The 57,101-nt window shown below is 65.5% G+C and carries 51 protein-coding genes (3 of these 51 cut by a window edge); 39 read left to right on the top strand and 12 right to left on the bottom strand.

Going from position 1 to position 57,101, the window contains the following annotated elements:
* The 6 genes from queA to ACXI0U_RS18350 all read left to right on the top strand — a co-directional run.
* Positions 1-262, top strand: the final stretch of a protein-coding gene (gene queA / locus ACXI0U_RS18375; RefSeq protein ID WP_479550648.1) for a tRNA preQ1(34) S-adenosylmethionine ribosyltransferase-isomerase QueA. Its footprint begins 788 nt before the window's first position; the window shows 262 of its 1,050 coding nt (coding positions 789-1,050); its start codon lies off the left edge, out of view; it ends in the stop codon at positions 260-262.
* A gap of 14 nt (positions 263-276) precedes the next feature.
* Positions 277-1,392 (top strand): tRNA guanosine(34) transglycosylase Tgt, encoded by a 1,116-nt coding sequence (gene tgt / locus ACXI0U_RS18370; protein ID WP_374981943.1) that lies wholly within the window; start codon positions 277-279, stop codon positions 1,390-1,392.
* A gap of 56 nt (positions 1,393-1,448) precedes the next feature.
* Positions 1,449-1,790, top strand: a complete 342-nt coding sequence (yajC, locus tag ACXI0U_RS18365; protein ID WP_184487498.1) for a preprotein translocase subunit YajC — start codon at positions 1,449-1,451, stop codon at positions 1,788-1,790.
* Between the two features lie 61 nt (positions 1,791-1,851).
* Positions 1,852-3,714, top strand: a complete 1,863-nt coding sequence (gene secD / locus ACXI0U_RS18360; RefSeq protein ID WP_374978830.1) for a protein translocase subunit SecD — start codon at positions 1,852-1,854, stop codon at positions 3,712-3,714.
* A gap of 7 nt (positions 3,715-3,721) precedes the next feature.
* Positions 3,722-4,636 carry a protein translocase subunit SecF gene (gene secF, locus ACXI0U_RS18355; protein WP_184487499.1) on the top strand — a complete coding sequence of 305 codons (915 nt, stop codon included), beginning with the start codon at positions 3,722-3,724 and terminating at the stop codon, positions 4,634-4,636.
* Positions 4,637-4,838: 202 nt separating this feature from the next.
* Entirely contained in the window at positions 4,839-5,393 is a 555-nt protein-coding gene (locus tag ACXI0U_RS18350) for a glycine zipper 2TM domain-containing protein (protein WP_021220851.1), read from the top strand.
* 94 nt (positions 5,394-5,487) lie between these two features.
* On the opposite strand, the gene suhB is transcribed toward ACXI0U_RS18350, so the two are convergent.
* A complete protein-coding gene (gene suhB / locus ACXI0U_RS18345; RefSeq protein ID WP_021220850.1) occupies positions 5,488-6,303 on the bottom strand; it encodes a type III secretion system regulator SuhB in 816 nt (271 codons plus the stop codon).
* A 145-nt stretch (positions 6,304-6,448) separates the two neighbouring features.
* Between suhB and trmJ the strand changes: the two genes are divergently transcribed.
* From trmJ to ACXI0U_RS18230, 23 genes are all read left to right on the top strand, one after another.
* The gene (gene trmJ / locus ACXI0U_RS18340) at positions 6,449-7,222 is read left to right on the top strand and encodes a tRNA (cytosine(32)/uridine(32)-2'-O)-methyltransferase TrmJ (RefSeq protein WP_043240082.1); all 774 of its coding nucleotides are present in this window, start codon (positions 6,449-6,451) and stop codon (positions 7,220-7,222) included.
* On the top strand, positions 7,222-7,998 hold the full coding sequence (gene cysE, locus ACXI0U_RS18335) for a serine O-acetyltransferase (protein WP_021220848.1): 777 nt from the start codon (positions 7,222-7,224) through the stop codon (positions 7,996-7,998). The genes trmJ and cysE overlap by 1 nt, the downstream gene beginning before the upstream one ends.
* Positions 7,999-8,146: 148 nt before the next feature.
* Positions 8,147-8,653, top strand: a complete 507-nt coding sequence (gene iscR / locus ACXI0U_RS18330; protein WP_374978828.1) for a Fe-S cluster assembly transcriptional regulator IscR — start codon at positions 8,147-8,149, stop codon at positions 8,651-8,653.
* Between the two features lie 30 nt (positions 8,654-8,683).
* A complete protein-coding gene (locus tag ACXI0U_RS18325; RefSeq protein WP_431482618.1) occupies positions 8,684-9,898 on the top strand; it encodes an IscS subfamily cysteine desulfurase in 1,215 nt (404 codons plus the stop codon).
* Between the two features lie 31 nt (positions 9,899-9,929).
* Positions 9,930-10,316 carry a Fe-S cluster assembly scaffold IscU gene (gene iscU, locus ACXI0U_RS18320; protein WP_021220845.1) on the top strand — a complete coding sequence of 129 codons (387 nt, stop codon included), beginning with the start codon at positions 9,930-9,932 and terminating at the stop codon, positions 10,314-10,316.
* A gap of 26 nt (positions 10,317-10,342) precedes the next feature.
* Complete coding sequence (gene iscA, locus ACXI0U_RS18315) at positions 10,343-10,666, top strand: iron-sulfur cluster assembly protein IscA (RefSeq protein WP_021220844.1); 324 nt, start codon at positions 10,343-10,345, stop codon at positions 10,664-10,666.
* A gap of 8 nt (positions 10,667-10,674) precedes the next feature.
* On the top strand, positions 10,675-11,196 hold the full coding sequence (gene hscB, locus ACXI0U_RS18310; RefSeq protein ID WP_184487501.1) for a co-chaperone HscB: 522 nt from the start codon (positions 10,675-10,677) through the stop codon (positions 11,194-11,196).
* A gap of 48 nt (positions 11,197-11,244) precedes the next feature.
* Positions 11,245-13,104, top strand: a complete 1,860-nt coding sequence (gene hscA, locus ACXI0U_RS18305) for a Fe-S protein assembly chaperone HscA (RefSeq protein ID WP_431482617.1) — start codon at positions 11,245-11,247, stop codon at positions 13,102-13,104.
* A gap of 3 nt (positions 13,105-13,107) precedes the next feature.
* Positions 13,108-13,446, top strand: coding sequence for an ISC system 2Fe-2S type ferredoxin (fdx, locus tag ACXI0U_RS18300; protein ID WP_021220841.1), 339 nt, complete (start codon positions 13,108-13,110; stop codon positions 13,444-13,446).
* A gap of 9 nt (positions 13,447-13,455) precedes the next feature.
* Entirely contained in the window at positions 13,456-13,656 is a 201-nt protein-coding gene (gene iscX, locus ACXI0U_RS18295) for a Fe-S cluster assembly protein IscX (RefSeq protein WP_021220840.1), read from the top strand.
* Positions 13,657-13,749: 93 nt separating this feature from the next.
* The gene (ndk, locus tag ACXI0U_RS18290; protein ID WP_021220839.1) at positions 13,750-14,181 is read left to right on the top strand and encodes a nucleoside-diphosphate kinase; all 432 of its coding nucleotides are present in this window, start codon (positions 13,750-13,752) and stop codon (positions 14,179-14,181) included.
* Positions 14,182-14,205: 24 nt separating this feature from the next.
* The gene (gene rlmN, locus ACXI0U_RS18285) at positions 14,206-15,354 is read left to right on the top strand and encodes a dual-specificity RNA methyltransferase RlmN (protein WP_271658902.1); all 1,149 of its coding nucleotides are present in this window, start codon (positions 14,206-14,208) and stop codon (positions 15,352-15,354) included.
* Between the two features lie 13 nt (positions 15,355-15,367).
* Entirely contained in the window at positions 15,368-16,123 is a 756-nt protein-coding gene (gene pilW / locus ACXI0U_RS18280; RefSeq protein ID WP_271658901.1) for a type IV pilus biogenesis/stability protein PilW, read from the top strand.
* Positions 16,120-17,160: a RodZ domain-containing protein gene (locus tag ACXI0U_RS18275; protein ID WP_431482616.1), complete on the top strand. Its 1,041-nt coding sequence runs from the start codon at positions 16,120-16,122 to the stop codon at positions 17,158-17,160. Before pilW ends, ACXI0U_RS18275 begins: the two co-directional genes overlap by 4 nt.
* 3 nt (positions 17,161-17,163) lie before the next feature.
* The gene (gene ispG, locus ACXI0U_RS18270) at positions 17,164-18,276 is read left to right on the top strand and encodes a flavodoxin-dependent (E)-4-hydroxy-3-methylbut-2-enyl-diphosphate synthase (RefSeq protein ID WP_043240098.1); all 1,113 of its coding nucleotides are present in this window, start codon (positions 17,164-17,166) and stop codon (positions 18,274-18,276) included.
* 13 nt (positions 18,277-18,289) lie between these two features.
* Positions 18,290-19,579: a histidine--tRNA ligase gene (gene hisS / locus ACXI0U_RS18265; protein ID WP_479550647.1), complete on the top strand. Its 1,290-nt coding sequence runs from the start codon at positions 18,290-18,292 to the stop codon at positions 19,577-19,579.
* 25 nt (positions 19,580-19,604) lie between these two features.
* Positions 19,605-20,249, top strand: a complete 645-nt coding sequence (locus tag ACXI0U_RS18260; RefSeq protein ID WP_479550646.1) for a YfgM family protein — start codon at positions 19,605-19,607, stop codon at positions 20,247-20,249.
* The gene (gene bamB / locus ACXI0U_RS18255; RefSeq protein WP_021220832.1) at positions 20,242-21,393 is read left to right on the top strand and encodes an outer membrane protein assembly factor BamB; all 1,152 of its coding nucleotides are present in this window, start codon (positions 20,242-20,244) and stop codon (positions 21,391-21,393) included. The genes ACXI0U_RS18260 and bamB overlap by 8 nt, the downstream gene beginning before the upstream one ends.
* 79 nt (positions 21,394-21,472) lie before the next feature.
* Positions 21,473-22,951 (top strand): ribosome biogenesis GTPase Der, encoded by a 1,479-nt coding sequence (gene der, locus ACXI0U_RS18250; protein ID WP_263400122.1) that lies wholly within the window; start codon positions 21,473-21,475, stop codon positions 22,949-22,951.
* A 157-nt stretch (positions 22,952-23,108) separates the two neighbouring features.
* Complete coding sequence (locus tag ACXI0U_RS18245) at positions 23,109-24,257, top strand: pyridoxal phosphate-dependent aminotransferase (protein WP_479550645.1); 1,149 nt, start codon at positions 23,109-23,111, stop codon at positions 24,255-24,257.
* On the top strand, positions 24,245-25,039 hold the full coding sequence (locus ACXI0U_RS18240; protein ID WP_374978822.1) for an amidohydrolase: 795 nt from the start codon (positions 24,245-24,247) through the stop codon (positions 25,037-25,039). The genes ACXI0U_RS18245 and ACXI0U_RS18240 overlap by 13 nt, the downstream gene beginning before the upstream one ends.
* A gap of 234 nt (positions 25,040-25,273) precedes the next feature.
* Positions 25,274-28,207: a discoidin domain-containing protein gene (locus tag ACXI0U_RS18235; RefSeq protein WP_479550644.1), complete on the top strand. Its 2,934-nt coding sequence runs from the start codon at positions 25,274-25,276 to the stop codon at positions 28,205-28,207.
* Between the two features lie 117 nt (positions 28,208-28,324).
* On the top strand, positions 28,325-28,789 hold the full coding sequence (locus ACXI0U_RS18230; RefSeq protein WP_043240112.1) for a hypothetical protein: 465 nt from the start codon (positions 28,325-28,327) through the stop codon (positions 28,787-28,789).
* Positions 28,790-28,844: 55 nt separating this feature from the next.
* On the opposite strand, the gene ACXI0U_RS18225 is transcribed toward ACXI0U_RS18230, so the two are convergent.
* Entirely contained in the window at positions 28,845-29,948 is a 1,104-nt protein-coding gene (locus ACXI0U_RS18225) for an alkene reductase (RefSeq protein ID WP_431482612.1), read from the bottom strand.
* A gap of 114 nt (positions 29,949-30,062) precedes the next feature.
* On the opposite strand from ACXI0U_RS18225, the gene ACXI0U_RS18220 reads away from it, so the two are divergent.
* On the top strand, positions 30,063-30,428 hold the full coding sequence (locus ACXI0U_RS18220; protein ID WP_021220824.1) for a winged helix-turn-helix transcriptional regulator: 366 nt from the start codon (positions 30,063-30,065) through the stop codon (positions 30,426-30,428).
* Between the two features lie 73 nt (positions 30,429-30,501).
* Here ACXI0U_RS18220 and leuA read toward each other — a convergent pair whose 3' ends face one another.
* The 7 genes from leuA to ACXI0U_RS18185 all read right to left on the bottom strand — a co-directional run bounded on the left by leuA (position 30,502) and on the right by ACXI0U_RS18185 (position 39,916).
* Complete coding sequence (gene leuA / locus ACXI0U_RS18215; RefSeq protein WP_043240120.1) at positions 30,502-32,172, bottom strand: 2-isopropylmalate synthase; 1,671 nt, start codon at positions 32,170-32,172, stop codon at positions 30,502-30,504.
* Between the two features lie 284 nt (positions 32,173-32,456).
* The gene (locus ACXI0U_RS18210; RefSeq protein WP_479550643.1) at positions 32,457-34,127 is read right to left on the bottom strand and encodes a flagellinolysin; all 1,671 of its coding nucleotides are present in this window, start codon (positions 34,125-34,127) and stop codon (positions 32,457-32,459) included.
* Between the two features lie 82 nt (positions 34,128-34,209).
* A complete protein-coding gene (locus ACXI0U_RS18205) occupies positions 34,210-35,496 on the bottom strand; it encodes a mechanosensitive ion channel family protein (protein ID WP_021220821.1) in 1,287 nt (428 codons plus the stop codon).
* A gap of 153 nt (positions 35,497-35,649) precedes the next feature.
* Positions 35,650-36,471 carry a peptidoglycan DD-metalloendopeptidase family protein gene (locus ACXI0U_RS18200; RefSeq protein WP_265169661.1) on the bottom strand — a complete coding sequence of 274 codons (822 nt, stop codon included), beginning with the start codon at positions 36,469-36,471 and terminating at the stop codon, positions 35,650-35,652.
* A 3-nt stretch (positions 36,472-36,474) separates the two neighbouring features.
* Positions 36,475-37,854, bottom strand: coding sequence for an exodeoxyribonuclease VII large subunit (gene xseA / locus ACXI0U_RS18195; protein ID WP_350446930.1), 1,380 nt, complete (start codon positions 37,852-37,854; stop codon positions 36,475-36,477).
* 47 nt (positions 37,855-37,901) lie between these two features.
* On the bottom strand, positions 37,902-38,453 hold the full coding sequence (locus ACXI0U_RS18190; protein ID WP_021220818.1) for a hypothetical protein: 552 nt from the start codon (positions 38,451-38,453) through the stop codon (positions 37,902-37,904).
* A 563-nt stretch (positions 38,454-39,016) separates the two neighbouring features.
* A complete protein-coding gene (locus ACXI0U_RS18185) occupies positions 39,017-39,916 on the bottom strand; it encodes a LysR family transcriptional regulator (protein WP_479550642.1) in 900 nt (299 codons plus the stop codon).
* Positions 39,917-40,025: 109 nt separating this feature from the next.
* Here ACXI0U_RS18185 and ACXI0U_RS18180 point away from each other — a divergent pair, with 109 nt between their 5' ends.
* Positions 40,026-40,805, top strand: a complete 780-nt coding sequence (locus ACXI0U_RS18180; protein WP_374978817.1) for a sulfite exporter TauE/SafE family protein — start codon at positions 40,026-40,028, stop codon at positions 40,803-40,805.
* A 43-nt stretch (positions 40,806-40,848) separates the two neighbouring features.
* Here the strand turns inward: ACXI0U_RS18180 and ACXI0U_RS18175 are convergent, their stop codons facing one another.
* Together ACXI0U_RS18175 and ACXI0U_RS18170 are read right to left on the bottom strand one after the other, a co-directional pair.
* Positions 40,849-42,204, bottom strand: a complete 1,356-nt coding sequence (locus tag ACXI0U_RS18175) for an OprD family outer membrane porin (RefSeq protein ID WP_479550641.1) — start codon at positions 42,202-42,204, stop codon at positions 40,849-40,851.
* Positions 42,205-42,299: 95 nt separating this feature from the next.
* Positions 42,300-43,013: an acid phosphatase gene (locus ACXI0U_RS18170; RefSeq protein WP_271658884.1), complete on the bottom strand. Its 714-nt coding sequence runs from the start codon at positions 43,011-43,013 to the stop codon at positions 42,300-42,302.
* A 521-nt stretch (positions 43,014-43,534) separates the two neighbouring features.
* Between ACXI0U_RS18170 and guaB the strand changes: the two genes are divergently transcribed.
* The 6 genes from guaB (at position 43,535) to tadA (ending at position 51,497) form a co-directional block, all read left to right on the top strand.
* Positions 43,535-45,004 (top strand): IMP dehydrogenase, encoded by a 1,470-nt coding sequence (gene guaB / locus ACXI0U_RS18165; protein WP_021220812.1) that lies wholly within the window; start codon positions 43,535-43,537, stop codon positions 45,002-45,004.
* Positions 45,005-45,116: 112 nt separating this feature from the next.
* Positions 45,117-46,697 carry a glutamine-hydrolyzing GMP synthase gene (guaA, locus tag ACXI0U_RS18160; protein WP_021220811.1) on the top strand — a complete coding sequence of 527 codons (1,581 nt, stop codon included), beginning with the start codon at positions 45,117-45,119 and terminating at the stop codon, positions 46,695-46,697.
* A 179-nt stretch (positions 46,698-46,876) separates the two neighbouring features.
* On the top strand, positions 46,877-47,896 hold the full coding sequence (locus ACXI0U_RS18155; protein WP_479550640.1) for an extracellular solute-binding protein: 1,020 nt from the start codon (positions 46,877-46,879) through the stop codon (positions 47,894-47,896).
* Complete coding sequence (locus ACXI0U_RS18150; RefSeq protein ID WP_021220809.1) at positions 47,896-49,476, top strand: ABC transporter permease; 1,581 nt, start codon at positions 47,896-47,898, stop codon at positions 49,474-49,476. The genes ACXI0U_RS18155 and ACXI0U_RS18150 overlap by 1 nt, the downstream gene beginning before the upstream one ends.
* Before the next feature lie 169 nt (positions 49,477-49,645).
* Entirely contained in the window at positions 49,646-51,010 is a 1,365-nt protein-coding gene (locus tag ACXI0U_RS18145) for a multicopper oxidase family protein (RefSeq protein WP_479550639.1), read from the top strand.
* Position 51,011: 1 nt separating this feature from the next.
* Entirely contained in the window at positions 51,012-51,497 is a 486-nt protein-coding gene (gene tadA, locus ACXI0U_RS18140) for a tRNA adenosine(34) deaminase TadA (protein WP_184487524.1), read from the top strand.
* 41 nt (positions 51,498-51,538) lie between these two features.
* Here the strand turns inward: tadA and mltF are convergent, their stop codons facing one another.
* Positions 51,539-52,996, bottom strand: a complete 1,458-nt coding sequence (gene mltF / locus ACXI0U_RS18135; RefSeq protein WP_265169657.1) for a membrane-bound lytic murein transglycosylase MltF — start codon at positions 52,994-52,996, stop codon at positions 51,539-51,541.
* 223 nt (positions 52,997-53,219) lie between these two features.
* Between mltF and purL the strand changes: the two genes are divergently transcribed.
* On the top strand, positions 53,220-57,101 hold the 5' portion of the coding sequence (gene purL / locus ACXI0U_RS18130) for a phosphoribosylformylglycinamidine synthase (RefSeq protein ID WP_374978813.1). Its footprint extends 15 nt past the window's final position; the window shows 3,882 of its 3,897 coding nt (coding positions 1-3,882); the start codon lies at positions 53,220-53,222; its stop codon lies beyond the right edge, outside the window.
* On the top strand, positions 57,094-57,101 hold the start of the coding sequence (locus tag ACXI0U_RS18125; protein WP_479550638.1) for a CDGSH iron-sulfur domain-containing protein. Its footprint extends 307 nt past the window's final position; 8 of the gene's 315 nt are visible here — the first part of the coding sequence; it begins with the start codon at positions 57,094-57,096; its stop codon lies off the right edge, out of view. The genes purL and ACXI0U_RS18125 overlap by 23 nt, the downstream gene beginning before the upstream one ends.

The raw sequence follows: 57,101 nt of genomic DNA, 5'->3' as shown, positions 1-57,101 counted from the left end.
CGGTGTGCTCAAACCCTTCAGTGGCGACACCGATATCTTCATCTACCCGGGCCGGCCCTTCCATGTGGTGGATGCCCTGGTGACCAACTTCCATCTCCCCGAATCCACCCTGCTGATGCTGGTGTCGGCATTTGCCGGCTATCCGGAAACAATGGCTGCCTACAGTGCAGCGGTTGAGCAGGGCTACCGCTTCTTCAGTTACGGTGATGCCATGTTCATCACCCGCAACCCCGCTCCCCGCGGGCCCGAGGACCAAGCATGACCCGTACCTGCCGCATGACCTTCGAACTGCTGGCCACCGAAGGCAAGGCCCGTCGTGGCCGTCTGACCTTCCCCCGTGGCGTGGTCGAAACGCCGGCCTTCATGCCGGTTGGCACCTATGGGACGGTCAAGGGCATGCTCCCGCGTGACATCGAGGACATCGGTGCGCAGATCATCCTCGGCAATACCTTCCACCTCTGGCTGCGCCCTGGCACCGAGGTGATCAAGCGCCACGGCGACCTCCATGACTTCATGCAGTGGCAGGGGCCGATCCTCACCGACTCGGGCGGCTTCCAGGTCTTCAGCCTGGGCGCCATGCGCAAGATCAAGGAGGAGGGCGTGACCTTCGCCTCCCCGGTGGATGGCGCCAAGGTGTTCATGGGCCCTGAGGAGTCCATGCAGGTACAGCGCGATCTCGGCTCCGACATCGTGATGATCTTCGACGAGTGCACGCCGTACCCGGCCGACCTCGATGTGGCCAAGCGCTCCATGGAGCTGTCGCTGCGTTGGGCCAAGCGCTCGAAGACCGCTCATGGCGAAAGCACGGCCGCGTTGTTCGGCATCGTCCAGGGCGGCATGCATGAAGAGCTGCGCTTGCGTTCGCTGGACGGGTTGAACGAGATCGGTTTCGACGGCCTGGCCATCGGTGGCCTCTCCGTGGGTGAGCCCAAGGAGGAAATGATCCGTGTACTCGATTACCTGCCCGCACAGATGCCGGCGGACAAGCCGCGCTACCTGATGGGCGTGGGCAAGCCGGAAGACCTGGTGGAAGGCGTGCGCCGCGGCGTGGACATGTTCGACTGCGTGATGCCGACCCGCAACGCCCGCAACGGCCACCTGTTCGTCGAGACCGGGGTGCTGAAAATCCGTAACTCGGTGCACAAGCACGACGACTCGCCGCTGGACCCGACCTGCGACTGTTACACCTGCAAACATTTCTCCAGGGCCTATCTGCACCATCTGGACAAATGCGGTGAAATGCTCGGCAGCATGTTGAATACAATCCACAACTTGCGGCATTACCAGCGCCTGATGGCTGGTTTGCGCGAGGCAATCCAACAGGGTAAATTGGCCGCCTTTGTCGATGCCTTCTATGCCCGGCGCGGACTACCGACACCGCCCCTGGACTGATAAAGCCGCATATATAGAGCTGAACATTCTTCAAATTTTCGCAACAGGAGTGCTACATGAGCTTTCTGATTCCCGCCGCCTATGCCGACGCTGCCGCCCCGGCCGCAGCAGCTGGTCCCGCCGGCACTGGCTTCGAGTGGGTTTTCCTGGTCGGTTTCCTGGTCATCTTCTACCTGATGATCTGGCGTCCCCAGTCCAAGCGCGCCAAAGAGCACAAGAATCTGCTGGGCAACCTGCAGAAGGGTGACGAAGTGGTTACCTCTGGCGGTATCGCCGGCAAGGTGGTCAAGGTCTCCGATGACTTCGTGGTCATCGAGGTGTCCGACACCGTCGAACTGAAGATCCAGAAGGTCGCCATCGCGGCCACGCTGCCGAAAGGCACGCTGAAAGCCATCTAACGATTCGTTCTTCACCATTCACGGGGCGCTTAAGGCGCCCCGCGTCATAACGGGCGGTGTCATGCTCAACAAGTACCCTCTGTGGAAATATCTGCTGATCCTGGCGGTTCTCGCCCTCGGCCTGGTCTATTCCGCACCTAACCTCTACCCCAATGATCCGGCCATCCAGATCTCTGGCAACAGCACCGCGCTGAAGATCCAGCAGGGCGATCTCGATCGCTCCGTGGCGGCTCTCAAGGCTGCCGGATTTGAAGTCAAAAGCGCGAGCCTCAGTGAGCGTGGTGGCTTGCTGCGCCTGACCAAGCTGGGTGATCAACTGCCGGCCAAGGAGGTCGTCACCCAGGTGCTGGGCGAGGACTACGTGGTTGCGCTGAACCTCGCACCGACCACGCCGGACTGGCTGCGCAGCGTGAGTGCGACGCCGATGAAGCTGGGCCTCGACCTTTCCGGTGGTGTGCACTTCCTGCTGGAAGTGGACATGGAGAAGGCCGTTTCCGCCCGGGTGAAGATCTACGAAGGCGAAGTCCGCACCCTGCTGCGCAAGGAGCGCGTGCGCTACCGCAGCCTGCCGGGTATCGACAACGGCTTCCAGCTCGGCTTCAGTGACCAGGAGTCGCTGGACAAGGCGCAGTCGCTGATCCGCAAATCCTTTACCGATTTCGACCTGAAGACCGCCGAGCGTGGTGATCAGCAGGTGATGAGCCTGACCCTGACCCAGGCCAAGCTGACCGAAATCCGCGAATACTCGATCAAGCAGAACCTGACCACCGTACGCAACCGCGTGAACGAGCTGGGCGTTTCCGAGCCGCTGGTACAGCGTCAGGGCGCCAACCGCATCGTGGTCGAGCTGCCGGGCGTGCAGGACACGGCCGAAGCCAAGCGTATTCTCGGCAAGACCGCCAACCTCGAGTTCCGCCTGGCTGCCGCCCCCGATGCGAGCAAGGCCAGCACCGAATCCTTCGAATTCCGCGAGCCGGGTCGCCCGCCGGTACCGCTGGAGCGCAGCCTGATCATCACCGGTGACCAGGTTACCGATGCCCAGGCCAGCTACGACGAGAACGGTCGCCCGCAGGTGAACATCCGTCTGGATGGCCATGGCGGCGAGCTGATGAACCGCGCCACCCGAAACAACGTCGGCCGCAGCATGGCGGTGATCTTCATCGAGCAGCGCCCGATGAACCGCAAGGTCAAGCAGGTAGTGGACGGTGTCGAGCAGGAAGTCGTGGTTCCCGGCTTCAAGGAAGAGAAGAAGATCATCAGCCTGGCGACCATCCAGTCGCCGCTGGGCAACCAGTTCCGCATCACCGGTCTGAACGGCCAGGGCGAGTCGTCCGAGCTGGCCCTGCTGCTGCGCGCCGGTGGCCTGGCTGCGCCGATGTACTTCGCTGAAGAGCGCACCATCGGCCCGAGCCTGGGTGCCGAGAACATCGTCAAGGGCATCGAGTCCACCGAGTGGGCGATGGTCTTCGTGTCGCTGTTCATCATCGCCATCTACCGTTTCTTCGGTGTGCTGGCGACCGTTGCCCTGGCCTTCAACCTGGCCCTGCTGGTAGGCCTGATGTCGGCCATCGGTGCGACCCTGACCCTGCCGGGCATCGCGGGTATCGTGCTGACCCTGGGCATGGCGGTGGACGCCAACGTACTGATCTTCTCGCGGATACGCGAGGAGCTGGCCAATGGCATGTCCGTACAGCGTGCCATTCATGAAGGCTTCGACCGTGCCTATGCGGCGATCGTCGACTCCAACCTGACCACCCTGCTGGTGGGCGGCATTCTCTTCGCGCTGGGTACCGGCCCGATCAAGGGCTTCGCCGTCACCATGTCCCTGGGTATCGTCACCTCGATGTTCACCGCGATCATGTTCACCCGTGGTCTGGTCAACCTGATCTTCGGTGGCCGTAACTTCAAGAAACTGTGGATCTGAGGCAGCCATGATCAAGTCAACAATCCGCTTCATGGCGATCCGCAATCTCGCGTTCGCCGTCACTGTCGTCATCAGCCTGGTCGGTATTGGTGCCCTGTTCATGAAGGGGCTGAACTTCGGCCTGGACTTCACCGGTGGCACCCTGATCGAACTGTCCTACGAGAAGCCCGCCAACCTCGAGCTGATCAAGGAAGAGTTGGGGCAGGCTGGCTATCGCGATGCCGTGGTACAGAGCTTCGGCGCCAGCACCGATGTGCTGGTGCGTATGGCTGGCGAGGACCCGCAACTGGGCAACCAGGTCGCCGCGGCGCTGCGCAAGATCGACGCCGATAGCAAGTTCGTGGTCAAGCGCGTCGAGTTCGTCGGCCCGCAGGTGGGCGAAGAACTGCGTGACCAGGGTGGCCTCGCCATGCTGCTCGCACTGGGCGGTGTCCTGCTGTACCTGGCCTTCCGCTTCCAGTGGAAGTTCGGCGTCGGCGCGATTGCTTCCCTGGTGCATGACGTGATCGTCACCCTGGGCATCCTGGCGTTCTTCCAGCTGCCGTTCGACCTGACGGTGCTGGCGGCGGTGCTGGCAATGATCGGTTACTCGCTGAACGACACCATCATTATCTTCGACCGTATCCGCGAAAACTTCCGCGTGCTGCGCAAGGCTGACCTGATCGAGAACATCGACGTCTCCTGCACCCAGACCCTGCTGCGTACCATCGCCACCTCGACCTCCACCGCGCTGGCTCTGGTCGCGCTGCTGGTGTTCGGGGGCGACAGCCTGCACGGCTTCGCGGTCGCGCTGCTGGTGGGTGTGGTCGTGGGTACCTACTCGTCGATCTATATCAGTGCCCCCGTCCTCATCTGGCTGGGCCTGCGTTCGGAGGACCTGATTCCTCCTGCCGTGGCCACCGAGGTGGACGAGCGTCCCTGAGTTTGAGTGTGTTGCCGAAAGGGCCTGCATTTGCAGGCCCTTTTTGTTTGGGGATGCGGTGTTCCTCCTGGGGAAGTGGCGCGATGTGATGGCTGTCCCAGTCGCTTGCGTGGGATTGGTCCTACGGGAACTCGGGCAAAGAGCTGTACTCCAAGGCAGGGAGTAGGGCGCAGATGCGCCGGTTTTGAACCAGGAGGTCCATGTGAACAAGTCGATGCTCGTCGGCGCCGTATTGGGTGCCGTCGGTGTAACCGCCGGTGGCGCCGTCGCTACCTACAGCCTTGTGGGTAACGGCCCGGAATATGCCGAGGTGCTCGCGGTCCAGCCGGTCAAGGAGACTTTCAAGACCCCGCGTGAGGTCTGCAAGGATGTCGCTGTGACCCGTCAGAGGCCGGTCCAGGACCAGCACCAGATCGCCGGTACCGTACTGGGTGCTGTGGCGGGTGGCCTTTTGGGCAACCAGGTCGGTGGCGGCAACGGCAAGAAGATCGCCACCGTGGCAGGCGCCGTGGGTGGTGGTTATGCCGGTAACAAGGTGCAGGAGCACATGCAGAACAGCGACACCTATACCACCACTGAAACCCGCTGCAACACCGTTCAGGAGAGCAACGAGAAAGTGGTTGCCTATGACGTGCAGTACCAGCTGGATGGCAAGGTGAACCAGGTGCGCATGGATCACGATCCGGGCGCGCAGATCCCTGTCACCAAGGAAGGTCGTCTGGTGCTGACGCAGCGTCAGGCCGGCATCCAGCAGTGATCCGTCGGTGAAAGGAAAAAGGCGCCCGAGGGCGCCTTTTTCGTGGGCATGAAAAACCCGGCGCCTGGCCGGGTTCTTCCTGTCGCGGTGCGTATCAGCGCTTCAGCGAAGGCGGCAGGTGCGGCTGGATGGCCGTCAGGACCGCCTTGAAGCACTTGGTGTTGCCGGCAACGATGTGGCCTTTCTCGAGGAAGTCATGGCCGCCGGTGAAGTCGCTCACCAGGCCGCCGGCTTCCTGAACCAGCAGGGCGCCTGCTGCCATGTCCCACTCGGACAAGCCGAACTCCCAGAAGGCGTCGAAGCGACCGGCGGCAACGTAGGCCAGGTCCAGGCTGGCGGAGCCGGCGCGACGGATGCCGGCAGTCTGGCCGACCAGGCTGCGGAACATGTTCAGGTAGTTGTCGAGGTTGTCCAGTTGGCTGTCGCGGAAGGGGAAGCCGGTGCCCAGCAGGGCGCCTTCCAGGCTCTTGCGCGGGCTGACGCGCAGGCGGCGGCCGTTGAGGGCGGCGCCGCGGCCGCGGCTGGCGGTGAACTCTTCCTGGCGAACCGGATCGATTACGACGGCGTGCTCCAGGCGACCCTTGTATTTGCAGGCGACGCTGACGGCGAAGTGCGGCACGCCGCGGATGAAGTTGGTGGTGCCATCCAGCGGGTCGATGATCCACTGATAGTCAGCGCCTTCGCCACTGCCTGCGATGGAGCCGCCTTCCTCGCCGAGGATGCTGTGGGTCGGATAGGCTTTGCGCAGCGCTTGAATAATGGTTTCTTCGGCGGCGCGGTCGACTTCGGTGACGTAGTCCTTGGCGTCCTTTTCGTTCACCGAAATCACGTCCAGGCGCTCGATGGAGCGGAAGATCAATTCACCGGCGCTGCGAGCGGCGCGCAGGGCGATATTCAGCATAGGCTGCATGGGGGAGTCACCTGGGTCGTTAAAGAAAGCCGGACATTCTAACAGAAAAGCGTTGCGCATGAAGTGCAGGCCGGCGCTTTCATGGCGTTCGGCCGAGTGCTTCTGTAAGATTTCATCCCCTGAAGTTTAGGTTGGAGCCAGCGCCTTGCTGCAAAACATTCGCGTGGTCCTGGTCGGTACCAGTCACCCCGGCAATATCGGCGGGGCGGCTCGCGCCATGAAAAACATGGGGTTGTCGCGCCTGGTGCTGGTGGAGCCCGAGCAGTTCCCTCATCAGGAAGCCTGGGCGCGTGCCTCCGGTGCCGATGACATTCTCGAGTCTGCGCAGGTCGTCGGAACGCTGGAGGAGGCGTTGGTCGGCTGCAGCCTGGTGTATGGCACCAGTGCGCGTGACCGTCATATCCCCTGGCCGTTGCTCGACCCTCGCGAGTGCGGTGCCAGTTGCGTCGAGCAGGTGGAGGGTGGCGCCGAAGTGGCGCTGGTGTTCGGGCGTGAGTACGCCGGCCTCACCAATGAAGAGCTGCAGCGCTGCCAGTTCCATGTGCATATCCCTTCCGATCCCGAATTCGGCTCGCTGAACCTGGCTGCGGCTGTCCAGGTGCTGACCTACGAGGCCCGCATGGCCTGGCTGGGCGTGCAGGGCAAGCCGACCAAGATGGAAAAGGTGGAGCTGACCGCCGAGGAAAACATCCAGCCGGTGACGGTGGATGAGCTGGAACTGTTCTTCGGCCACCTCGAACGTACGTTGGTCGATATCGGTTTTCTCGACCCGGAGCGCCCGCGCCATTTGATGCCACGGCTGCGTCGCCTGTACGGGCGTAGTGCCATCAGCAAGCTCGAGATGAATATCCTGCGCGGCATCCTGACTGAGACCCAGAAGGCTGCGCGTGGAGAAATCCAGAAGCGGAGAGAGAAGTGATGTTCGAACGCATGCGAGAAGACATTCAAAGCGTATTCCACCGTGACCCGGCTGCGCGCAATGCCTTCGAGGTGCTCACCTGTTACCCCGGCCTGCACGCCATCTGGCTGCATCGTCTGGCCAATGCCTTGTGGCTGGCGGGCTGGAAGTGGCTGGCGCGCCTGGTGTCGAACTTCAGTCGCTGGATGACCGGTATCGAGATCCACCCGGGTGCTCGCATCGGTCGGCGCTTCTTCATCGATCACGGCATGGGTATCGTCATTGGCGAAACCGCCGAGATCGGCAATGACGTCACCCTCTATCAAGGGGTGACCCTGGGTGGCACCAGCTGGAATGCCGGCAAGCGCCACCCGACGCTGGAAGATGGCGTGGTGGTCGGTGCGGGCGCCAAGGTGCTCGGCCCGTTCACGGTGGGGGCTGGCGCCAAGATCGGCTCCAACGCCGTGGTGACCAAGGCGGTGCCGGCCGGCGCCACTGCCGTGGGGATTCCGGGGCGGGTCATCGTCAAGGAAGACCCGGAACAAGTGGCCAAGCGCCAGGCCATCGCCGAGAAGTTCGGTTTCGATGCTTATGGCGTGAGCCAGGACATGCCTGACCCGGTGGCACGCGCGATCGGACAGTTGCTGGACCACGTCCAGGCGGTGGATGAGCGCCTGGAGGGCATGTGCAAGGCGCTGACGGCCCTGGGTAGCGACTACTGCGGCAAGGCACTGCCGGCGCTTCGCGAAGAAGATTTCGAGGGTGTAAAGGACGAGGTGCGGCCGCCGGCGGCCTGATGGGCGAGGGGTGCGATAGGGGGTGCAATTCTGATATCATGCGCGCCCCTGTATCTGCTAATCCCGACTAATTTGATAGGTCTTATAGTTGACTTAAATAGTCGGGAATCGCATACTCGCTGGCAAATCAGCGAACCGTGGAACTCCCATGCGCTTGACCACTAAAGGCCGCTACGCCGTCACAGCCATGCTCGACCTGGCTTTGCATTCGCAGCAAGGTCCGGTTTCTCTGGCAGATATTTCCGAGCGTCAGGGCATCTCCCTTTCCTACCTCGAGCAGCTCTTCGCCAAGTTGCGCCGTGGCAGTCTGGTCAGCAGCGTCCGTGGTCCGGGTGGCGGTTATCAGCTTTCCCGCGATGTGGCCAGCATCTACGTGGCCGAGGTCATTGACGCCGTCAACGAATCGGTCGACGTCACGCGCTGCCAGGGGCAGGGCAATTGCGACTCCTCCGGGGGCGCCTGCCTGACCCACCATCTGTGGGATGACCTGAGCATGCAGATCCACGAGTTCCTCAGCGGTATCAGCCTGAGTGACATCGTCGCCCGTAACGAAGTCCAAGAGGTGGCCCAGCGCCAGAACGAGCGCCATGACCAGCGCCGCCTCGGTGGCAGGATGCCGCGTTCAGAAAAGATTGAAGTGTCCGCCATCGAATGAGCAGGGCGCCCGCCTGATAGGAGATAACCGATGAAATTGCCGATTTACCTGGACTACTCCGCTACCACGCCGGTGGACCCTCGTGTTGCGCAGAAGATGAGCGAATGCCTGCTGGTCGATGGCAACTTCGGCAACCCGGCCTCGCGTTCCCACGTGTTCGGCTGGAAGGCCGAGGAAGCGGTGGAGAATGCCCGTCGCCAGGTTGCTGAGCTGGTCAATGCCGACCCTCGCGAAATCGTCTGGACCTCCGGTGCCACTGAGTCCGACAACCTTGCCATCAAGGGTGTCGCGCACTTCTACAACACCAAGGGCAAGCACATCATCACCTCCAAGATCGAGCACAAGGCGGTCCTGGACACCACTCGCCAGCTCGAGCGTGAAGGCTTCGAAGTCACCTACATCGAGCCGGGCGAAGATGGCCTGATCACCCCCGCGATGGTCGAAGCGGCCCTGCGCGAGGACACCATCCTGGTGTCGGTGATGCACGTGAACAACGAGATCGGCACCATCAACGACATCGCGGCCATCGGTGAACTGACCCGTGCCCGCGGCATCCTGTTCCACGTCGATGCGGCCCAGTCCACCGGCAAGGTCGAGATCGACCTGGACAAGCTGAAGGTCGACCTGATGTCCTTCTCTGCCCACAAGACCTACGGCCCCAAAGGCATCGGCGCGCTCTACGTTCGTCGCAAGCCGCGTGTGCGCCTGGAAGCCATGATGCACGGCGGTGGTCACGAGCGCGGCATGCGTTCCGGCACCCTGGCCACCCACCAGATCGTCGGCATGGGCGAAGCCTTCCACATCGCCAAGCAGGAAATGGCCTCCGAGAACCAGCGCATCAAGGCACTGGCGGACCGCTTCTGGGCTGCAGTGGATGGCATGGAAGAGCTCTACCTCAATGGCAGCGCCACTTCCCGCGTCCCGCACAACCTGAACATCAGCTTCAACTACGTCGAAGGCGAGTCGCTGATCATGGCGCTGAAGGACCTCGCGGTCTCTTCGGGTTCCGCCTGCACCTCGGCATCTCTCGAGCCGTCCTACGTGCTGCGCGCACTGGGCCGCAACGACGAGTTGGCACACAGCTCCATTCGTTTCACCTTTGGCCGCTTCACCACCGAAGAAGAAGTGGATTACGCAGCCAGCAAGGTCCGTGAAGCCGTAGACAAGCTCCGTGAATTGTCTCCCCTGTGGGACATGTACAAAGAGGGCGTCGACCTCTCGACGGTCGAATGGCAGGCGCACTGACGCCACCCCTGATGAGTGAGGAATAAGCACCATGGCATACAGCGAAAAGGTCATCGACCACTACGAAAACCCGCGCAACGTCGGCAAGCTCGACGCTGAAGATCCCGATGTCGGCACCGGCATGGTCGGCGCGCCGGCGTGCGGCGACGTGATGCGCCTGCAGATCAAGGTCAACGAGCAGGGCGTTATCGAAGACGCCAAGTTCAAGACCTACGGTTGCGGTTCGGCCATCGCCTCCAGTTCCCTCGCCACTGAGTGGATGAAGGGCAAGACCCTGGACGAAGCCGCTGCGATCAAAAACACCACCATCGCCGAAGAACTGGCGCTGCCGCCGGTGAAGATCCACTGCTCGGTTCTGGCCGAGGACGCCATCAAGGCGGCCGTCCAGGATTACAAGCAGAAAAAGGGTCTGCTCTAACCGCTCGACTGAGTTAAGGAGCCGCTATGGCCATCAGCATGACCGCTTCCGCCGCCGATCACGTGCGTCGCTCCCTCGAAGGGCGCGGCAAGGGTGAGGGTATCCGCCTGGGTGTTCGCACTACCGGCTGCTCCGGCTTGGCTTATGTCCTGGAGTTCGTCGATGAAGTGGCGAGCGAGGACATGGTCTTCGAAAGCTTCGGCATGAAGGTGATCATCGATCCGAAGAGCCTGTCCTACCTCGACGGCACCGAGCTGGACTTCGTCCGCGAAGGCCTCAACGAGGGGTTCAAGTTCAACAATCCGAACGTTCGCGGCGAGTGTGGTTGCGGCGAGAGCTTCAACGTCTGAGGCGTCTCGTGGGCACCCCCTGTCATTTCGCATTGTTTGAACTGAAGCCTGGCTTCGACCTCGATCTGGATCAGTTGGCGAGCCGCTATCGCGAGCTGGCGCGCAGCGCCCATCCGGATCGCTTCGTCGATACCTCCGAGCGCGAACAGCGCCTGGCCGTGGAGCACGCGGCGCAGCTGAACGAGGCCTACCAGACGCTGAAGAGCGCGCCTCGTCGGGCGCGTTACCTGCTGGCGATTCGTGGCCATGAGCTGCCCCTTGAGGCGACCGTCAAGGACCCCGAGTTCCTGTTACAGCAGATGCAGTGGCGGGAAGAGCTGGAAGAGCTCCACGACAGTGCGGACCTGCCCGGCGTGGCTGCTTTCAAGCGGCGTCTCAAGGCGGCCCAGTCCGATCTGGATGGCGCCTTCTCCGCCTGTTGGAACGACGATGCCCGCCGCGAGGATGCCGAGCGCCTGGTGCGCCGCATGCAGTTCCTCGACAAGCTGACTCACGAAGTGCGCCAACTGGAAGAGCGCCTCGACGACTAACCCGCGCATCGCCGCATGGACGATGGTGCGCCTGAAAATCAGACAAGCATGGCCCTACTGCAGATCGCTGAACCCGGACAGAGCCCCAAACCGCACCAGCGCCGCCTGGCGGTGGGCATTGACCTGGGCACCACGAATTCCCTGGTGGCCGCTGTGCGCAGTGGTGTTTCCGCACCGCTGGCCGATGCCGATGGGCAGGTCATCATGCCGTCCGCCGTGCGCTACCACGCGGATCGCGTCGAAGTCGGCCGTTCGGCGAAGGAGGCGGCTTCCGCCGATCCGCTGAACACCGTCCTCTCGGTCAAGCGCTTCATGGGGCGCGGCCTGGAAGACGTGAAGCAACTGGGTGAGCAGCTCCCCTACCGCTTCGCCACCGGCGAGTCGCACATGCCCTTCATCGAGACCGTGCAGGGCCCCAAGAGTCCTGTGGAAGTCTCGGCCGAAATCCTCCGTGCCTTGCGCCAGCGCGCCGAAGCCACCTTGGGTGGTGAGTTGGTGGGTGCAGTGATCACCGTTCCCGCCTACTTCGACGATGCCCAGCGCCAGGCCACCAAGGACGCTGCCCGCATTGCCGGGCTGAATGTCCTGCGCCTGCTCAACGAGCCCACCGCTGCAGCCGTTGCCTACGGGCTGGATAAGCAGGCCGAAGGCGTCGTGGCCATCTATGACCTGGGCGGCGGCACGTTCGATATTTCCATCCTGCGCCTGACCCGTGGCGTCTTCGAAGTCATGGCAACCGGTGGCGACAGCGCCCTCGGTGGCGACGATTTCGACCATGCCCTGGCGGGCTGGATCGTCGAGCAGGCCGGGCTTTCCGCCGATCTCGATCCAGGTGCCCAGCGCAGCCTGTTGGAAGCCGCTTGTGCCGCCAAGGAAGCGCTGACCACTGCCGATATGGTCGATGTTCGTTATGCGCAGTGGTCGGGCCAACTGACCCGTGCACGCTTCGATGAGCTGATCGAGCCCATGGTCGCTCGCAGTCTCAAGGCTTGCCGTCGCGCTGTTCGTGACGCCGGCATCGAGGTTGACGAGGTCGAGGCCGTGGTCATGGTCGGCGGCTCCACCCGTGTTCCGCGAGTGCGCGAAGCGGTCGGCGAGCTTTTCTCCCGTCCGCCTCTGACCGATATCGACCCTGATCAGGTCGTGGCCATCGGCGCCGCTGTGCAGGCGGACACCCTGGCGGGCAACAAGCGTGGCGAAGAATTGCTGCTGCTGGACGTCATCCCGCTGTCCCTGGGGCTCGAAACCATGGGCGGGCTGATGGAGAAGGTGATTCCGCGCAATACCACCATTCCCGTCGCCCGTGCCCAGGAGTTCACCACCTACAAGGACGGCCAGACCGCCATGATGATCCACGTGCTCCAGGGTGAGCGCGAACTGATCAAGGACTGCCGATCCCTGGCCCGTTTCGAACTGCGTGGCATACCGCCCATGGTTGCCGGCGCGGCGAAGATCCGTGTGACCTTCCAGGTGGATGCCGACGGCCTGCTGGGCGTGACGGCCAGCGAAACCGCCTCCGGCGTGGAAGCGAGCATCCAGGTCAAGCCTTCCTACGGCCTGACCGACGGTGAAATCACCCGCATGCTGCAGGACTCCTTCCAGCACGCCAACGACGACAAGGTCGCCCGCGTGCTGCGTGAGCAGCAAGTCGATGCCCAGCGCCTGATCGAGGCGGTCCAGGCCGCGTTGCAGGCGGATGGCGACGCGCTGCTCACCGCTGAAGAGCGGATCGCCATCGACTTCCAGCTGGAGCAACTGCAGGCTCTGCTGGAGGGCACCGACGGTGCCGCCATCGAACAGCAAACCAAGCGGCTGACCCAAGTGACCGACGCCTTCGCGGCGCGTCGCATGGATGCCAGCGTCAAGGCTGCCCTGGCGGGGCGCCGACTGAATGAAATCGAGGAATGACTGATGCCGCAGATCGTATTTCTGCCCAATGCCGAGCATTGCCCTGAGGGGATGGTGGTCGAGGCCCAGCCGGGCGAAACCATCATTGCGGCGGCCATGCGCAACGGCCTGGAGATCGAGCACGCCTGCGAGATGTCCTGTGCCTGCACCACCTGCCACGTCGTGATCCGCGAGGGCTTCAACACCCTCGAAGCGTCCGACGAGCTGGAAGACGACATGCTGGACAAGGCCTGGGGCCTGGAAGCCGAGTCGCGACTGTCCTGTCAGGCCGTCGTGGGGGAGGTGGATCTCGTCGTGGAGATTCCGAAGTACACTCTCAACCAGGTTTCTGAAAAGCACTGAGGAAAGGTCATGAGTCTCAAATGGGTCGATGTTCTGGAGATCGCCATCCAGCTGGCCGAGAGCAAGCCTGAGGTTGACCCGCGCTACGTCAACTTCGTCGATCTGCACAATTGGGTCGTGAGCCTGCCGGAGTTCGATGACAACAGTCAGCGCGGCGGCGAGAAGGTCCTTGAAGCCATCCAGGCGGCATGGATCGAAGAAGCCGACTGAAGCCCGGTCTGCTGACCCTACGCATTTAACAGGAACCCGCGTATAATTCGCGGGTTTAATTTTTCGCTTTAATCCTGATTTCTGGAGTTTCACATGGCCGTTGAACGTACCCTTTCCATCATCAAGCCCGACGCCGTTGCCAAGAACGTAGTGGGCGAGATCGTCACCCGTTTCGAAAAAGCCGGCCTGAGCGTCGTCGCTGCCAAGATGGTTCAGCTCTCCGAGCGCGAAGCTGGCGGTTTCTACGCCGAGCACAAAGAGCGTCCCTTCTTCAAGGATCTGGTTTCCTTCATGACCTCCGGTCCGGTTGTCGTGCAGGTACTGGAAGGTGAAGGCGCCATCGCCAAGAACCGCGAACTGATGGGCGCTACCGACCCGAAGAAAGCCGACGCCGGTACCATTCGCGCTGACTTCGCCGTTTCCATCGACGAAAACGCCGTACACGGCTCCGACTCCGAGGCTTCCGCTGCTCGCGAGATCTCCTACTTCTTCGCCGCCACCGAGGTGTGCGCTCGTATTCGCTGATAGCGAAGGCACGAGGGTGAAGCCATGACTGAATCAACCGGTAAAGTTAACCTGCTGGGTCTGACCCAGCCGCAACTGGAGAACTTCTTCGAGTCCATCGGGGAGAAGCGTTTCCGTGCCGGACAGGTGATGAAATGGATTCACCACTTTGGCGTCGATGATTTCGACGCCATGAGCAATATCGGCAAGGCCCTGCGCGACAAGCTCAAGGCCTCTGCCGAGATTCGCGGCCCCGAAATCGTCAGCCAGGACATTTCCAGCGACGGCACCCGCAAGTGGGTCGTGCGTGTGGCGTCCGGCAGCTGCGTCGAGACCGTGTACATCCCGCAAGGCGGGCGCGGCACCCTCTGCGTTTCCTCCCAGGCGGGCTGCGCGCTGGATTGCAGCTTCTGCTCCACCGGCAAACAGGGTTTCAACAGCGACCTCACCGCCGCCGAAGTCATCGGCCAGGTGTGGATCGCCAACAAGTCCTTCGGCACCGTTCCGGCCAAGATCGACCGCGCCGTCACCAACGTGGTGATGATGGGCATGGGCGAGCCGCTGCTGAATTTCGACAACGTGGTCTCCGCCATGAACATCATGATGGACGACCTCGGTTACGGCATTTCCAAGCGCAAGGTGACCCTGTCCACCTCGGGCGTTGCGCCGATGATCGACAAGCTGGGCGAGCAGATCGACGTTTCCCTGGCGCTGTCGCTGCACGCGCCGAACGACGAATTGCGCAACCAGCTGGTGCCGATCAATAAGAAGTACCCCCTGGCGGTGGTGCTCGATGCCTGCCAACGCTACATCGCCCGACTGGGCGAGAAACGTTTCCTGACCATTGAGTACACCCTGCTCAAGGATGTGAACGATCAGCCTCTCCACGCTGAGCAGATGATCGCACTCCTCAAGGATTTTCCTTGCAAGATCAACCTGATTCCGTTTAATCCCTTCCCTTTCTCGGGGTACGAGCGGCCGAGCAATAACGCCATTCGCCGTTTCCAGGACATGCTCCACAAGGCCGGCCACAATGTCACCGTGCGCACCACGCGCGGGGATGACATCGACGCTGCCTGCGGTCAACTCGTTGGCCAGGTCATGGACCGTACCCGCCGCAGCGAGCGCTACATAGCCGTCCGCCAGCTCAATGGCGATACCGACGCGCCACAGAACGCTGCCAACCGAAACTGAAGAGAGGACACCCATGACCCTGCGCCCCGCGCTGCTTCTCGTTTTCGCCAGCCTGGTGGGCTGCGTGTCCACTGGCTCCGTTGACCCGATGAAGACCGCGGAAGGCCGCGACAAGGCCCGCGACGCCTACATCCAGCTGGGCATCGGCTATCTCTCCCAAGGGGCTGCCGAGCGGGCCAAGGTGCCCCTGCGCAAGGCTCTGGAGCTCGACTCGTCCAGCGCCGACGCCAACGCTGCGCTGGCCCTGGTGTTCCAGACCGAGATGGAACCCAAGCTCGCCGACGAGCATTTCCGCAAGGCCCTGTCCTCGCGTACCGACTCCCGCATCCTCAATAACTACGGCGGTTTCCTCTATGAGCAGAAACGCTACGAGGAAGCCTACAAGCGCTTCGAGCAGGCCGCCGAAGACAGCCTCTATCCCGAACGCTCCCGCGTGTTCGAGAACCTCGGCCTGACCGCCCTGCGGATGAACCGCCCGGACCTGGCCAAGCAGCATTTCGACAAGTCCCTGCGCCTGAACCGCCAGCAGCCCGTTGCGCTGCTGGAGATGGCCGACCTGTCCTACGCCGAGAAGCAGTACGTCCCGGCCCGCGAGTATTACGACCGCTATAGCAAGATTGCCCCCCAGAGCGCCCGCAGCCTGCTGCTGGGCACTCGGCTGGCCACCGTATTCGATGATCGCGACCAGGCCGCGAGCCTGGGTCTGCAACTCAAACGACTCTATCCCGGCACGCCGGAATACCAGCAATACCTGTCGGAGCAAAGATGAAAGCGTCGCAACCCGAAATTGCCGCCGCGACCCGTGCCAACCCAGGCGAGACCCTGCGCCAGGCACGTGAAAGCAAGGACCTGAGCCTTGCCGAGGTCGCCCGACAGCTGAACCTGACCGAGCAGGCCTTGCGCCAGCTCGAAGCGGGCTCTTTCGAACAGTTGCCCGGTCATACCTTCGCCCGTGGCTACATCCGAGCCTATGCCAAGCTGCTGGGCATGGACCAGGCGCGCCTGGTGACCGACTTCGACCTTTACACTGGCACCGACGCCACCGGCAGCAATGTCCACAGCCTCGGCCGCATCGAGGAGCCCGTGCGCCTGTCGCAGAGCGTGCTGCGCTTCGTCAGCTTCGCCCTCCTGCTGGTCCTCGGCGTCATCGGTTTCCTCTGGTGGCAGGACCAGGCCGAGCGCCGCAGCGGCGAAACCGCCGACATCAGCATGGAGCACGTCGAAGTCGAAAGCGCTGACGGCACCACCCAGATCCACCCGCTGGACGAGCCCGAAGACCAGGCCGTTGCCGACGCCCAGGAAGGCGAAGACGCTGCACCGGGCGAGCTGTCCCCGGAAGTGGCCGCACAGCCGGAAGGCACGCCGCCTACCGCCGGCACCAGCCCGGCACCGGCCCAGGCCCTGCCGCTGCCCCAGGGCAGCGCACCTGCCACCAGCGCCCCGGCAGCTCCTGCCGTGTCGGCCCCCGCAGCCCCGTCCGCTCCCGTCGTCTCGGCTACGCCGACCACTCCGGCTGCTCCGTCCGCTACCGCGCCCGCTCAGGCTCCGGTAGTTGCCGCCGCAGGCCAGGGCCTGGTGCGTATCCAGTTCGTCGCCAACTGCTGGACCCAGGTGACCGATGCCGATGGCAAGGTCCTGCTCAGCGCCCTTAAGCGCACCGGCGAGAGCGTCGAGCTGGCTGGCCGGCCGCCGTTCGAACTGCGCCTCGGCTATGCCCGTGGCGCCCAGGTCAGCTACAACGGCCAGTCCGTCGACGTAGCGCCCTACACCCACGGCGAGACCGCTCGCCTGAAGCTGGGGCAATAAGCCATGCATTGTGAATCCCCGATCAAACGCCGCCAGTCCCGCAAGATCTGGGTCGGCTCGGTACCGGTGGGCGGTGATGCCCCCATCGCCGTGCAGAGCATGACCAACACCGATACCTGCGACGTGGCTGCCACCGTTGGCCAGATCCGTCGCCTGGAAGAAGCCGGCGCCGACATCGTCCGCGTTTCGGTACCGGACATGGACGCCGCCGAGGCCTTCGGCAAGATCAAGAAACTGGTCAACGTACCCCTGGTCGCCGACATCCACTTCGACTACACCATCGCCCTGCGCGTGGCGGAGCTGGGTGTCGACTGCCTGCGCATCAACCCGGGCAACATCGGTCGCGAAGACCGTGTGCGCGCCGTGGTCGATGCCGCCCGTGACCGAGGCATCCCGATCCGCATCGGCGTCAACGCCGGCTCGCTGGAGAAGGACCTGCAGAAGAAATACGGCGAACCCACCCCGCAAGCCCTGGTGGAGTCCGCGCTGCGCCATGTCGAGCACCTGGATCGCCTGGACTTCCAGGACTTCAAGGTCAGCGTCAAGGCGTCCGATGTGTTCATGGCGGTGGAAGCCTACCGCCTGCTGGCCACGCAGATCGTCCAGCCGCTGCACCTGGGCATCACCGAAGCCGGCGGCCTGCGCTCAGGCACCGTGAAGTCCGCCGTGGGCCTGGGCATGCTGCTCGCCGACGGGATTGGCGATACCATCCGCATCTCGCTGGCGGCCGACCCGGTCGAAGAGATCAAGGTCGGTTACGACATCCTCAAGTCCCTGCGCCTGCGCTCCCGTGGCATCAACTTCATCGCCTGCCCGAGCTGCTCGCGGCAGAACTTCGATGTGGTCAAGACCATGAACGAGCTGGAAGGGCGCCTTGAGGACCTTCTGGTTCCGCTGGACGTCGCGGTCATCGGCTGCGTGGTCAACGGTCCCGGCGAAGCCAAGGAAGCCCATGTGGGGCTGACCGGCGGCACGCCGAACAACCTGATCTACATCGACGGCAAGCCGGCGCAGAAGCTGAACAATGACAACCTGGTGGATGAGCTGGAAAAGCTGATCCGTCGCAAAGCGGCCGAAAAGGTCGAGGCTGACGCGGCCGTCATCGCCCGCAGCTGATTAAGGATTCCGAGTGAGCAAGACGCTGCAAGCCATCCGTGGCATGAACGACATCCTGCCGGAGCAGACCCCTGCCTGGCGGTACCTGGAACGCACCCTGGCAGACCTGCTGGACAGCTACGGCTACCGTGAAGTCCGCCTGCCGATCCTCGAGTTCACCGAGCTCTTCGCCCGCGGCATCGGCGAAGGCACCGACGTGGTCGACAAGGAGATGTACACCTTCCTCGACCGCAACGAAGAATCCCTGACCCTGCGCCCCGAAGGCACCGCGGGCTGCGTGCGTGCGGTGCTTGAGCACGGCATGACCGGCGGCGGCCAGGTGCAGAAGCTCTGGTACGCGGGCCCGATGTTCCGCTACGAGAAGCCGCAGAAAGGCCGTTATCGCCAGTTCCACCAGATCGGCGTGGAAGTCTTCAACCTGCCCGGCCCGGACATCGACGCCGAGCTGATCGTGCTCACCTGGCGCTTGTGGAAGAAGCTCGGCCTCGGTGATGCCGTGACCCTGCAGCTCAACAGCCTGGGTTCCAGCGAGGCACGCGTCGCCTACCGCGAGGCCCTGGTGGCCTACCTGCAGGAGCGCTTCGACCGTCTCGACGAAGACAGCCAGCGCCGCATGACCACCAACCCGCTGCGCATCCTCGACAGCAAGGTGCCGGAAACCCAGGCCCTGCTGGTCGAGGCACCGCGCCTGCACGACTACCTGGACGCCGAGTCCGTGGCCCACTTCGAAGGCCTCAAGGCGCGCCTGGACGCGGTCGGCATCCGCTACGAAATCAACCAGAAGCTGGTGCGCGGGCTGGACTACTACAGCCGCACCGCCTTCGAATGGGTCACCGACAAGCTCGGCTCCCAGGGCACCGTCTGCGGCGGTGGTCGCTATGACGGCCTGATCACCCAGTTCGGCGGCAAGCCGACCCCGGGTGTTGGCTTCGCCATGGGCGTCGAGCGCCTGGTGCTGCTGCTGGAAACCCTGGAGCTGATCCCCGCCGAGCTCAACGCCCCGGCGCATGCCTTCATCTGCGCATTCGGCGAGCCTGCCGAACTCGCGGCGCTGACACTGGCCGAGCAACTGCGTGACGCCGTTCCCGGCCTGCGCCTGCTGGTCAACTCCGGTGCCGGCAGTTTCAAGAGCCAGTTCAAGAAAGCTGACAAGAGCGGCGCGCGCTTCGCCCTGATCCTGGGTGAGGACGAACTGGCCAACCGCGTGGTAGGTTTCAAACCCCTGCGCGACGACAGCGAACAACAGAATATCGCCTGGGACGCTCTCGCAGAGCGCCTGGCGGCCTGCATCGATCAGGCTTGAGCCTTTAGAACATAGGAGTATTGGGGTGAGCACGCGTACCGAATATGAAGAGCTGGCGGCGATCAAGGATTGGTGGCAGCGCAATGGCAAGCCCCTGCTCACCGGCGGCGCCCTCGCGCTGGTGGTGGTCTTCGGCTGGCAGGCCTGGCAGAAGCACCAGACCAACCAGGCCCAGGGCGCGTCCCAGGTCTACCAGCAATTGCTGGAAACCGCGCTGAATCCGTCCGGCAAGCCCGACGCCGGCAAGGTCGCCGAACTGGCCACCAAGCTCAAGACCGATTTCGGCGGTACCCACTACGCCCAGTACGGCAGCCTGTTCGTCGCCAAGGTGGCGGTCGAATCCGGCAAGCTCGATGACGCTGCCGCCGAACTCAAGGCCGTGGTGGACAAGCCTGCCGACGCCACCCTCGGCGAGCTGGCCCGTCAGCGCCTGGCCCGTGTCCTGGCTGCCCAGGGCAAGGTCGACGACGCGTTGAAGCTGCTCGAAGGCGATGCCAGCAAGTCCTACCTGGCCAGCCGTGAAGAACTGAAAGGCGATCTGCTGGTACAGCTGGGTCGTTCCGACGAGGCGCATGCCGCCTATGAGAAAGCCAAGGCCGCCCTGCCGGAAGATGCAGCGGTCGGTGGCTTGCAGATGAAGCTCGACGACCTGGCCAAAGGGGATGCGTGACGTGATGCGCTGGAAATTTGCCGCACTGCTGGCCATGGCCGTTCTGGCCGCAGGTTGCAGCAGCAATAGCAAGAAGGAACTGCCGCCTGCCGAACTGCCCGACATCACCGAAGAGGTCCAGCTCAAAGAAGTCTGGAGCCGCTCCATCGGCGAAGGTCAGGGTGATTCCTACAACATGCTGGTCCCCTCCGTGGACGGCGATGTCATCTATGCCGGTGACGTCGAAGGCCTGGTGGTCGCCATCGACCGCATGAGCGGCGACAAGCTCTGGGAACAGGAGCTGGACCTGCCGGTATCCGGCGCGGTCGGCGCGGGCTACGGCCTGGTGCTGGTCGGTACCCTCAAGGGCCAGGTGATCGCCCTCGACGCCAGCACTGGCGAAGAGAAGTGGCGTGCCCGGGTCAACGGTGAAGTCCTCGCTCCGCCGGCCACCAACGGTGACGTGGTGGTGGTACAGACCCAGAACGACACCCTGTTCGGCTTCGACGCAGCGACCGGTGAGCAGCGCTGGATCTACGAAAACACCCCCGCGGTGCTGACCCTGCGTGGCACCGGTGCGCCGATCGTGACCAACCGCCTGGCCGTTGCCGGCCTGTCGTCGGGCAAGGTCATCGCCCTCGACGTGCAACGCGGCCTGCCCATCTGGGAACAGCGCGTCGCCGTGCCGCAAGGCCGCTCCGAGCTGGATCGCGTGGTCGACATCGACGGTGGCCTGCTGCTGTCCGGTGGCACCCTGTACGTCGCCACCTACCAGGGCCGCGTCGCGGGCCTGGACCTGGACAGCGGCCGTGTGCTCTGGCAGCGCGAAGCCTCCAGCTACGTGGGCGTCGCCCAGGGCTTCGGCAACGTCTACGTGAGCCAGGCCAGCGGTACCATCGAAGGCATCGACGAGCGTTCCTCCTCGGCGCTGTGGAGCAACGAATCCCTGGCCCGTCGCCAGCTTTCGGCTCCGGAAGTGTTCTCCAGCTACGTGGCGGTCGGCGACTTCGAAGGCTACCTGCACCTGCTGAGCCAGGTGGATGGTCACTTCGTGGGCCGCGAGAAGATCGACGGCGACGGCCTGCGTGCCCGTCCGCTGGTGATCGGCGACATGCTGTATGCCTTCGGCAACGGCGGGAAGCTGGTCGCGCTGACCATCCGCTAAGCTGAAAAATAGTGTCCGGCCGCTGCCGTCTGACGGCAGCGGCCGTTGCGTTTTCTGAAATAACGAATTGGAGAGCCTCATGGTTCCCGTAATTGCCCTGGTGGGCCGCCCGAACGTCGGCAAGTCCACCCTGTTCAACCGCCTGACCAAGACCCGCGACGCCATCGTCGCGGAGTACGCGGGGCTGACCCGTGACCGCCAATACGGCGAGGCGAAGTGGAACGGCCGCACCTTCATCGTCATCGATACCGGTGGTATCTCGGGTGACGAGCAGGGCATCGACGCGAAGATGGCCGAACAGTCCCTGCAGGCCATCGAAGAGGCCGATGCAGTCCTGTTCATGGTCGACTCCCGCGCCGGCATGAGCGCTGCCGATCAGTCCATCGCGGAGCACCTGCGCAAGCGCAACAAGAAGACCTACCTGGTCGCGAACAAGGTCGACACCGTCGACCCGGACCTCGCCCGCGCCGAGTTCAGCCCCCTGGGCCTGGGCGACGCCCTGCCGATCGCTGCCGCCCACGGGCGTGGCATCAGCCAGATGCTGCAGGAAGCCCTCGGCGAATTCCCCCGCGATGACGCGGCCGAGGAAGACGCCGCGCTCCAGACCGAAGAGGTCGCCGAAGGCGAAGAACTCAGCCGCATCCCCGGGCCGAGCGAGAAGGACGGCATCAAGATCGCCATCATCGGTCGCCCCAACGTCGGCAAGTCGACGCTGGTCAACCGCATGCTCGGCGAGGAGCGGGTCATCGTTTATGACCAGGCCGGCACCACCCGCGACAGCATCTACATCCCCTTCGAGCGCAACGAAGAGAAGTACACCCTGATCGACACCGCCGGCGTGCGCCGTCGCGGCAAGATCTTCGAAGCGGTCGAGAAGTTCTCGGTGGTCAAGACGCTGCAGGCGATCCAGGACGCCAACGTGGTGATCTTCGTCATGGACGCCCGTGAAGGCGTGGTCGAGCACGACCTCAACCTGCTCGGCTTCGTGCTGGAAACCGGCCGCGCGCTGGTCATCGCCCTGAACAAGTGGGACGGCATGGAATCCGGTGAGCGCGACTACGTGAAGACCGAGCTGGAGCGCCGGCTGTTCTTCGTCGATTTCGCCGACATCCACTTCATTTCCGCGCTGCATGGCACCGGTGTAGGCAACCTGTACAAGTCGGTGCAGGCGTCCTTCAAATCCGCCATCACCCGCTGGCCCACCAGCCGCCTGACCCAGATCCTCGAGGGCGCGGTGCAGGAGCACCAGCCGCCGCTGGTCAACGGTCGTCGCATCAAGCTGCGCTATGCCCACCTCGGTGGTGCCAACCCGCCGCTGATCGTGATCCACGGCAACCAGGTCGAGTCGGTGCCCAAGTCGTACTCGCGCTACCTGGAGAACACCTACCGCCGCGTGCTCAAGCTGGTGGGTACGCCCATCCGCATCGAGTACAAGGGTGGCGACAACCCCTTCGAGGGCAAGAAGAACACCCTTACCGATCGCCAGGTGAACAAGAAGCGCCGCCTCATGTCCCACCACAAGAAGGCTGACAAGAAGCGTCGCGACAAGAACCGCTGATTCTCGCAGCACCGGAAAAGGGCGCCCATGGGCGCCTTTTTCATTTCTGTTGTCCCGGGCCCTCACGCAGCGCCGCCAGGCGCCGCTTTCATCTTGGTCACGAGCCCCGTCAGGCCTTAAGCTAGCCGCCATCCCCAGTCGCCAGCAGCCTGATGAAATGATCGCCAGCAAGTTGCCCAACGTCGGCACCACCATCTTCACCCGCATGTCCCAGCTCGCCGCGGAAACCGGCGCCATCAACCTGTCCCAGGGCTTCCCGGATTTCTCCGCCCCTGCCGCATTGTGCGATGCGGTGGCCCGTCATATCGGCGCTGGCCACAACCAGTACGCGCCCATGACCGGCCTGCCGGCGCTGCGCCAGCAGGTGGCCGCCAAGGTCGCGACCTTCTACGGTCGCCAGGTGGATGTCGACACCGAGGTCACGGTCACCCCCGGCGCCACCGAAGCGATTTTCTGTGCCATCCAGGCGGTGGTGCGCGCCGGTGACGAGGTCATCGTCCTCGACCCCTGCTACGACAGCTACGAGCCGTCGGTGGAGCTGGCCGGTGGCCGTTGCGTGCATGTGCCCCTGGCCCTGCCGGGCTTCGCCATCGACTGGCAGCGCCTGACCGACGCCCTCAGCGACCGCACCCGGATGATCATCCTCAACAGCCCGCACAACCCCAGCGGTGCACTGATCTCCCGCGCCGAGCTGGACCAGTTGGCGGCGCTGATCCGTGGCCGTGACATCTACCTGGTGTCCGACGAGGTCTACGAGCACCTGGTGTTCGACGGCCAGGCCCATGTGAGCGTGCTGTCCCACGACGAGCTCTACGCCCGCGCCTTCGTGGTCAGCTCCTTCGGCAAGACCTACCACGTCACCGGCTGGAAGACCGGCTACGTGGTCGCGCCACCGGCGCTCTCCGCCGAGCTGCGCAAGGTGCACCAGTACGTCAACTTCTGCGGCGTCACCCCGCTGCAGTGGGCGCTGGCCGACTTCATGGCCGCGCACCCGGAGCACCTCACCGAGCTCCCCGGCTTCTACCAAGCCAAGCGCGACCTGTTCTGCGACCTGCTGGCCGGTTCCCGCTTCGGCTTCACCCGCGCCGCCGGCACCTACTTCCAACTGGTGGACTACAGCGCCATCCGCCCCGAGCTGGACGACGTGGCCATGGCCGAATGGCTGACCCGTGAACATGGCGTTGCCGCCATTCCCGTGTCGGTGTTCTACCAGAGCGCCCCGCGCGACCTGCGTCTGGTGCGCTTCTGCTTCGCCAAACGTGAGGAGACGCTGCGCCAGGCAGCGGAAAAACTATGCGCGATCTGACCACGTTGCCCGACCTCAAGCTGGCCCTGGTGCAAAGCACCCTGGCCTGGCACGACGCCGCCGCCAATCGCAGCCACTTCGAGAAGCGGCTGGAACAGGCGCGTGGCGCCGACCTGGTGGTGCTGCCGGAAATGTTCACCACCGGCTTCTCCATGGATTCGGCCACCCTCGCCGAGGAGGAAGAGGGCGTCACCTACGCCTGGCTGCGTGAGCAGGCCAGGCGCATCGACGCCGTAGTCACCGGCAGCCTGATCATCCGCGCCGCCGACGGCAGTCATCGCAACCGCCTGCTCTGGGCGCGCCCCGACGGCGAAGTGCTGCACTACGACAAGCGCCACCTGTTCCGCATGGCCGGTGAACACAAGCACTACACACCGGGGGATACCCAGGCGCTGTTCGAGCTCAAGGGTTGGCGGGTGCGCCCGCTGGTCTGCTACGACCTGCGCTTCCCGGTCTGGAGCCGCGACCCCCACGACACCGACCTGCTGCTCTACACCGCCAACTGGCCTGCCGCACGCCGCCACCACTGGAACCGCCTACTGCCCGCCCGGGCCATCGAAAACCTCTGCTACGTGGCGGCGGTGAACCGCGTCGGCGAGGACGGCAAGGGCCACCCCTACAGCGGTGACAGCCAGGCACTGGACTTCCAGGGCGAGACGCTGCTCGACGCCGCCGCACAGGAGGGCGTCTTCAGCGTCACCCTCAGCGCCAGCGCCCTGGCCAGCTACCGTGAGCGCTTCCCCGCGAACCTGGATGCGGATGGCTTCACCCTGCAGCCCTGATACCTGCCACCTGGGCACCGTTCGGGGTGCTCAGGTGCTCGTCGATGAGTCGTTCCTAGGACGGGTCTGAAATAGCCCCTCTAGGTTTTACAGCGACCAGGCGCCTTGCCTACCATCGCGCCGCCGGCACACCTCCAACTCCATGAACCTTCCAGCGCTGCGGCCCGATGGCCGCTGTTCGTCAGGCTGACGGCTGCGCTGGGTATTGAAGGACTGGTTATGCCGAGCTTCCGATTGAACGCACTGACCCGAGCCACTCGCCGCTGGGGCACCCACCTCAGCCTGGCCGTGCTGCTGCCGTTGGCTTCCCCCGTTCTGGCGCAGGATGAGCAGGCTGCTGCCAGCGTCGCACCGGGCCATGAGCGGGTAACCGCTGGCCACTTCATCAATCTCCAGGCGCTGAACGCCGGGACCTTGCGTGGCTCCGCCGAAGCGGGGACTGACCTGCTGCTGCAGGAAACCGGGATGCGCATCCGCAGCCTGACTGCGCAGCACGATGACAGCTTCAAGGACCTGCAGGTGATGACCGGGCAACTGGAAGGCCGTGCCCGCTCCATGCAGGCACCCGGCGAAATGACCCTGGCGGCCCGCCCCGACGGCAGTTTCATCGCGCTGCTGCCTGATGCCAACGCAATCATCCGCGGCACCGCCAACGGTGAGCAGTCGCTGATCCGCTTCGACGCCGCTCCGTTCCATACCCCGGGCAGCCTCGACTACGTAGCCGGTGACGAGGCCGAAATGGCTGGGCAGCAGGAGTCGCAAAGCGGCCAGCGCAGCTTCCAGGCCCACCGCAACGCCCAGGGCGAAACCGTGATCGACCTGCTGGCGGGGTTCTCGCAGAAGGCGGCCAATTGGGTGGGGGACCACGAAGCCTACGCGCTGGTCCAGGTGGCCGGGGTCAATCGTGCGCTGAAGCAATCCCAGGTACAGGGCGTGCGCGTTCGCCTGGTGGGCACCCAGGTGGTGGCCGAGGACTACCCGATCACCACCGGCACCTTGAGCAAGGTGAGCAGCGTCTTTGCCCAGGGCATGCGCCAGTACAGCCCGGACGTGGTCGCCAGCTTCATCATGGGCACCCCGGGCGTGGATACCGCCGTGGGCTGGGGCTACCTTCCCGGCCGCTACTCGATCAACTACATCAACTCGTCGACCACCTTCCGTCACGAGCTGGCTCACAACATCGGTGGCAACCATTGCTCGGACGGCAGCAGCTATCGGTTCGGCTACAACAACGGCCGGGTCGGCACCATCCTCTGCGGTAACCACGTGGGCTACTACTCCAACCCGGACATCAAGGACAACCAGGGTGTGCCGCTCGGGGATGCCCGTACCGCCAACATGGCCCGTGTCTGGCGTGAGAACGCGGCGCGGATGTCGGCCTATAGCCCATCGCTGGTGCCGCTCGAGGGTGAGCAGGCGCTGTCGATCCTCGAGCAGAGGGTCAGCCTGGCTCCGCGTGAGACGCGTTACTACCCGGTGGATGTGCCCGAAGGCACCCAGCGCCTGGTATTCAGCGTGCTGGATGGCGAGGGCTCGGAGAGAGCCGGCCAGGTCCGGCTGCTGCTCAAGCGTGGTGCGCACCCCAGCAATTCCAGCTTCGATTACCGTTCGATCATGCAGTACAGCGTGGCCCTGGGGGTGAACGACCCTCAGCCCGGGCGCTGGTACCTGGCGATCGAGTCGGACATCAAAGCCACTCGTGACCTGGTGCTCGAAGGCCAGGCCTTCGGTGTCACCCAAGACACGGCCCAGGGCCGCTACCTGAAACTGGTGGCCACCTCTTCCCAGGACGGCAAGGACAACGCCAGCGTCGCCGAACTGTTGCTGGTGGATGCCCAGGGCAAGCAGCTGCCCCGTGACAGCTGGAAGGTCCACTCCACCAGCAGTGCCATTGCCGGTTCTGCGCCCGCGGCCCATGCCATCGACGGCAACCCGGCGTCCTACTGGAGCTCCGCCGCCGGTGCCCGTTATCCCCACCAGATCGTCATCGACCTGGGCACGGACAGCCGCTTCTCCCAATTGCACTACCTGCCCCGTCAGGACGCGGGCCAGAGCGGCATGATCAAGGGCTACCAGGTGTACGGCGGCGACAGCCCCAACGGCGGCTGGACCTTGCTCGCCGACGGCCAGTTCAGTGGCGACAACCAGGCCAAGGCCACAGCGCTCAAACCCATGGAAGCCAGCAAGCCACCCGTGGCGCAGATCAGCGGCAAGACCGAAGCCAATGCCGGTGACCGGATCGTCCTGGATGCTTCCGCCTCCAGCGACCCACAGGGGCTGGCGCTGAGCTTCGCCTGGGAGTCGACGCCCAGGCTCGATTTCAGCTTCGACGGTGCACGCATCAGCTTCACCGCGCCGGACCTGCAGGAAGACACCCGCTACCGCTTCACCCTGACCCTGAGCAACGGCAAGCAGAGCACTACCCGCACCCATGAGGTGCTGGTCAAGGCCAAGGCGACGGTGGGCAACTGCAAGCCGGAATGGAAGAAGACCGCCACCTACGTCGGCAACGATGTGGTGCAGTGGAAGGGGCGCCAGTACCAGGCCCGCTGGTGGACCTCCGGCGCCGAGCCGGGCCAGGTCTCCACCACGGGCATGGATGGCGCCGGCAAGGTCTGGCGTGACCTGGGGCCTTGCCAGGGCGCGGGTGGGCAGCCGAGCGAGCCGCCAGTAGACCCGGTCGAGCCGCCGGTGGAATCGGTCAAGCCGCCTGTGGCCATCATCGGCGGAGCCACTGAGGCCAAGTCCGGCGAAACCGTCTACCTCAATGCCACGGCCTCCAGCGACCCGGCCGGCCTGCCCCTGAACTATGCATGGAGCGTGACGCCTCGCGTCGACTTCCAGGCTGCGGGCGCCCTGATGAAGTTCATGGCCCCGAAAGCGGCCCAGGACGTCACCTACCGGGTCACCCTCAGCTTGAGCAACGGCAAGCAGACGGTGACGCGGGATCACTCGGTCAAGGTCATCGCCGACAAGGTGGAAACCCCGGTTGGTTGCCAGGGCCCGTGGAACCCCCAAAGCACCTACGTGGCCAAGGACAGGGTGAGCCACAAGGGCCGTTTCTATACCGCGGGTTGGTGGACCAAGGGTAACGAGCCCGGCAACCCGGCATTCACCGGTGGTGCAGGCAGCGGCAAGGTGTGGCGCGATGAGGGCGCCTGCAACTGATGGGCGGGGCGGCTGGCTGATGCTGGCCGCCCCTTCATCCGGGGTCGCCCGATGACGGGCGGCTCCGTATCATGGCGCTCCTCGTCCTTCTTCTACGTTACCCACAAGGAGCCCGATATGAGCACGGAAGCCGAAAACCCCTTCCAGACCCCTACCGCCGAGCTGCTGGCGCCGACTACCGGCACCGAGCATCTGCGCCTCTACAGCATCCCCGGCATCGGCATCGCCACCTTCTTCGGCACGCCGCTGGCGGGGGCTTATGTCATCGCCGCCAATCTCAAGGCGATGGGGCGGGGGGGCGAGACCGGGAAGCTCTGGGCCGTCTCGATCGGTTTCTTCATCGCGATAATCGTCGCCGGTGCCCTGCTGCCGGAGAACGTGCCCGCCATCGTGTTCGGCGTGGTCCAGGTTGTTGCGATGAATGCCTATGCCCGGCAGCTGTTCGGTACGCAAGTGGACCAGCACAAGATCGCCAATGGCGCGTTCTTCTCGTTGTGGCGCAGCGTGGGCATCGGCCTGCTGTTCATGCTGGGGTTCATCGTCGCCATGGTGCCGGTCCTTCTGCTGTTCGGGCTCGTCTGAGCCCTTGCCATGAAAAACGCCGGGCATTGCCCGGCGTTTTCGTTTCAGCCCCCGTTCAACCCAGGGTCGGGTAGTCGGTGTAGCCGGCTTCGGCGCCACCGTAGAAGGTGTTGGCGTCCGGTTGGTTGAGGGGCGCGTCCTGGCGCAGGCGTTCCACCAGGTCGGGGTTGGCGATGTAGGGGCGACCGAAGGCGACGGCGTCGGCCAGGCCGGTGCTCAGGGCGGCTTCGGCGCTGCTGCTGTCCAGGCCACCGGCGAGGATGATCTTGCCCTGGTAGCGGTCGCGCAGTTCGCGCAGCAGGTCGTCGAAGCCTTCGAAGGTGCCGCCCAGCCAGTCCGGCTTGTTGATGTGCAGGTAGGCGAGGTTGCGGCTGTTCAATTGCTCCACCAGGTAGCCGAAGGTTTCGCGCGGGTTGGCGTCGCTGATGTCGCCGAAGGTGCCCATGGGGGAAATGCGCACGCCCACGCGACCGCTGTCGCCGGTGGTGGCGATCACGGCGTCGATCACCTGCAGCACCAGTCGCGCGCGATTGGCAGCCGAGCCGCCGTAGGCGTCGGTGCGCTGGTTGCTGCCGGAGCAGAGGAACTGGTCCAGCAGGTAGCCGTTGGCGGCGTGCACTTCCACGCCGTCGAAACCGGCGCGCAGGGCGTTGGCCGTGCCCTGGGCGTAGGCGGCGACCACGCCGGGGAGTTCGTCGATCTCCAGGGCGCGGGGCTTGGCGGTGGGCTGGCGATGGTGGCTGCCGTCGGCTTCCTGCACATAGCAATCAGCCTTGGCCTGGATGGCGGAGGGGGCGACGGGGTCGACGCCACCCGGTTGCAGCAGCGGGTGGGAGATACGGCCCACGTGCCAGAGCTGCAGGACGATGCGGCCGCCCTTGTCGTGCACGGCGCGGGTGACCTTCTTCCAGCCTTCGATCTGTTCGGCGCTGTGGATGCCCGGGGTCCAGGCATAGCCCTGGCCTTCGGGGCAGACCTGGGTGGCTTCGCTGATGATCAGGCCGGCGCCGGCGCGCTGGGCGTAGTAGGTGGCATTGAGTTCGCTGGGGATGTTGCCGGGTTGCAGGCTGCGCTGGCGGGTGAGGGGCGCCATCACCACCGCGTTGGGGAGCTGGAGGCTGCCCAGTCGGGTGGGCTGGAACAGGTTGCGTGCGGTCATGGTTCGATCTCCATCGGCTGCATTCGGCATGAATGTGGCGGTCGATTATGCAGGTGGCAATCTTGCTGACAAGTACGTACGATTCCGGGAGTCACTTACTAGTGGGTAAGCAATATGAGCGAACACGAGCCGATCACCACCGAATCCAAGCGTCTGGTATCGGGCGACAAGGTCTACAACACGCCGGTGGAGGTGACGCTGGATGTGATCGGCGGCAAGTGGAAGTCGCTGCTGGTGTATCACCTGATGAAGGAGGCGCTGCGCTTCTCCGAGCTCAAGCGCCGGGTGCCGGGCATCACCGAAAAGATGCTGACCCAGCAGCTGCGCGAGCTGGAGCACGATGGCGTACTGTCGCGCACGGTGTTCGCCGAGGTGCCGCCGCGTGTGGAGTACCGCCTCACCGAGCATGGCGCCAGCCTGCAGCCGGTGCTGGAGGCGATGTGCGCCTGGGGTCGCTGCCACTGGCAGCAACAGGGCTAGAGATGCACGCCGGGTTATCCCCGGAAAAACAAAACCCCGCCGATTGGCGGGGTTTTCATTGGCTGGTCGGGTGTCAGGCGGCTTCGGCTTCGGTCTGGCTCAGGGCGCGGTTGAGGGCGCTGAACAGGGCACGGAAGCTGGCGGTGGTGATGTTCTCGTCGATGCCGATGCCGTGCAGCGCGCGGCCACCGTCGAGGCGCAGTTCGATATAGGCCGCGGCCTTGGCGTTGGCGCCGCCACCGATGGCGTGCTCGGAGTAGTCCATGATCTCCACCTTCACCGGCAGGCTGGCTACCAGGGCTTCCAGCGGGCCCTTGCCCATGCCGCGCAGGTGCTGGGTCTCGCCCTTGATCTGCACTTCGATGTCCACGGCGCTGGTGCCGTTCTCTTCCTGCAGGCGGTGGCCTTTCAGGGTGTAGGGCGTGGTGGCCTGCAGGTACTCGCTGTCGAGCAGCTTGTAGATCTGTTCGGCGGTCATCTCCAGGCCGAGGCGGTCGGTCTCGCGCTGTACCACCTGGCTGAATTCGATCTGCATGCGACGCGGCAGGCTGATGCCGTATTCCTGCTCCAGCAGGAAGGTGATGCCGCCCTTGCCCGACTGGCTGTTGACGCGGATCACCGCCTCGTAGCTGCGGCCGATGTCGGCCGGGTCGATTGGCAGGTAGGGCACTTCCCAGACACCGTCTTCCTTCTGCTGGGCGAAGCCCTTGCGGATGGCGTCCTGGTGGGAGCCGGAGAAGGCGGTGTGCACCAGGTCGCCCACATAGGGGTGACGCGGGTGGACCGGCAGCTGGTTGCACTCCTCGACCACCTTGCGCACGGCGTCGATGTCGGAGAAGTCCAGCTGCGGGTGCAGGCCCTGGGTGTACATGTTCAGCGCCAGGGTCACCAGGTCGACGTTGCCGGTGCGCTCGCCGTTGCCGAACAGGCAGCCTTCGACGCGGTCGGCGCCGGCCATCAGGCCCAACTCGGTGGCGGCCACGCCGGTGCCACGGTCGTTGTGGGTGTGCAGGCTGATGATCACGCTGTCACGTTTGTTGATGTGACGGCCGAACCACTCGATCTGGTCGGCGTAGACGTTCGGCGTGGCGCATTCCACGGTGGCCGGCAGGTTGAGGATGATCTTGTTGGTCGGGGTCGGTTCCCAGACGTCGATCACCGCGTTGCACACTTCCAGGGAGAAGTCCTGCTCGGTGGAGCTGAAGATTTCCGGCGAGTACTGGAAGGTCCACTGGGTTTCCGGCTGCTTGGCGGCCAGTTGCTTGATCAGGCGGGCGGCGCCGGTGGCGATGTCGATCACGCCCTGGCGGTCCTGGTTGAAGACAATGCGGCGGAAGGACGGCGCGGTGGCGTTGTAGACGTGGACGATGGCCTTCTTCGCGCCCTTGAGGGATTCGAAGGTACGGGTGATCAGGTCTTCGCGGGCCTGGGTCAGCACCTGGATGGTGACGTCATCCGGGATGTGGCCGTTCTCGATCAGCTCGCGAACGAAGTCGAAGTCGGTCTGCGAAGCGGAGGGGAAGGCCACCTCGATTTCCTTCAGGCCCACCTGCACCAGGGTCTTGAAGAAACGCATCTTCTTCTGCGCGTCCATCGGCTCGATCAGCGACTGGTTGCCGTCGCGCAGGTCGGAGCTGCACCAGATCGGCACTTCGGTGATGGTCTTCGACGGCCAGGTGCGGTCGGGCAGGTTGATGGCGGGGAAGGCGCGGTATTTGCGAGACGGGTCGTTGAGCATGCTCATGGGGAAATCCTTGTTCTGATGGGCCTGATGACGGCGGCCGGCCAAATGAAATGCGGGGTGGAGCAGGGCGTCGCGATTCAGCTACGCAGTCGTGGGCTGACCAGACGTAGGCAGGCGTGTTGACGCAGAAGGATGAGGGTGTGAGCGGTTTTCATGCCGACAACCCTATTCACTCAGGTTGAATATGGCAAGGCTTGTCAGAAAATTGGTGATTTCGTGCGGTAGGTGCGGCGGGGTGAGAGATTCTTGCTTGGAGGGAGGCCAAAGGTAGCGAGAATTGCGCGTCAGCCGAGGAGCGAGAGCACGGCCTGGGGCATCTGGTTGGCCTGCACCAGCATGCTTTGCGCCGCCTGCCGGAGAATCTGCTGGGAGGCGAGGGTGGCGGACTCCGAGGCGAAGTCGGCATCGGTGATGCGCGAGCGGCTGGCGCTGGCGTTCTCGGCGATGTTCTGCAGGTTGGCGACGGTGTTGTCCAGGCGGTTCTGGATGGCACCCATATAGGCACGCTGGCGGTCCACGTAGGCAAGGGCGTCGTCGATGTCCATCACCGCCAGGCCCGGGGTCTTGATCAGGTTGACGTTGTTCAGCGCCATCGCCCCGGTGTTGAAAGAGGCGAGCCCGACGTCGATGGTTTCCCAGGCATTGGCGCCCACCTGCAGCGAGGTCTGCACGCCGTTACCGGTGGCGTTGGGGTCGAACAGCTTGGGCTCTTCCAGCGTGAAGCCCAGTGAGCCGGGTGTGCCCGTGCCGCGGTTGGGGAGCACGTTTTCGGCGGTGAGCACATCGCCACCGTCGGCATCGAAGCCGCCGATGGCGCCGGTGTCCTCGTTGGTCAGATCCATCCCGGCGATGAACGCGGCGCCGTTGGCGGAGAACTGGGTGCCGAAGTCGGCTGCACTGGCGAAGGCGCCACGGCTGGCGTTGGCCAGGGCGTCGTCGAGGGTGGAGTTGGCGTGGCCCGCCAGGTACTGCATCACGTCCTTGATGCCGTTGCCGCCGGCGGCCTTGATCTCGGCGTGCATGTAGCGCACCGCGGCGTAGGAGGCGGAGTAGCCGGCGCTGTTGCCGATGCCGCCGAAGGCGCCGACCACCGCGCCGATGCTGCTGGCGGCGATGTCACTGCGCAGGCGTTCGTCGGCACCTTGCACGGCTTCTGCGGTGCCTTCCTTGAACCAGCCGGGCAGGGCGTTGAAGTTCATCGCCCGGCCCATCACCGCGTGGGTCATCTCGTGGGCCAGGACGCGGTCGGTGTACTGGCCGGGGTTGTTGCCGCCGTTGGGCAGGCTGGACCCATCGAAGTAGGCCAGGTTCACGTCGAGCACCTGGTTGTAGTACTTGCCCCCGGCCCCGGGCGAGCCGGCGACCGAGGCGAGGGTGGTGCTGGAGGGGTCGTTGCTCAGGGTGATCTTCAGCGTGGCGCCGTCGGCCTTGATGCCGTAGGCGTCGAAGACGCGCTGCTCGCCCTCGCTGATCCAGAAGCCCTTGAGCGAGTTGAGCACCGCGCGCTCGTCCAGCTTGCCCAATTGCGAGCCGGAGGCCTGGCTGAAGATCTTGCGGCCGCCGAAGGTGGTGGTCTCGTTGACCCGGTTAATCTCTTCCAGGAGCTTCTGCGCCTCCTGGTTCAGTGCGGCGCGATCAGTCTCGGTGTTGGAGCCGTTCATGGCCTGGAGGCCGAGCGTACGGATGCGCTGCAGGGCGGTAGTCACGCTTTCCAGCGCGCCTTCTCCCACCTGCAGCATCGACATGCCGTCATTCGCGTTCCGCGTGGCGACGTTGAGCCCACGCACCTGGGATGTAAGGGCGTTGGAGATCTGCAAACCGGCGGCATCATCCTTGGCGCTGTTGATGCGCTGGCCGGTCGACAGACGCTGCATGGCCTTACCCAGTGCGTTGTCCGTGTTGCTCAACTGTCTACGCGTGAACGAGGAGGCGATGTTGGTATTGACCGTCAGCATCCCGTTTCTCGCTCGCACTACCGGAAATTCCGGTATCGACACTGCATCGGCGGGCGTACTGGCTTCTTGATGCCGCTTCGGTTCAGGCCGACGAGTGGTCGAAAGCTGCGGGAGCCGGGGCTTGTGGCTGCTGGGCGGGCAGCCGCAGCTCACGCATGTCGGCGCCGCTCGGGTGCTGGAACACGCGCAGGCCGAACTCCGGGAGGATCGCCAGCAGGTGGTCGAAGATGTCCGACTGGATGGCCTCGTAGCGCGCCCAGGCCGTGGTGTTGGTGAAGCAATACAGCTCCAGCGGCAGGCCGTCGGCGGTGGGGTTCAACTGGCGCACCAGCAGGGTCATGTCCTTGCGGATGTCGTCGTTGTGGCGCAGGTAGTTCTCCACGTAGGCGCGGAAGGTCCCCAGGTTGGTCAGCTGGCGGCTGTTGACCGGTACCCGCAGCGGTTCGTCGAGCTGGCTGTTCCAGCTCAGCAGTTCGCTCTCCTTGGCCTTCAGGTACTGGTCCAGCAGGCGGAAGCGGCGCAACTGGGCGATCTCGTCGGCGACGAGGAAGTGCACGCTGTTCTGGTCCAGGTAGATCGAGCGCTTGATGCGCCGGCCGCCGGATTCCTGCATGCCGCGCCAGTTCTTGAACGAGTCGGTGATGAAGCGCTTGGTGGGGATGGTGGTGATGGTCTTGTCCCAGTTCTGCACCTTCACCGTGTGCAGGGCGATGTCGATCACGTCGCCGTCGGCGTTCAGCTGCGGCATCTCGATCCAGTCGCCCACGCGGATCACATCGTTGGAGGAGATCTGCACGCTGGCCACCAGGGACAGCAGGGTGTCCTGGAATATCAACATCAGCACGGCTGCCATGGCACCCAGGCCGGAGAGCAGGATCAGCGGCGAGCGGTCGATCAGGGTGGCGACCATGAGGATCGCGCAGATGGCGAACACCAGGATCTTGATCACCTGCAAGTAGCCCTTGATCGGGTGCAGGTGAGCGTCCTTGCGCAGCTGATAGAGGGTGTTGATCAGGTCGAGCAGGGCGCTCAGGGCCAGCGCGATGGTCAGCACGATGAAGGCGCCGCAGACGTTGCGCACTACGGTGACCAGGGTTTCCGGCAGGCCGGGGATCAGGACCACGCCGCTGGAGAGGATCAGTGCCGGCACGATATTGGCCAGCCGCTTGATCATGCCGTTCTCGCCCAGGTGCGTGTTGCGGCCTACGGCGGTGGCGCTCAGGGCGCGATAGAGCCCGCGCACGAGAATGCGCTTGACCATCCAGTTGGCCAGCCAGGCACCCAGTACCAGCAGGGTGGAGGCGCAGAGAGTGAGGAGTTCGGGGTGGCCCTTCAGCCAGTCCATCCAGGTTGCCAGCTCGTGGGGCATGTGCGGCTCCATGTCAGCGGTGGGATCGGGCCGGCCGTTGCGGCCGGTCCCCGGAGCTGGCGGACCTTAGCAAAAATGCGCCGCTTGGCCCAGGCGGCGTCTGTAAGGGGAATTGTATGAAGTGGCCGGACGCGAACGATCCTGCGCCCAGCGTCAGGGCTTGAAGGCGCCGATGAAGATGGCCGGGTCGACGCGCGCATCGTTGAGGCTGACGTTCCAATGCATGTGCGGCCCGGTGGCCCGGCCGGTAGCGCCGACGCGCCCGACCACGCCGCCGCGCGGCAGTTGCTGGCCGAGCTTCACGTCCACTTTCGACATGTGGCAGAACATGCTGATCAGCCCCTGGCCGTGGTCGACGAACACCGTCTTGCCATTGAAGAAGTAGTCGCCGATGAGCACCACCTTGCCGGCCGCCGGCGCCTTGATCGGCGTACCGGCGCCCACGGCGAAGTCCAGGCCCGAGTGCGGGTTGCGTTCCTCGCCATTGAAGAAGCGGCGCAGGCCGAAGGGGCTGGAGAGCGGCCCGTTCACCGGCTTGTCGAACAGCAGGTTGCTCGGTGTGCCCGGGGTGAAGCTGCGGTAGGCGCGGGTCTGCTCGGCCAGTTCGCGATCGATGCGCTTGAGGTCCTCGGGCAGCGGGTTTACCTGGCGGGTGTTCTTCAGGGTGATGCGCTGTTCCTTGTAGTGCTTGCTGCCGACGCTGAAGGACAGGCTGCGACCGTCGCTCACCTTCAATTGCTGGGTGCCGGCCTGGGTGCCGAGGGGAATGCCGACGATGGCGATCCAGTCGCGGCCCTCTTCCTTCACCACCAGCACGGGCTTGTCCTGGAAGCGCGCCGTCGGTGCCGTGGCGCCCTGGCCCAGTTGCACCACGGCGACGCCGCCGGGCACCGGTTTGTTCAGCAGGCGGCTGATGAAGCCTTCGGCCTGGGCGGGGAGGGTGACGACGAGAAGCAGGGCGAGCAGCAGGCGCATCTATCAATCCAGCAGAGAGAGGGTGACCGGGGTCAGGTGATTGTCTTCGACCCGCACGTCGAGTTCGCCCTCGCCCAGGCGAGCCTTCAGGCGCTGGCCGGGGCGGGTCTGGGCGGCGTTGCGGATGGCCTGGCCGCGTTCGTCGAGAAGGATGCTGTAGCCCCGGCCGAGGGTGGCCAGCGGGCTGACCACATTGAGCGTCTGCACCTGGCTTTGCAGCTGCAGGCGGCGCTCCTTGAGGCCTTCCTGCATGGCGCGCGGCAGGCGCGCGGCGAGGCTGTCCAGGCGCTGACGCAGCAGGCTCAGGGCACGGCCTGGGTGCTGCGCGGCCAGGCGGGTTTCCAGGCGCGCGAAGCGTTCCCGGCGGGTGCTCAGTTGGCGGTCGAGGGCACGTTGCAGGCGCATCTCCAGGTCGTCGAGGCGCTGGGCCTGCTGGCGCAGGCGCTCGCCCGGGTGGCGCAGGCGCCGGGTCAGGCCCTCGACGCGCAGGTGGTGATGGGCGATCTGTTGCTGCATGCGCAACACCAGGCGCCGCTGCAGGCTCTCCAGGCGCTGGCGCAGGCTGCTGGAATCCGGGGCCAGGAGTTCGGCGGCGGCGGATGGCGTGGGCGCGCGGACGTCAGCGACGAAGTCGGCGATGGACACGTCCGTCTCATGGCCCACGGCGCTGACGATGGGCGTCTGGCAGGCGGCCACGGCGCGGGCCACGGCTTCCTCGTTGAAGCACCAGAGGTCTTCCAGCGAGCCGCCGCCCCGGGCCAGGATCAGCGCATCGAAGCCCTGGGCGTCGGCCCGCTCGATGGCGCGGACGATCTGCGTGGTGGCTTCGCGGCCCTGCACGGCGGTGGGCACCAGGGTCAGTTCCACCTGTGGGGCGCGGCGGCGGAACACGCTGATGATGTCGCGGATCACCGCACCGGTGGGCGAACTGACGATGCCGATGCGCTGCGGGTGGGCGGGCAGCGGGCGCTTGGATTCGGCGTCGAACAGGCCTTCGGCGGCGAGCTTGTCCTTCAGGGCCTCGAAGGCCAGGCGCAGGGCGCCGTCACCGGCGGGCTCCACGGCATCGGCGATCATCTGGTAGTCGCCACGGCCCTCGAACAACGAGACCTTGCCGCGCACCTTCACCGCCAGGCCGTCGCGCAGCGCCTGGCGTACCTTGGCGGCGTTCTGCCGGAACAGCGCACAGCGCACCTGGGCCTGGCTGTCCTTGAGGGTGAAGTACAGGTGGCCGGACGCGGGCTTGGCCAGGTTGGAGATTTCGCCTTCCACCCAGACCTGGGGGAACACGTCCTCCAGCAGATGGCGGGCACGCTGGTTGAGTTGGCTGACGGTCAGCACCTCGCGGTCGAGGCCGAGCCGTTGGAAGGGGTCTTTGAACATGAGCGGCATGATACGGGCGGCGATGGCCCGCGCTCAATGCGCGCCGTTCAGTCGTGCACCTCGACCAGGCGCACGGGGAAGCCCAGGCGGTCGGCGAAGGCAGCGAGGAAGGCGCGGCTGAAGCCGGCTTCCAGCCAATCGTTGAAGACGAACGCCAGGTTGGAGAAGCCGCAGGCCTGCAGATAAAGGAAGCCGTTGATGTCGTCTTCGAAACCGCATTCGGGACAGGTGAAGTTATCGGTCTCGCCCGGCCACCACTCTTCCAGGCTTTCGAACAGCGGCTCACCGACCTCGCGGCGGCACTCCGGGCAGCCGGCCTCGTGCAGGAAGCCACGGGCGGGGGTGTAGATGCAGCGCTTGTCGACGATTTCCAACCCGGCGCCGGGCTTGCCCAGCGGCAGCCGGTCGGGATGTTCGACCACCTGGCGCGCCCCGGATGCGACGGCGTGGACCATGCGGTTGCCACCCCGGGCGAAGGCGCTCGGGAAGGCCTCGACCACACCCTGGCGCACCAGCCAGCGCAGCATGCGGCCGGCCAGGGCATGGTGGCCGGGCACGGTGGAAATCTGCGGGACGATGATCAGTTGACGGGTTTCCACACGGGGCTCCGAGGGATCAGGGGCGCGCAGCTTAACCGCCAGTCGGCGGGCGTCAACCGCTAGGCGACGGAGTCGGTTCTGTCTGCGTTAAGTGTTGCTAGAGGATTTGAGTCCAGTTGATTGCCGAGTTCTGCTGATGCTTTTGGTTTCGCCCCCCCGGGCGAGTCACTTTTCCAGTCGTTGAAAAGGAACCAAAAAACTTGCCCCTCCATACGGGTCTGGCTGAAGCCAGACTTCCCTCGCTCCATCATCGTTCCAGGGGCACGCCACGAAGGGCCATCCCTGGCCCATCGCGGCTCTCGCGACATCCATGTCGCTCAACCCCTTCCGCGACGATTCGCTCGGCCTCCTGGGAAGGGGCGTTTGGCGGCTGCTCCAACTTTCTTCGTCCAACGCATCACCACGTGGTGCGCACGCACTTTCGTAGGATGGGTCGGGCGGCGTTCCGCGAGCGGAGCGAAACCCATGCGGTGGAGGTGGCAGAAGTCCATAAATACCCGGAAACCACCGTACTTAAGCGTTTGCTTTAGAACCCCAACAGCTACGCAGACAAAGCCTCGGAGTCAGTCTGCTGCCAGTTGCTGGCGGAAGTGCTCCACCAGGCCCTGGCTCAGGGGCGTGGCATCGTGGCGCCAGGCCAGGGCGACCTGGCTGTCGCAGTCGGCATCGGCCAGTGCCATGAAACGCACCCCGGCAGGTGCGATGGCGCGCATCGAGGCTGGCACCAGAGCGACGCCGAGCCCGGCTTCGATGAGTTGCAACTGGCTGGTCTTGCGCGAGACGGCACGGGCCGCACGGGGAAAGAAGCCCTGGCGCAGGCAGAGTTCGGCGGCACGGTAGCTGAGGCCGCCGCGCTGCATGTGCGGCACCGAAACGAAGGGTTCGTCCGCCAGGCGGGCGAGGGGGATGGGCTCTGCCTCATCGGCCAGCGGGTGCTCGGCGGCCACGGCCAGCAGCAGCGGTTCGCGGTACAGCGGCTGCAGGGCGAGGCCGGGGTACTGGCGCAGCACCGGCAGGCGCAGCAGGCACACATCCAGGCGGCCTTCCTGCAAGTCGGCCAGTTGCTGCTCGGAGGATTGCTGGACGATCTCCAGGTTCACCCCCGGGTGCCGCTCCAGGTAGTTGCGCAGGGGCGCCTGCAAGGGCGTACCCAAGGGCACCGAGCTGGAGTGGCTGAGGCGCAGGGTGCCGTGCTGGCCCTGGCCGACCTGGCGGGCCAGTTCGCCGGCGGCTTCCAGGTCCTGCAGCAGGCGCAGTGCCAGGGGGTGGAAGGCACGCCCCGCCGGGGTCAGCTCGATCTGGCGCGGGCCGCGCTCCAGCAGCGGGGTGGCGAGATGGGTTTCCAGTTCGCGCATCTGCCGGCTGAGGGCCGACTGGGCGATGAACAGGCGTTCGGCCGCGCGGCTGAAGCTGCCGCTCTCGACGATCTCGATGAAATAGCGCAGTTGTCGTAATGAGATCACGGGGGCTCCTGCCATGCCTTTTGGAGATGGGTCGAGACGGTGGATTGTATTGGCCCGATGCCTGCCGCGCTCGCTAGATTGGCGGCACTTCCCTGTCGAGCGCCGTTCCATGAGTGTCGAAAGCCTGTTCGCCCTGCTGTCGTTTTCGCCGACCGACTGGTTACTCATCGCAGGGGCCATCGTCCTGGCCTATGTGGTGTTCGGCATCGCCGGCTTCGGCACGGCGTTGGTGGCCGGGCCGCTGCTGGTGAGCAGCCTGCCCATGGCGCGGATCATCCCGCTGCTGGTGCTGCTGGATTTCGTCGCCTCCGCCGGCAGCTGGTTCACGGCGCGCCAGGCGGTGGCCGGGAGCGAGCTGCGCCGGCTGTTGCCCTGCATGGCGCTGGGCTGCGCCATCGGCGCCTACGGGCTGGTGAACCTGGACGCCGAGCTGTTGATGCTGCTGTTCGGCCTGTTCGTTTGTGCCTATGCCATCTGGTCGCTGTTTCTGCAGCCGGTGCGGCAGGCACCGATGAAGCCCCTCTGGGTGGTGCCCTTCGGTGTCTTCGGTGGCACCTTCGGGGCGCTGTTCGGCAGTGGAGGGTTCCTCTATGCGCTGTACCTCAGCGGCCGTCTGCCTGAGAAGGAGCGGATCCGCGCGACCCAGAGTGCGTTGATCGGCTGCAGCACCCTGGTGCGCCTGGGGCTGTTCGTCGTGGCCGGACTCTATGCCGACTGGCAGATACTGCTGCTCGCCCTGAGCCTGTTGCCGGCCATGGCGCTGGGGCTGTGGATAGGCCGGCGCCTGACCCTGCGCCTGTCCCGCGAGGCCTTTGTGCGGCTGGTCACCTGGCTGGTGCTGTGCAGCGGCGTGGCGCTGGTGGCGCGCTACCTGGCGCTGCAGCCTTGAGGGGCGCGCCGCCCGCTGCGCCACTGATGCAGGCGGCGCGGATTTAGAACAGCTCCAGCGGGTATTGGATGCGCAGGCGCGTCTGGTCGATGGAGGCGTCCGCGTAGGCGCGGTTGCTCCGGTGCCAGATCTGCGTGGCGCGCAGGTGCAGGTTTTTCAGGGGGCCGCTGGCGAAGGTGTAGCCGAGGTCCAGGTCCAGCTCGTGGTGCTTGCCGTCGCGACCGTAGAGCCCGTGGTAGATGCTGTGGCCGGGGGCATGGCTGCCGTCTGCGCCCCAACCCCGCTGGTAGCGCAGGGCTAGGTTCAGCTCCGGCAGGCCCAGCCAGTGCAGGCGCTGGTCATAGCGAAGCTGCCAGGAGCGCTCACGGGGCCCGTTGAAGTCCGAATACGCGGCGGCGTTGGCCAGGACGATCGACTGGCTGCTCTGCCCATCACCGAAGCCGATGTAGTCGAAGGGCGTATCCGAGAAGCTGCGCTGGTAGGCCAGGGTCAGGCGGTGCGCGCCCAGGCGGTAGGCGATGGCGTGGGAGCCGATGAGGTTGTCGATGGGGCCGAACAGCGAGGCGCCACTGTCGCGGGTGCGATAGAGGTGGGTGCTGTTGCTCAGGGTGCCGGCGCCGAGCGCCTGTTCGTGGCCCAGGTGCAGGTAGTGCTGGGTCCAGACGTCCTCCAGCTGGCCCAGGTAATAGGAGAGGCTCCAGGGTTCGCCGCGATGGCTGAGCCCTATATAGCTGGCGCTGTGGATATCGATGCCGCGCCGGTCCGGACGGCCGACGACGGTGGAGATGGCGCCACGGTTCTTGCTCTCGGTGGGGCCGGAAAGCGCGGTGAAGCGCGCCGCCTCCAGTTGCAGCCCGGCCCAGTCGCCCTGCAGGTGCAGGCCGTGGGCCATGCCGGGGATGATGCGGCTGTTGTCCGCCGCCAGCACCGGCGCCTGGGTGCTGAAGTTGCCGTACCTGAGCTGCGCATCGGCGATTTTCAGCTTGAGCGCGCCGCCGGCCTTGCCGTGGTTGTCTCGCGGGTGGCCCTGGCCGTCCACCGCCAGGGTGCCCGTGCCGGCGCGCCCGCCGCCGCTGTCGAGTTTGAACGCGGCCATGGCGAAGGCATCGACGCCCAGGCCGATGAGGCCGGGCGTGAAGCCCGAGCGGTAATGCAGCTGTACGGACTGCCCCCATTCCTGGCGGTAGCCGTTGCGTTCGTCGCGGGGTTTGTAGCGGTTGCGCCCGGCGTTGTTCGGGCCATCGCGGTAGTCGCGGGCGAAGTACTGGTTGTCGAAGAACAGGCGGGCGTCGCCCTGGGCGAGGGCGTCGCTCCAGGAGGTCTCCTGCGCCTGGGTGTGGGAGGCGAGGGCGGTCAGCAGTGGCAGGCAGAGGGGGAGGGCGAGGCGATTCACGAACATGGTGTCGCTCCTTCTTATAGAGGCTACGGCTCCCTGCGTGGGGTGGTGCCTTCCATGGCGGGCCGCGGCGTCACCCACCGCGGCCCGGATGGGCGTCAATCCAGGGCGAGGTTGCTTCTCACCTCGCGCCGGGCGTGCTCGAAGTCACGCAGGGCGCCGGGGTTCTTCAGCAGCTCGTTGGCGAGTACCGCCGCGGATATGCGCCCGCCTTCCAGGTCGGTGGGGTAGTGCACACCCGCCACCACGCGGCTTTGCGCGGCGGCTGCGGCCCGGGCGAAGAGCTCGGCGCGGTATTCCGGCAGCATCTTGGCCAGCAGGATGGCGGTGAGGTAGGCATCCATCGTGTGGCCGCTGGGGTAGGACTCGCCCATGGGGGGCGGCAGTATCGGCTTCACCTCCTGGCTGAGTTGGTAGGGGCGGGGGCGGGCGAAGTGGTGCTTGGCGGGCATCAGCGTCTGTTCCAGGTCCACCAGCACGCGGCGGAAGAAGTGCGCGGTCTGTGGGTGCCGGTCGACGGTGAACTCCGCCCCGAGGATGCCCTGGGCGAAGGGGAAGGCCGCGTCGTCGAGGTGGTCGTCGCGCTTGGCCTGCTCCACCTGCTGCGGGGTGCGCTCGCGCTGGACGAGCAGCACGGTATCGAGGTCGAGCCGGTCTTCGGCGGTGCCGGCGGGCGGCGGTGGTGGCAGGTACTCCGCGAGCTCCAGTGTCCGTTGCGGCAGGTAGGGCATGAGTTCCGGCTGCGTGGCCTGGGTGGCCGGGCTCAGGATCAGCAGCAGGGTGGCGAAAAGGGGCCAGGGTGAACGGGTCATGACGATGTCCTTTCCTCGGGGCGAACGGGTGTCGCCGCTTGATGGGCGGTGGTGGTGGGCGGGCGGGAGGTCTGGGGGCGCCTGGGGGCGGTGCGCGCGGGGCGCTTGGTGCCGCGGGAGGGTGGTGCGGGGATGAAGCCTGGCAGGGTGGGGCGGTCGCGGATCGCCGGTGCTGCGCTTGCGGCGGAACCAGGCGCGGCCGTTGCGTTGCCCTGGGGGATCGGCCAGCGTCGAGTCGGCGGGTGACGGATGGAGGGCAAGTGGCTGGTGCATGGCTCCCACTCTTTATTCTTGTCGTTATCGGCGTCGGCGAACGCGCCCCGCCTGGGGCGCAGCGTCATGGGGGAGTATCGGAAGGCCCGGCGCGGCGCCGCTACCCTGCAGATGCGGGATGGCACTCCATCGGAAAGGGTGGTACGGCGGTGAAGAAGGTGAGGCCGAAGGTAACGGTTTCATTGAGCGCGCCATCACAGCTGAGATATAATGCCGCGCTTCCAATTTTCCCGCCTGGGAGCCCCGCCATGCTGCGCATCAGCCAAGAAGCCCTCACCTTCGACGACGTACTCCTGATCCCGGGGTATTCCGAGGTCCTGCCGAAGGACGTCAGCCTCAAGACCCGCCTGACGCGCGGCATCGAGTTGAATATCCCCCTGCTGTCCGCCGCGATGGACACCGTGACCGAAGCCCGTCTGGCTATCGCCATGGCGCAGGAAGGCGGCATCGGCATCATCCACAAGAACATGACCGTCGAGCAGCAGGCTGCCGAGGTCCGCAAGGTGAAGAAGTTCGAGGCCGGCGTGGTCAAGGACCCGATCACCATCGAGGCCGACGCCACCGTGCGCGACCTGTTCGAACTGACCCGCCAGCACAACATCTCCGGTGTACCGGTGCTGTCCAACGGTGACCTGGTGGGCATCGTCACTTCCCGTGACGTCCGCTTCGAAAACCGCCTGGACGCCCGCGTCCGTGACGTGATGACGCCGAAAGAGCGCCTGGTCACCGTCAAGGAAGGTGCCGACAAGAACACCGTCCGCGAGCTGCTGCACAAGCACCGCATCGAGAAGGTCCTGATCGTCGACGACGCCTTCAACCTGAAGGGCATGATGACCGTGAAGGACATCGAGAAGGCCAAGGCCTATCCGCTGGCCAGCAAGGACGACCAGGGTCGCCTGCGCGTCGGCGCTGCCGTCGGCACCGGCGCCGACACCGCTGACCGCGTCACCGCGCTGGTGAATGCCGGCGTCGACGTGATCATCGTCGACACCGCCCACGGCCACTCCAAGGGCGTGATCGACCGCGTTCGCTGGGTCAAGCAGACCTTCCCTGAAGTCCAGGTGATCGGCGGCAACATCGCCACCGGCGAAGCCGCCAAGGCCCTGGCCGAAGCGGGCGCCGATGCGGTCAAGGTCGGCATCGGCCCGGGCTCCATCTGCACCACCCGTATCGTCGCCGGCGTCGGCGTCCCGCAGATCTCCGCAGTCGCCAACGTCGCCGCTGCCCTGGCCGGCACCGGCGTTCCGCTGATCGCCGACGGCGGCATCCGTTACTCCGGTGACCTGTCCAAGGCCATCGTCGCCGGCGCTTCCGCCGTGATGATCGGCTCCATGCTGGCCGGTACCGAAGAGGCCCCGGGCGAGGTCGAGCTGTTCCAGGGCCGTTCCTACAAGGCCTACCGCGGTATGGGTTCGCTGGGTGCCATGGCCCAGGCCCAGGGTTCCTCCGACCGCTACTTCCAGGACTCCTCCGCCGGTGCCGAGAAGCTGGTCCCGGAAGGTATCGAAGGCCGCGTGCCCTACAAGGGCACCATGTCCGCGATCGTTCACCAGTTGATGGGCGGCCTGCGCGCCTCCATGGGCTACACCGGCTGCGCCACCATCGAAGAGATGCGCACCAAGCCGGAGTTCGTGCGCATCACCGGCGCCGGCATGGCCGAGTCCCATGTGCATGACGTGCAGATCACCAAAGAGGCGCCCAACTACCGCGTAGGTTAAGGGGCCGCGTAACAGGTGCTGGAAGCTGGAAGCTGGAGGACGGAAGCATGACTTTCGCCCTGCACTTCCAGCTTCTGGCTTTCAGCTTCAAGCTCTTTCCGAAGGAAAGCTCATGGCCAATCAAGATATCCACGCCCACCGCATCCTGATCCTCGACTTCGGTTCCCAGTACACCCAGCTGATCGCTCGCCGCGTTCGCGAGATCGGCGTGTACTGCGAGATCCACCCGTTCGACATGGAAAACGATGCCATCCGCGCCTTCGCGCCCAAGGGCATCATCCTCGCCGGCGGCCCGGAGTCGGTGCATGAGGCCAACAGCCCGCGCGCTCCGCAAGCGGTGTTCGATCTCAACGTCCCGCTGTTCGGCATCTGCTACGGCATGCAGACCATGGCCGAGCAATTGGGCGGCAAGGTCCAGGGTTCCGACCTGCGCGAATTCGGTTACGCCCGTGTCGACGTGGTCGGCAAGGCCCGCCTGCTCGATGGCATCGAAGACCATGTCGACGCTGACGGCCTGTTCGGCCTCGACGTGTGGATGAGCCACGGCGACAAGGTCACTGCCATGCCCGAGGGCTTCCACATCCTCGCCAGCACCCCGAGCTGCCCGATCGCCGCCATGGCCGACGACAGCCGTGCCTACTACGGCGTGCAGTTCCACCCGGAAGTGACCCACACCAAGCAGGGCGGTCGCATCCTCTCCCGCTTCGTGCTGGACATCTGCGGCTGCGAAGCCCTGTGGACCCCCTCCAACATCGTCAGCGACGCCATCGCCACCGTGCGCGCCCAGGTGGGCAGCAACAAGGTGCTGCTGGGCCTGTCCGGCGGTGTCGACTCCTCGGTGGTCGCGGCGCTGCTGCACAAGGCCATCGGCGACCAGCTGACCTGCGTCTTCGTCGACAACGGCCTGCTGCGCCTGCACGAGGGTGACCAGGTGATGGCCATGTTCGCCGAGAACATGGGCGTCAAGGTGATCCGCGCCAACGCCGAAGAGCTGTTCCTCGGTCGCCTGGCCGGTGTCTCCGACCCGGAAGAGAAGCGCAAGATCATCGGCCGCACTTTCATCCAGGTGTTCGATGAGGAAGCCACCAAGCTGAAGGACGTGAAGTTCCTCGCCCAGGGCACTATCTACCCCGACGTGATCGAGTCGGCCGGCGCCAAGACCGGCAAGGCCCACGTGATCAAGTCCCACCACAACGTCGGCGGCCTGCCGGAAGACATGCAGTTCTCCCTGGTGGAGCCGCTGCGCGAACTGTTCAAGGACGAAGTGCGCAAGCTCGGCCTCGAATTGGGCCTGCCCTACGACATGGTCTACCGCCACCCGTTCCCGGGCCCGGGCCTGGGTGTGCGCATCCTCGGCGAGGTGAAGAAAGAGTACGCCGACCTGCTGCGTCGTGCCGACCACATCTTCATCGAAGAGCTGCGTGCCTTCGACTGGTACCACAAGACCAGCCAGGCCTTCGTGGTGTTCCAGCCGGTGAAATCCGTCGGCGTGGTCGGTGACGGCCGTCGCTACGCCTGGGTCGTCGCCCTGCGTGCGGTGGAAACCATCGACTTCATGACCGCCCGCTGGGCGCACCTGCCCTACGAGCTGCTGGAGAAGGTCTCCAACCGCATCATCAACGAGATCGAAGGCATCTCCCGCGTCACCTACGACGTGTCGAGCAAACCGCCGGCGACCATCGAGTGGGAATGACGGCGCACGCCTGAAGGCAGCGTCGAAGGCGCGGACCGCATGCGGTCCGCGCCTTTTTCATATCCGCCATCGCTTCCTCTCATCTGCCGCAGCAACCTGTCGCAGCCTTTTCTTGAGAACGAAGCGCAGTTGATCCGTATAATCGTTTCCGATTATTGCTGAGTTGATAGGAGTGGCTTATGTCGGCACGTCTCGTAACTGCGTTGGCCCGCGCCTGCGGCGCGGGTGTTCTGTCCCTCGGTCTGTTGCTGCCCATGGCGGCCCGGGCCGACGACGCGGTGACCCTGACTCTGTACAACGGGCAGCACGAAGCGACCGGCAAGGCCGTCGCCGAGGCCTTCACCAAAGCGACCGGCATCCAGGTGCGCATCCGCAAGGGTGGCGGTGGCCAGTTGGCCAACCAGATCGCCGAGGAAGGCGAGCGCTCGCCCGCCGACATCATCTACACCGAAGAAGCGCCGCCGCTGATCAAGCTGGCCGGCCAGGGCATGTTGGCCAAGGTGGATGACAGCTCCCTCAAGCAGGTCGAGCCGCAGTTCGCCGACCCCGCCGGCAACTGGATCGGCGTCACCTCGCGTGTGCGCGTGCTCGCCTACAACCCCGAGGAGCTGGGCGACCAGGCCCTGCCGCAAAGCGTGCTCGATGTGGCCGACCCGGAATGGAGCGGCAAGATCGCCTTCGTGCCCAGCAGCGGTGAGTTCCTTGGCCAGGTGGCCGCCATCATCAAGCTGGAAGGCCGCGAGAAGGCCGAGGAATGGCTGACCGGCCTCAAGGCCTTCGGCTCCACCTACACCAACAACGTCATCGCCATGAAGGCAGTGGAGAACGGTGAAGTCGCCGCCGCGCTGATCAACAGCTACTACTGGATGGCGCTGAAGAAAGAGAAGGGCGAGCTGAAGAGCAAGCTGCACTACTTCGCCGACGGCGATGCCGGCGGCCTGGCCAGCGTCTCCGGCGTGGCGGTGGTGAAAGCCAGCAAGCACCCGAAGGAGGCCCAGCAGTTCGTCGCCTTCATGCTCAGCGAAGAGGGCCAGAAGGCCATCCTCAGCCAGTCCGCCGAATACCCGGTGAACCAGAAGGTGTCGGCCGACCCGCTGCTCAAGCCCTATGACCAACTGCGCCCGCCCAAGCTCACCGCCGCCGACATCGGCCTGGCGGAGGACGCCCTGGAGCTGGAGCGTGAGGTCGGGCTGAACTGATGCAAGCCGAAGTCCTGGACCCGGCCCTGGCGGCCTCGGCATCGAAACCCCTCGGCCGTCGTCGCCGCTCCCCGCCCATCTGGCTGCAGGTGCCGGTCCTGGCATTGTTGCTGGTCGCTGCACTGCCGTTGTTCTATGTCGCCGTGCGCAGCTGGGAATCCGGCTGGCACACCGCCTGGCAGCTGCTGTGGCGCCCCTTCGTGTTCCACCTGCTGGCCAACACCATGAAGCTGATGGTGCTGGTGACCGCCGGTTGCGTACTGCTCGGCCTGGCCCTGGCCTGGTGCGTGGAGCGCAGCGACCTGCGCTGGCGCCGCCAGTGGAACGTGCTGCTGTGCCTGCCCTTTGCGATTCCGGCCTTCGTGGCCGGTTTCTCGTGGATCTCCATCAGCCCGGTGTTCGAGGGCCTCGGCGGCACGGCGCTGGTGATGATCCTGTCCAAATACCCGCTGATCTACCTGCCGGTGGTGGCCACGCTGCGCAACCTCGACCCGGCGCTGGAAGAGTCCGCGCGCATGCTCGGCTACACCCGGCGCCAGGTGTTCTGGCGGGTGACCCTGCCGCTGCTGCGGCCGACCCTGATGGGCACCGGGCTGCTGGTGGCGCTGCACATGCTGGTGGAATTCGGCGCGCCGTCGATCATGCGCTACCAGACCTTCACCACCGCCATCTACCAGCAGTTCGAACTGGAATTCAGCAACGCCAACGCGGCGATGCTTTCGGCGCTGCTGCTGGCCCTGTGCATGTTGATGATGGGCATGGAACTGCGCCTGCGCGGGCGCGGCTTCGCCCGTACCGGGCAAGGCGTGGCGCGACGCACCGCGCCGGTGCGCCTGGGCCTGTGGAACTGGCCGATCCAGGTGCTGCTGGTGGCGCTGGTGGTGATCGGCTCGGGCACGCCGCTGGCCATGCTCGGCTTCTGGATCCACGAAGGCAGTTCGGCGGCCTTCCCGCTGATGGACATCCTGCGCACCCTGGGTTCGTCGCTCTACCTGTCCTTCGGTGGTGCGCTGATCAGCTGCCTGCTGGCGTTGCCGGTGGGGCTGGTGGTGGTGCGCTACCACGGGCGCCTGGCGCGTCTGGCCGAACGCCTGCCCTACCTGTTGCACGCGTTGCCGGGGCTGGTGATCGCCCTGTCCCTGGTGTTCTTCGCCCTGGGTTATGCGCCGGCGCTGTACCAGACCACGTTGCTGTTGCTGGTGGCCTACGCGCTGCTGTTCATGCCCATGGCCCAGTCGCCCATCCGCGTGGCGCTGGAGAAGGCCTCGCCGCAGCTGGAGGAGGCCGCGCGTACGCTCGGGCAGACGTCGTTCAAGGCCTTCCTGCGGGTGACGCTGCCGATCATCTTCCCGGCCATCGGCGCCGGTTTCGTGCTGGTGTTCCTCGACTGCATGAAGGAGCTGACGGCCACCCTGATCCTCGGCCCCACCGGGCTGGATACGCTGGCCACCGCCGTCTGGTCGCACACCGCCAACCTGGAGTACGCCGCTGCTGCGCCCTATGCCGCGTTGATCGTGCTGGTGTCCGGGCTGCCGGTGTACCTGCTCACCACCCGCGCCTACCTGGGCCGCAACCGCTAGGCGGCTGTGGCATCTGGCCACGGCCCGGCGCTGCCCTGATGCGCAGGGGCTGTGCCAGAATGTGCCACCCGTGAGCCGGCCCATGCAGGCCGGCCCTTTCTGTCGCCGCAGAGCGACAACGCACCGCCTGATGGCCCCGCGAAGCATTACTCACAGGAGCCTGGATTCCGTGTCATTCACCCGCAGACAGATTCTCGGTGGCCTGGTCGGCCTCGGCGTGGTCGGCCTGGGCGCCGGCGGCACCCGCTACTGGCTGGGCCGCAACCTCGATGCCAAGACCCACGACTACGAACTGATCGCCGCCCCGCTGGACCTGGAGCTGGTCTCCGGCCACGTCACCCCGGCCTGGGCCTATGGCGGCCAGGCGCCGGGCGTGGAGCTGCGTTCACGCCAGGGCGACTGGCTGCGCGTGCGCTTCATCAACAAGCTCGACGAGCCCACCACCATCCACTGGCACGGCATCCGCCTGCCCCTGGAGATGGACGGCGTGCCCTATGTCTCGCAGCTGCCGGTGCTGCCGGGCGAATACTTCGACTACCGCTTCCGCACCGATGACGCCGGCAGCTTCTGGTACCACCCGCACCTGTCCAGCGCCGAGCAGTTGGGGCGCGGCCTGGTCGGCCCGCTGATCGTCGAAGAGCGCGAGCCCAGCGGCTTCCGCCACGAGCGCGTGCTCAGCCTGAAGACCTGGCACGTGGACGAGGAAGGCGCCTTCACCCAGTTCAGCGTGCCCCGCGAGGCGGCCCGCGAAGGCACCCGGGGTCGCCTGACCACCATCAACGGCACGCCGGCGCCGACCCTCGAACTGCCCGCCGGGCAGGTGGTGCGCCTGCGCCTGCTCAACCTCGACAGCACCATCACCTACCGGCTGAACATGCCGGGTGCGGAGGTGCGCATCTATTCGCTGGACGGCCACCCGGTGGCGCCGCGCGACCTGGGCAAGGAGTACTGGCTCGGCCCGGGCATGCGTATCGAACTGGCGCTCAAGGTGCCGGCCGCCGGCCAGGAACTGCCGCTGCGCAACGGACCGCTGCGCCTGGCGACCCTGAAAAGCATCGCCACCGAGGAGGCTGCCGGTGACTGGCCGCCCGCGCTGCCGGCCAACCCGGTGCCGGAGCCGGACCTGGAAAAGGCCGAGACCCTCAGCTTCAAGTTCGAGTGGGCGGCGACCCTGACCAGCGCCGCTGGCCGGCCGAGCAACTACTGGCAGATCAACGGCAAGGCCTGGGACATCCAGGACAAGACCTGCGCCGACCGCCCCATCGCCACATTGAAGAAGGGCGGCCACTACATCTTCGAGCTGCGCAACATGGCCCAGTACCTGCACCCGATCCACCTGCACGGCATGGCTTTCAAGGTGATCGGCTCGGACCGCAAGGCCATCATTCCCTACTTCACCGACACCTACCTGCTGGGCAAGAACGAGACCGCGCGCATCGCCCTGGTGGCCGATAACCCCGGCGTGTGGATGTTCCACTGCCACGTCATCGACCACATGGAGACCGGCCTGATGGCCGCGATCGAGGTGGCCTGAGATGCGCCAGCCGATGATCGTCGACCGCAGCCGTGACGAGGACTTCATGCGTGAAGCCCTGGCGCTCGCCGCCGAGGGCGCCGCCCTGGGCGAGGTGCCGGTCGGCGCGGTGCTGGTGCAGGACGGTCAGGTGATCGGGCGCGGCTTCAATTGCCCGATCTCCCGTCACGACCCCAGCGCCCACGCCGAGATGGTCGCCATCCGCGATGCGGCGCTGGCGGTGGAAAACTATCGGCTGGTGGGCAGCACCCTCTACGTGACCCTGGAGCCCTGCAGCATGTGCGCCGGGCTCATCGTCCATTCGCGTGTGGCGCGGGTGGTCTACGGCGCCACCGAGCCCAAGGCGGGGGTGGCGATCAGCCGTGGGCAGTTCTTCACCCAGGACTTCCTCAACCACCGGGTGCTGGTGGAGGGGGGTGTATTGGCGGGGGAGTGCGGAGCGATCCTCAGCGAATTCTTCAAGATGCGGCGTTCGCTGAAGGGCTGAGGGCGCCGGTATCCGCTAGCTGCTTTCAGGCGCTCAGAGACTCAGAGCGGCGGGGTGTCTTCGCTGGGCTTGCGCTTGTCGATACCCGGGACGTGCAGGTTGCTTTCGGCCACCTGCGAGCCTTCCATCTGCGGCTGGGTCACCCAGGTGAGGATGTCGTAGTAGCGGCGGATGTTCTGCACGAAGTGCACGGTCTCGCCACCGCGGGCATAGCCGTAGCGGGTCTTGCGGTACCACTGCTTCTGCGACAGGCGCGGCAGCATCTGCTTCACGTCCAGCCACTTGTTCGGGTTCAGGCCTTCGGCCTCGGCCAGCTTGCGCGCGTCCCCCAGGTGGGCGATGCCGATGTTGTAGGCGGCCAGGGCGAACCAGGTGCGATCCGGCTCCAGCAGCTCATCGGCCAGCCCCTGCTTGATCATGCCGAAGTACTTGCTGCCGCCGACGATGCTCTGCTTGGGGTCCAGGCGGTTGGCCACGCCCATGGCCTTGGCGGTGTCCTGGGTCAGCATCATCAGGCCGCGCACGCCGGTCTTGGAGGTGGCGGTGGGCTGCCAGAGGGACTCCTGGTAGCCGATGGCGGCCAGCAGGCGCCAGTCCACCTGATTGTCCTGGGAGGCCTGGCGGAAGTGCTGTTCGTATTTGGGCAGGCGCTGCTGCAGGTGCTTGGCGAAGGTGTAGGCGCCGACGTAGCCGAGTACGTCGACATGGCCGTAGTAGCGATCCTTGAGGCGCTGCAGGGTGCCGTTTTCCTTGGCCTTGTCGAGGAAGCCGTTGACCTCGTTGAGCAGGCTGTCGTCCTCGCCGGGGGCGACCGCCCAGGCCAGGTTGCTGGCATCGCCCAGGTCGAAGGCGACGCGCACATTGGGGAAGTACACCTGGTTCATCGCCAGTTCGTTGGAGTCCACCAGGGTCAGGTCGATCTGCCCTTCATCGACCATGCGCAGCAGGTCGACGATCTCCACTTCGTCGGATTCCTCGTACTTCAGCTCCGGGTACTGCACCTTCAGCGCGGCCAGCTGCTCGGCGTGGCTGCTGCCCTTGAGCACCAGGATGCGCTGGCCGACCAGGTCTTCCGGGCGGGTGGGGCGACGTTCGCCATTGCGGTAGATGACCTGCGGCGTGACTTCCAGGTACGGATGGGAGAAGCGCGACTCGTGCTGGCGTGCGTCGCTGGCCACCAGGCCGGCGGCGGCGAGCACCGGGCCGTTGGCCTGGCCGAGACGGGCGAAGAGGTCGTCGAGGTTGTCGGCGGTCTCGATCTGCAGCTCGACGCCCAGGTCGTCGGCGAAGCGTTTCACCAGCTCGTACTCGAAGCCGGTTTCGCCATTGCGGTCCTGGAAGTAGGTGGCCGGGCTGTTACGGGTGACCACGCGTAGAACACCCTCCTCCTGAATGCGCTCGAGGGTGGACGGCTGTTTACAGCCTCCGAGCAGCAGGAGGATTCCGGTCGCCAATAGCCAGACGGCACGACGCTTGCGGAACACGGGTGGGGTGAACATCGGCGCAGTATACGCAAACCCCGATCCTTGCCATATCTCGACAGTGGAAATCTTCTCTGCTAGCCGCAGGCCCCCGGGGGAGGGCGTTTGCGGCCGGCGGGCGCTTGCCCTGCCGCTCCTCGGATGGCCGCTTCGAGCGCGACGGCACGGGTGCCGGAATCAGGCGCTTTGCGCTAGAATGCACGGCCTCTAAGCACACCCCTTCCCAGAGGCTGTCCAGAAGATGTTGATCCTGCGCGGTGCCCCCGCCCTTTCCGCTTTTCGCCACGGCAAACTGCTCGAGCAACTGACCCAGAAGGTTCCCGCCGTCACCGGTCTGTATGCCGAGTTCACCCACTTTGCCGAAGTCACCGGCGTGCTCACCGCCGACGAGGAAAAGGTCCTGGCGCGTCTGCTCAAGTACGGGCCCAGCGTCCCGGTGCAGGAGCCTGCGGGCCGCCTGTTCCTGGTCCTGCCGCGCTTCGGCACCATCTCGCCCTGGTCGAGCAAGGCCACCGACATCGCCCGTAACTGCGGCCTGGCCAAGATCGAGCGCATCGAGCGCGGCATCGCCTACTACGTGGCCGGCCAGTTCTCCGATGCCGAGGCGCAGCTGATCGCCAGCGCCCTGCACGACCGCATGACCCAGCTGGTGCTGGGCGCCCTGGAAGAAGCTTCCGGCCTGTTCAGCCACGCGCAGCCCAAGGCGCTGACCGTGGTCGACATCCTCGGCGGTGGCCGCGACGCACTGGCCCGCGCCAACGTTGAGCTGGGCCTGGCCCTGGCCGAAGACGAGATCGACTACCTGGTGAAGAGCTTCAACGAGATGGGGCGCAACCCCCACGACGTCGAGCTGATGATGTTCGCCCAGGCCAACTCCGAGCATTGCCGCCACAAGATCTTCAACGCCAGCTGGGATATCGACGGCCAGGCGCAAGAGAAGAGCCTGTTCGGCATGATCAAGAACACCTACGAGATGAACAGCGAAGGCGTGCTGTCCGCCTACAAGGACAACGCGTCGGTCATCGAGGGCTTCACCGCCGGCCGCTTCTTCCCCAACCCGGGTACCCGCCAGTACGGCGCGACCGAGGAAGCGGTGCACATCCTGATGAAGGTGGAAACCCACAACCACCCGACCGCCATCGCGCCCTTCCCCGGCGCCTCCACCGGCTCCGGTGGCGAGATCCGCGACGAAGGCGCTACCGGTCGTGGCGCCAAGCCCAAGGCCGGCCTGACCGGCTTCACCGTTTCCAACCTGCAGATCCCCGGTTTCGAGCAGCCCTGGGAGAAGCCCTACGGCAAGCCCGAGCGCATCGTCACCGCGCTGGACATCATGATCGAAGGCCCTTTGGGCGGCGCCGCGTTCAACAACGAATTCGGCCGCCCCGCGCTGAACGGCTACTTCCGTACCTTCGAGCAGGCCATCGACACCCCCCACGGCGAAGAAGTACGCGGCTACCACAAGCCGATCATGCTCGCCGGCGGCATGGGTAACATCCGCGCCGAGCACGTGCAGAAGGGCGAGATTTCCGTTGGCGCCAAGCTGATCGTCCTCGGTGGCCCGGCCATGCTCATCGGCCTGGGCGGCGGCGCTGCTTCCTCCATGGCCACCGGCTCCAGCTCCGCCGACCTGGACTTCGCTTCCGTACAGCGCGACAACCCCGAGATGGAGCGTCGCTGCCAGGAAGTGATCGACCGCTGCTGGCAGCTGGGCGCCGAGAACCCCATCAAGTTCATCCACGACGTGGGTGCCGGCGGCATCTCCAACGCCCTGCCGGAACTGATCAACGACGGTGGCCGCGGCGGCCGTTTCGAACTGCGCGCCGTGCCCAACGACGAGCCGGGCATGAGCCCGCTGGAAATCTGGTGCAACGAATCCCAGGAACGCTACGTGATGTCGGTGGACGCCGCCGACTTCGAGCGTTTCAAGGCCATCTGCGAACGCGAGCGCTGCCCCTTCGCGGTGGTCGGCGAGGCCATCGAGGAGCCGCACCTGACCGTCGCCGACAGCCACTTCGGCAACAAGCCGGTGGACATGCCGCTCAACGTCCTGCTCGGCAAGCCGCCGCGCATGCACCGCAGCGTCAGCCGCGAAGCCGAGCAGGGCGATGACTTCAACGCCGCCAGCGTCGACATCGCCGATGCCGTGAGCCGTGTGCTGCGTCACCCGGCCGTGGCCAGCAAGAGCTTCCTGATCACCATTGGCGACCGCACTATCACCGGCCTGGTCGCCCGCGACCAGATGGTCGGCCCGTGGCAGGTTCCGGTGGCCGACTGCGCCGTCACCGCCACCAGCTTCGACGTCTACACCGGCGAGGCGATGGCCATGGGCGAGCGCACTCCGCTGGCCCTGCTGGACGCCCCGGCCTCGGGCCGCATGGCGGTCGGCGAGACCGTCACCAACCTGGCCTGTGCCAGCATCGAGAAGATTTCCGATATCCGCCTGTCCGCCAACTGGATGGCCGCTGCCGGCCACCCGGGCGAGGACGCGCGCCTGTACGACACGGTCAAGGCCGTGGGCATGGAGCTGTGCCCGGCGCTGGGCATCACCATTCCGGTGGGCAAGGACTCCATGTCCATGAAAACCCGCTGGCAGGACGAGGGTGTGGACAAGTCCGTCACCTCGCCGCTGTCCCTGGTGATCACCGGCTTCGCCCCGGTGCAGGACATCCGCCGCACCCTCAACCCGCAACTGCGCCTGGACAAGGGCGAGACCGACCTGATCCTGGTCGACCTCGGCCGCGGCCAGAACCGCATGGGCGGCTCCATCCTCGCGCAGACCTTCGCCAAGCTCGGCCAGGCCGTGCCGGACGTCGACGACGCCGAAGACCTCAAGGCCTTCTTCGCCGTGATCCAGGGTCTGAACCAGGACGGCCTGCTGCTGGCCTACCACGACCGTTCCGACGGCGGCCTGCTGACCACCGTGCTGGAGATGGCCTTCGCCGGTCACTGCGGCCTGGACCTGCAACTGGACGCCCTGGCCGACGCCGCCGACGAGCTGCCGGCCGTGCTGTTCAACGAAGAGCTGGGTGCGGTCATCCAGGTCCAGCAGGGCGCCACGCCGGAAGTGCTGGCCCAGTTCAGCGCCGCCGGCCTGGGTGACTGCGTGGCCGTGATCGGCCAGCCGGTCAACGGTGCCGATGTCGCTATTTCCTTCAACGACGAGCCGGTGTTCGCCGGCGAGCGCCGCCTGCTGCAGCGCCAGTGGGCCGAGACCAGCTACCAGGTCCAGCGCCTGCGTGACAATGCCGCCTGCGCCGATCAGGAGTTCGACGTCCTGCTGGACGAAGACAACCCCGGCCTGTCGGTGAAGCTCAGCTTCGACGTCAACCAGGACATCGCCGCTCCTTATATAAAGAAGGGCGCGCGTCCCCAGGTCGCCGTACTGCGCGAGCAGGGCGTCAACGGCCAGGTGGAGATGGCCGCGGCCTTCGACCGTGCCGGCTTCGCCGCCATCGACGTGCACATGAGCGACATCCTCGCCGGCCGCGTCAGCCTGGAAGAGTTCAAGGGCCTGGTGGCCTGCGGTGGCTTCTCCTACGGTGACGTGCTCGGCGCCGGTGAGGGCTGGGCCAAGTCGGTCCTGTTCAACGCCCGTGCCCGTGATGGCTTCCAGGCCTTCTTCGAGCGCAAGGACAGCTTCGCCCTCGGCGTGTGCAACGGTTGCCAGATGATGTCCAACCTGCACGAGCTGATCCCCGGCAGCGAGTTCTGGCCGCACTTCGTGCGCAACCGCTCCGAGCAGTTCGAGGCCCGCGTGGCCATGGTCCAGGTGCAGGAGTCGGCGTCGATCTTCCTGCGTGGCATGGCCGGTTCGCGCATGCCCATCGCCATCGCCCACGGCGAAGGCCATGCCGAGTTCGAAAGCGAGGAAGCCCTGCTGGAAGCCGATCTGTCCGGTTGCGTGGCCATGCGCTTCGTCGACAACCACGGCAAGGTCACCGAAGGCTACCCGGCCAACCCGAACGGCTCGCCCCGTGGCATCACTGGCCTCACCAGCCGCGATGGTCGCGTGACCATCATGATGCCGCACCCGGAGCGCGTGTTCCGTGCCGTACAGAACTCCTGGCGCCCCGACGAGTGGCAGGAAGACGGCGGCTGGCTGCGCATGTTCCGCAATGCCCGC

This window comes from Pseudomonas sp. C9D1 (assembly GCF_056491235.1).
Note: the sequence above shows the minus strand (reverse complement) of the source record. Positions and strands in the feature narration are given on the sequence as shown.

Bases quoted from the DNA above. Each gene is read 5' to 3' on its own strand.
- tgt (WP_374981943.1), top strand. From the start codon at position 277: ATGACCTTCGAACTGCTGGCCACCGAAGGCAAGGCCCGTCGTGGCCGT.
- yajC (WP_184487498.1), top strand. From the start codon at position 1,449: ATGAGCTTTCTGATTCCCGCCGCCTATGCCGACGCTGCCGCCCCGGCC.
- secD (WP_374978830.1), top strand. From the start codon at position 1,852: ATGCTCAACAAGTACCCTCTGTGGAAATATCTGCTGATCCTGGCGGTT.
- secF (WP_184487499.1), top strand. From the start codon at position 3,722: ATGATCAAGTCAACAATCCGCTTCATGGCGATCCGCAATCTCGCGTTC.
- suhB (WP_021220850.1), bottom strand. From the start codon at position 6,303: ATGCAGCCTATGCTGAATATCGCCCTGCGCGCCGCTCGCAGCGCCGGT.
- cysE (WP_021220848.1), top strand. From the start codon at position 7,222: ATGTTCGAACGCATGCGAGAAGACATTCAAAGCGTATTCCACCGTGAC.
- iscR (WP_374978828.1), top strand. From the start codon at position 8,147: ATGCGCTTGACCACTAAAGGCCGCTACGCCGTCACAGCCATGCTCGAC.
- ACXI0U_RS18325 (WP_431482618.1), top strand. From the start codon at position 8,684: ATGAAATTGCCGATTTACCTGGACTACTCCGCTACCACGCCGGTGGAC.
- iscU (WP_021220845.1), top strand. From the start codon at position 9,930: ATGGCATACAGCGAAAAGGTCATCGACCACTACGAAAACCCGCGCAAC.
- iscA (WP_021220844.1), top strand. From the start codon at position 10,343: ATGGCCATCAGCATGACCGCTTCCGCCGCCGATCACGTGCGTCGCTCC.
- hscA (WP_431482617.1), top strand. From the start codon at position 11,245: ATGGCCCTACTGCAGATCGCTGAACCCGGACAGAGCCCCAAACCGCAC.
- fdx (WP_021220841.1), top strand. From the start codon at position 13,108: ATGCCGCAGATCGTATTTCTGCCCAATGCCGAGCATTGCCCTGAGGGG.
- iscX (WP_021220840.1), top strand. From the start codon at position 13,456: ATGAGTCTCAAATGGGTCGATGTTCTGGAGATCGCCATCCAGCTGGCC.
- ndk (WP_021220839.1), top strand. From the start codon at position 13,750: ATGGCCGTTGAACGTACCCTTTCCATCATCAAGCCCGACGCCGTTGCC.
- rlmN (WP_271658902.1), top strand. From the start codon at position 14,206: ATGACTGAATCAACCGGTAAAGTTAACCTGCTGGGTCTGACCCAGCCG.
- pilW (WP_271658901.1), top strand. From the start codon at position 15,368: ATGACCCTGCGCCCCGCGCTGCTTCTCGTTTTCGCCAGCCTGGTGGGC.
- ACXI0U_RS18275 (WP_431482616.1), top strand. From the start codon at position 16,120: ATGAAAGCGTCGCAACCCGAAATTGCCGCCGCGACCCGTGCCAACCCA.
- ispG (WP_043240098.1), top strand. From the start codon at position 17,164: ATGCATTGTGAATCCCCGATCAAACGCCGCCAGTCCCGCAAGATCTGG.
- bamB (WP_021220832.1), top strand. From the start codon at position 20,242: ATGCGTGACGTGATGCGCTGGAAATTTGCCGCACTGCTGGCCATGGCC.
- der (WP_263400122.1), top strand. From the start codon at position 21,473: ATGGTTCCCGTAATTGCCCTGGTGGGCCGCCCGAACGTCGGCAAGTCC.
- ACXI0U_RS18245 (WP_479550645.1), top strand. From the start codon at position 23,109: ATGATCGCCAGCAAGTTGCCCAACGTCGGCACCACCATCTTCACCCGC.
- ACXI0U_RS18240 (WP_374978822.1), top strand. From the start codon at position 24,245: ATGCGCGATCTGACCACGTTGCCCGACCTCAAGCTGGCCCTGGTGCAA.
- ACXI0U_RS18230 (WP_043240112.1), top strand. From the start codon at position 28,325: ATGAGCACGGAAGCCGAAAACCCCTTCCAGACCCCTACCGCCGAGCTG.
- ACXI0U_RS18225 (WP_431482612.1), bottom strand. From the start codon at position 29,948: ATGACCGCACGCAACCTGTTCCAGCCCACCCGACTGGGCAGCCTCCAG.
- ACXI0U_RS18220 (WP_021220824.1), top strand. From the start codon at position 30,063: ATGAGCGAACACGAGCCGATCACCACCGAATCCAAGCGTCTGGTATCG.
- leuA (WP_043240120.1), bottom strand. From the start codon at position 32,172: ATGAGCATGCTCAACGACCCGTCTCGCAAATACCGCGCCTTCCCCGCC.
- ACXI0U_RS18210 (WP_479550643.1), bottom strand. From the start codon at position 34,127: ATGCTGACGGTCAATACCAACATCGCCTCCTCGTTCACGCGTAGACAG.
- ACXI0U_RS18205 (WP_021220821.1), bottom strand. From the start codon at position 35,496: ATGCCCCACGAGCTGGCAACCTGGATGGACTGGCTGAAGGGCCACCCC.
- ACXI0U_RS18200 (WP_265169661.1), bottom strand. From the start codon at position 36,471: ATGCGCCTGCTGCTCGCCCTGCTTCTCGTCGTCACCCTCCCCGCCCAG.
- xseA (WP_350446930.1), bottom strand. From the start codon at position 37,854: ATGTTCAAAGACCCCTTCCAACGGCTCGGCCTCGACCGCGAGGTGCTG.
- ACXI0U_RS18180 (WP_374978817.1), top strand. From the start codon at position 40,026: ATGAGTGTCGAAAGCCTGTTCGCCCTGCTGTCGTTTTCGCCGACCGAC.
- ACXI0U_RS18175 (WP_479550641.1), bottom strand. From the start codon at position 42,204: ATGTTCGTGAATCGCCTCGCCCTCCCCCTCTGCCTGCCACTGCTGACC.
- ACXI0U_RS18170 (WP_271658884.1), bottom strand. From the start codon at position 43,013: ATGACCCGTTCACCCTGGCCCCTTTTCGCCACCCTGCTGCTGATCCTG.
- guaB (WP_021220812.1), top strand. From the start codon at position 43,535: ATGCTGCGCATCAGCCAAGAAGCCCTCACCTTCGACGACGTACTCCTG.
- guaA (WP_021220811.1), top strand. From the start codon at position 45,117: ATGGCCAATCAAGATATCCACGCCCACCGCATCCTGATCCTCGACTTC.
- ACXI0U_RS18155 (WP_479550640.1), top strand. From the start codon at position 46,877: ATGTCGGCACGTCTCGTAACTGCGTTGGCCCGCGCCTGCGGCGCGGGT.
- ACXI0U_RS18150 (WP_021220809.1), top strand. From the start codon at position 47,896: ATGCAAGCCGAAGTCCTGGACCCGGCCCTGGCGGCCTCGGCATCGAAA.
- tadA (WP_184487524.1), top strand. From the start codon at position 51,012: ATGCGCCAGCCGATGATCGTCGACCGCAGCCGTGACGAGGACTTCATG.
- mltF (WP_265169657.1), bottom strand. From the start codon at position 52,996: ATGTTCACCCCACCCGTGTTCCGCAAGCGTCGTGCCGTCTGGCTATTG.